Genomic DNA, 57,671 nt, shown 5'->3' with positions numbered 1-57,671 from the left:
GACCAAGCTGAAGAGCCAGGGCTTTTGCCGAAGAGGGAGGAAACCGGAGTGCCGGATACAGCAGCGTTTCGTTTTATCATTGCCGACGACCATCCGCTGTTTCGGGGGGCGTTGAAGCAGACACTCGAGACGCAATATCCCAACGCGCGCATCGACGAGGCCGGCGCCCTGGAGGATGTCACCGGAAAATTGGAAGAAGGCGGCGATGTGGATCTCATATTGCTCGATCTTACCATGCCGGGCATGCGCGGCTTTTCCGGCTTGATGTACCTGCGGGCACAATATTCCGGCGTGCCGGTTGTGATTGTCTCTGCCAATGAGGAAGCGCAGGCGATACGTCGCTGCATTGAGTTTGGAGCTTCCGGCTTCATTCCAAAATCCCACGGCATCGAGGTTATCCGGGAGGCGATCGCAGCCGTTATGGAAGGCAACATGTGGACGCCGCCGGAGGTTGATCTCGGGGCCGATGATGGCAGTGCGGATCTTGTTCAGCGCCTGGCGACACTGACACCTCAGCAGGTGCGTGTGCTCATGATGCTGTCGGAAGGCCTCCTGAACAAGCAGATCGCTTATGAGCTTTCCGTGTCCGAGGCGACCGTGAAGGCGCATGTGTCGGCGATCCTTCAAAAGCTCGGCGTGGAAAGCCGCACACAGGCCGTGATTGCCGCTTCGAAGATCGAGGCCGGCCAATGGCAGATGGGCGGCGAAGGTGAGGATCAGGCTGTGAGCGCGACCTGATCGACTGGCTTCAAGCCTTCTCTTTCGATAGTCAGCTTACTCGGCTGCGGTGAGCCCTGCGCGGCAGCGGGCGAGGTGCGCCCGCAAGGCTGCCGGCTTGACCGGCTTGTTGAACATGTCAATTGATTTGGCCGCCGCTTCCGCGCGAACGGCGCGGCTTCGGTCAGCCGTCACCAGGATCGCCGGAAGGTCGGCGCCGAACTTCCATCGTAGACGGACCACGGCTTCAATCCCGGTGCCTTCATCGAGGTGATAGTCGATCACCACGATGTCCGGGGTCTTGTTTGCTTCCGCCAGGTATTGGGCCGCTTCCAGATCGTCCCTGGCGGTGATCACGTCGCAATGCCAATTCTCCAAGAGGTGACGCATGCCGTTGAGGATGTCCGGCTCGTTGTCGATGGCCAGCACGCAAAGCCCGTCCAGTTGACCGGCGGCGACGGGAGCCTTGGGAGCCGCGACTTCCAGCGGAACCGGGGCAGCCTGAGGCAGCTCTACCCGGAAACAGGAACCGCTTCCGGGGGCTGAGACAAGCTGAACCGGATGATCCAGAACGTGAGAGATGCGATCCACGATGGACAATCCAAGACCCAGCCCCTTGGCGACGCGCATGCCATCGTCAAGACGTTGGAACTCTTCGAAGATCAGCTTCTGTTTGGTTTCGGGTATGCCCATGCCGGTATCATGAACCTCGACGACCACCTTGCCGCCGCGGCGCCTGCAGCCGACCAGAACCTTGCCGTGTGTCGTGTATTTGACGGCGTTCGAAACCAGGTTCTGCAGCAGGCGGCGCAGGAGCCTGCGGTCTGAGCGGATCGAGACGCTCGTTGAGACAAAGCGCAGATCAAGACCCTTGTCCCGCGCCACCGGCTCGAACTCCAGTTCCAGAGCCTTGAGCAGCACATCGAGACGGAAGATCGTTTGCTCCGGCTTGAGGGCGCCCGTGTCCAGGCGGGAGATGTCGAGAACCGCGCCGATAATGTCTTCGACAGATTCGAGGGCTGCCTCAACGTTCCGCACAAGTCCGCCGCTCTCGCCTTCCTGCAATTGATCGACGAGCACGGATGCATAAAGCCGTGCGGCGTTCAGCGGCTGCAGAATGTCATGACCGGCCGCTGCCAGAAAACGCGTCTTACCGATGTTGGCTTCTTCGGCAGCGTGCGTTGCCTGAACCAGACGCTGGTTCACGTGGGTCAGTTCTTCGGTTCGCTCCCGCACGCGTCGTTCGAGGGTTTCATTGGCGCGCGCAAGCGCATCCTCCGCCATGACCCGCTCGGTGATATCGGTGTAGGTCGTCACGATGCCGCCGTCGGGCATCGGGCTGATCCTGACCTCCAGGACAAGCCCGGACGATGTCATGCGCTCCTGGAAGGTCTCCTGGACAACCACCAGTTTTTCCAGTCGGTCAGCTACAATCGCCTCGACAGGACCGTCGCCGTGTTCGCCGCGAACGGCGTTGTGGCGGATGATGGTATCGAGCGTTGTTCCGACCTGTCCGTATTCCGAAGGCAGGCCGAGGAGATCGCGGAATTGGCGGTTCCAGCAGATGAGCCGCAGGTCCCGGTCAAAGACGCCGATGCCCTGACGGACCTGATCAAGCGCAGTCTGCAGGAGGTCACGGTTATATTGGATCGCCGCCGACGCATCATCGAGCAGTTTGACGGCGCCCTTTGTCGACGGATCATGCCGTTTCAGCATCAGCGACAGGACAAGGCGCGAAGAGGCCGCGCCAATGGCACTGGCCAGCAGTTGCTCGGAAAAGCGCAGAAGGTTTGCGTCAGCGGTCGCGTCCGGATCGAGCACAAGTCCGCGTTCGCGCGCATAGCGGTTGAAGGACCGGTCGGTCCGTTCCTCGCCAAGGTATCTGGCGATGGTGGCTTTGAGATCACCGCTGGTAACGCTTGTGCGCCACAATCGTAGGCCGGGAGCCGGCGCCAGGTCGACCGGCACAAAGATGTTGGCCTGCAGTTTTTCAGCAGGTTCCGGTTGGCGCATCAGCGACACAATGACGAACAGGAACACGTTGACCAGGAGGCTCCAGAGCGTGCCGTGAACAAAGGGGTCAAGCTCGATCCCGAGAAGTGACTGGGGCTTGAGCATCTCCAGTCCCAAGGGCCCGGTCTGAAGAATCGTGCTCGAAATCAGCCCGGATTCGGCAAATGTCGGCAACAGCAAGGTGTAGAGCCAGAACGCAAAGCCAACGGCCATTCCGGCGATCGCGCCGCGCGCCGTCGCCCTGCGCCAGACCAATGCTCCGACAAAGGCCGGTGCAAATTGGGCAATGGCGGCAAATGACAGAAGCCCGATGGACACAAGCGCGGCCGTGTCACCTGCGGTGCGATAATAGGCGTAGGCAAGCAGCAAAATGGCGAAGATTGCCGTCCGGCGAACGTTCAGCAACAAGCGGCTCATGTCCTTGCCGCTGACCGCGATGATCTCGTCTTCGCTGCGCCGGCGCAAGATCAGCGGTACCACGATGTCGTTTGAAATCATGATCGCCAGAGCGACCGTGGCCACAATGACCATCGCTGTTGCCGCCGAAAGACCGCCGATGAAGGCAAAAAGCGCGAGCCAATGCTGTCCTGCATCGATTGGCAGGGCGAGCACAAACGTGTCTGGGTTGATGTCCTCACCAAAGCGCAGCAGGCCGGCTGCGGCGATTGGTACGACGAACAGGTTGATCAGGATCAGGTAAAGCGGAAACAACCAGACGGCGCGTCGCAGCTCGGCTTCGGAGTTGTTCTCGGTCACCGTGACGTGGAACTGACGCGGAAGCAGGATCACGGCAAAGGTCGACAGAACCGTCATGACCAACCAGTTGCCCTGATTGAGCGGCTGCTCGAAGACTTCTGCGACTTCTGGCGCGCCGGAGATGGCCCGGACCAGGTCGAAGGGGCCGTCATACAGTGAATAGGTGACCCAAAAACCGACCGCGAGGAAGGCAACCAGCTTGACAATCGCTTCTGCTGCGATCGCCAGCATCAGGCCTTCCTGGTGTTCTGTTGCATCGATGTGGCGCGTGCCAAAGAGCCAGGTGAAGATCGCCATGCCGATCGCGATCAGCAGCGTGATGTCATCAAAGACTGGGAAATAGCTGCTGCCACCTGGCGGCATCAGCGGCCCGATCATCGTCGTGATCGACTGGGAGACCGCTTTCAGCTGCAAGGCGATGTAGGGGATGATGCCAATGACTGCGATGATCGTCGCGACGGCGGCAACCGACTGGCTCTTGCCATAACGCGCACCAATGAAATCGGCGATCGACGTAATACGCTCGGTTTTCGCTACCCGAATGATTCGGCGCAGGATCGGGTAGCCAAGGGCAAACACCAGCATCGGGCCGATGTAGATCGTCAGGAACTCCATGCCGGTCCGGCTGGCACCGCCGACCGAGCCGTAGAACGTCCAGGATGTGCAATAGACGGAGAGCGAAAGGGCATAGATGAACGGCCTGCCACGTCTGCCCGGTACGAACCGGCGCGGCATGCGATCGCCATAACTGGCAATGGCGAAGAGCAGCAGGATGTATCCCACAGCCGAAAATATCACGAGCCATCCATGCAACATGCGCGGGCTCTTCCCTCCCTGCTGTCCGCCCTGTCCTGACGGTCTCGTCAGGCTCTAATCGGATCCAAACGCTCAGCAACCGGATCCGACCATAAGTGCTGTGTTGTGTCTATTGGTCTTGCGGTTGAGTGCAAGCAACGAGAAATCTGCTTGTCGGAAGGTTCATAAAGGTTCTATTTACCATTCCGCAGAAGATCATTCCGATTTTCTGTTCGGGGAAAAGACTAACGGGGACTACCTTTAATGTTGAAAGAATTCAAAGAGTTTGCCGTCAAAGGCAACATGGTCGACATGGCTGTCGGCATCGTCATTGGTGCAGCATTCAGTGCAATCGTTTCATCCATGGTTGATGATATCATCATGCCGCCAGTCGGATTGATGCTGGGCAATATCGACTTTTCCGAGATGTTCCTGCTCTTGAAGCAGGGCACGCCTGAAGGCCCCTATGCAACGGTAGCTGCCGCAAAGGAAGCGGGCGCAGTAACCTGGAACATTGGCCTCTTCATCAATGCCATCATCAAGTTCGTGATCGTGGCTTTCGCACTTTTCATCGTGGTCAAGGGTGTGAACAACATGCGCCGCAAGGAAGAAGCAGCGCCGGCGGCACCTGCAGCTCCTGCAAAGGAAGTTGTTCTGCTCGAGGAAATTCGCGACCTGTTGAAGAAGTAAATTCTACTCTTCGGTGTGATGCGCAACCGGGCTTCTCTGAGAAGTCCGGTTGTTTTTTTGAAGGAATACACTGAGTTGATCAGCCGCAGCGGTGGCTTGAAATGGCGAGTGGCCGAGGATCGCGAGGTTCGCGCCCTATTTTGTTGCGATCTTGTGAAAATTCACGATCTTGCCACGCCTCAATGCGGCTCGTAGGAACGAAACTATTGATCGAATTGTTGAATGGGTCGCAGCGCAGGCTTGAGACTATGCCTTGCCGAGTTACGTGATTACCCTTAAACCTGAATTCGAAAGCGTCCTCGAAGTGGGCTTGGGACCGGGGCGATGGATCAGGGACTAGACGAACATAGCGAGCGGCAAGCGACCGTCTCTGACGCACGTCTGGCGAGTGTTTTTGACACCGCTGCCGATGGCATCGTCGTGATTAATGAACGCTGTCAGGTGCTTGCCTTCAACAAGGCATGTGAGAAGCTGTTTGGCTACACGGCCGCCGAACTAATTGGCGACAACGTCATGAAAATCATGCCGGCAGATTTCGCCGCTGCACATGACGGTTTCGTCCAGCACTATCTCGATACCGGTGAGAAGAAGATTATCGGAATTGGCCGCGAGGTTCGTGGACGACACAAGGACGGTACGGAGTTTCCTGTCGAGCTGTCCGTCGGCGATGCGTCGACCAGCGAAGGTCGTCAGTTCATCGGCATCCTGAGGGATCTGAGGTCCCGGAAGTCCGTCGAAGAAAGACTGGCTCAGGCCCAGGCACAACTCGTCCACATGACCCGTATCAGTGCCATGGACGAGATGGGCGCGGCGATTGCGCATGAACTCAACCAGCCGCTGACAGCCATCTTGCTCTACCTGCAGTCAGTATCCCGCAAGGCCGGCGCCAGCGCCGACTTCGACCCGATGATGCTCAGCGTCATTTTGAAGGCGGAAAAGGAAGCAGAGCGCGCCGGTGAAATCATTCAACGGATGCGCCAGCTTGTAGAAAAGAAAGAGCCGGAGCGTGAGCAAATCGAGGTTGCTTCCTTCGCGAAGGCCTGTATCGAGCTCGTTGAGCTCGGCACCAATGAGCGACGCTCTCTGTTCACGTCTTCCGTAGAGCCCGGGTTGCCGACGCTCCCTGCCGATCCGGTTCAGATCAGGCAGGTCTTGGTCAACTTGCTGAAAAACGCTCGTGAAGCGATCAGTGAAAGCAAGACCAAAAATGTTCACCTCGCGGCCGATCTGAAGGATGGCTTTGTTGAATTTCAGGTCAGTGATACGGGAACAGGGGTTCCCGAGGATCTCGTACCTGAGCTCTTCAAGGCCTTTACCGGCAAGAAGCAGAAGGGCCTTGGATTGGGGCTCGCCATTTCAAGGTCGATCGCCCAGAACCACGGCGGTGACCTCTTGCTCGGCCCAAGCGTTTCCGGGCGCGGAGCAACATTTATCTTGAAATTACCGGTCGGTACTGCGCGCCGCGCAAATGACGCCGGCGCACTGTGTGACTGAGCACGGCTGATGTCGAACGGCAGGCCGGTTCAAATTGGAAGGACGTGACAAGAATGACGAACGATGCGAAAGCCATCTACATCGTTGATGACGACCCGGCGGTGCGTGATGCGCTGTCTGTCGTGTTCAGCATGGAGGGTTTCGTGGTTGAGACCTTTTCAGATGGCGACACGTTCGTAAATTCCGCGAGCAAGACCCATCCGGCCTGCGTTGTTCTTGATGTCCATATGCCGGGCCGCTCCGGTATCGAAATCCTGAAGGCGTTGAATGGCGAGGATTATCCCGCGCCGATTTTCATCATCTCCGGTCAGGGCGATATCCCCATGGCGGTCGAGGCGATCCGGAATGGCGCCTTTGATTTCATTGAAAAGCCCTTTACCGCCGAGACCGTGGTGGGCCGGATCAATGACGGCATCGCGGCGATGGAAAAGCGTCAGCTGGAAAACGATCCGACCGTCTTTGAGGGGTCGGATCTTTTGACCCGGCGGGAGCGTGACGTCCTGCAGGAAATCACCGGCGGAGCCTCAAACAAGGAAGCTGGCCGCATCCTGGGGATCAGTCCAAGGACCGTTGAGGTTCACAGGGCCCGGATCATGGAAAAACTGGGTGCCCGAAACGCGGCTGACCTGGTTCGGATTGTCCTGGGCCGGGCATAGAGCTGGACAGGTGGCGTCATCTAGGCGCCGCCTCTGATTGCAGCGGCCGCAAACACATACTCTGAGTACGGCTTTCGCAGCGAAAATTCGTGTTTGTGCGTACTGAAAACCTGCATGTTTTGCTCTACATTGGGCGGTCTGTACCAGTCTGAATTCTGAAAGCAAAACTCCGTGCGTATTCACATAATCGAGGATGATCTGGCGGTCTCTGATGCCTTGGCCACTGTTTTGAGTGTCCTTGGTCATGCACCGCTTTGCTATCCCGATGCGGAGAGTTTTCTGGCAGAGCCAGCACCTGATTCCGAAGATCTGGTGATTGTTGATCTGGGCCTTCCTGGTATCGGCGGGGAGGAAGTGGTCCGGCGCCTGGAGCTGAGCGAGGAGCCGCCACGGGTGATCGTGATTTCCGGCCATTCAAAGTCCAAGCTGGAGCGAAAGCTGCCACAGTTTGCCTCCATGACTGTTCTGCGCAAGCCTCTGTCATTTCCGGCACTTGCAGAACATTTGAACTGATTTCCCCTTCCAGAAAATCTCCCGAGGCGATCAGTCTCACTCGGTAAAAAACTCGACCATCTTGGTGTACTTCATGCAGCTCGACCTGCGGTAACTGCTTAGGGATACTTACGTATTCCATATGGTAACTATGTAGTTGGCCTTACGCATTCGACCGAATTTCTTGATCGAGATCATCGGTCTAGCTTGTTCTTAGCAAGGGCGTTGGGCAGTCGGACGGGACTGAGCCAACACTGACCGGGATAGGCAGAAGATGATCTTCTGTTCCTCATGTCTATTGTGCCCCTTGCTGCGTAAAGGAGGGGTCTGAAATGGCATACCTGGAACACGAAGCGAACGGTCAATATGGCGCTGCGCGGGCGGCTGCGCGCCCCATGGCAGTGGCAACTCAACCGACATTTGAGGCCTTCGGCGCCAAACTCACGAAATTCGGCGCGCATGACGTCGTGTATTACGAGGGCGACGAGGCAAAGCGTCTCTATCAGCTGGCAAGCGGCACGATCATGCTCTTCAAGCTGCTCCCGGACGGACGGCGCCAGGTTGTCGAAATCCTGCGCCCCGGCGACATCTTCGGTTTGTCCGCCGGTGAGGAACAGGACTGCACCGCTGAAACGCTGACTGAAGCGACGGTTCGTGAAGTTGATCTGAAGCAGGTCGAAGCATCGGTTGATCTTCAGCGTCAGCTCACAAAGTGCCTGACCAACCAGATGAACATTCTGCACGAACACGCAGTGTTGCTAGGCCGCAAGTCTGCCGTCGAGCGCGTTGCATCGTTCTTGATGTACCTCGTGCCCAACCGTGGTGGCGGTGTTGGCTGTGTCGGACCTGATCCGAGCAAGTCTGACGATGGGTGTGATCTCCAGCTGCATATGACGCGCCAGGAAATCGCGGACTACCTCGGTCTGACGATCGAAACTGTGAGCCGTGTGGTCTCTGACCTCAAGCGCCGCGGCGTGATCCGGATCGATCGGTCCGACAAGATCCATCTGAACCGGATTTGCGGTCTTTGCCAGATGACCGGCATTCACTGAGTTCCCAAAAACTTCGGGGCCCACCGAACTGTGCATCCTCCCATCGGCCCCCTTGCCGGCGCAGCCCCTGCGCCGGCTTTTTTGTCAGCTGTTTTGCCCCGGACGTGGGCGGGGAAAGATTGACCGAGGAAACCTCGCCACCAAAACTTATGCTCAGACAGCCATGGAATGCTTGCCCGCGCCGGCGTCTCGCCCGCCAAGATAGGCATCGAAAGCTGCCGCGGCGAGGCGGACATAGCTCTGGCCTCTCTTCGGAATGACCACCGTCCAGCCATTCAGCTGAACCAGACCCTGGTCGACCAGCTCCTGAAGCGCATCTATCGACGGCAGAAGATCAGCTGGTTCGGTGCCGAACAGCCGGGAGGTCTCTTCAATGTCGCACAGATGATTGGTCATTAGTTGTTCGATGATGCTGCCACGCAGGCGGTCGTCCGTGCTCAGTGCCATGCCTTTGGCAACAGGAAGCTTGCCATCCGAAATGGCCCGGCTCCAATGCCTGACGTCAGGCATGTTCTGGACGTAGCCCTGGCTGAGCTTCCCGATTGACGAAACGCCAAAACCGATCAGCTGGTCGCCCGTGTCCGTGGTGTAGCCCTGAAAATTCCGGCGCAGCTGCCCCTGTTGCTCCGCGATCGCCATGGAATCGTCCGGTCTGGCAAAATGATCGAGGCCGATCGCCAGGTACCCGGCGCTCAAGAGGTCGGCGCGAGCCGCTTCAGCGAGGGCAAGGCGCTCTGCAGCGGAGGGAAGGCGGCTTTCATCAATCAGGCGCTGATGTTTTTTCATCCATGGCACATGGGCATAGCCGAAGAGCGCAATCCGGCCCGGATTCAGCTCAACGGTGCGCGCAACCGTGTCACGGATGGTCTCTAGCGATTGTTCCGGCAAGCCATACATCAGGTCGAAGTTCAACGCAGCCAGACCGGCATGCCGCAGCCGCTCCGTTGCGGTCTTGACGAGGTCATAGGACTGAACGCGGCCAATTGCGACTTGAACAGTGGGGTCGAAATCCTGAACGCCAAGGCTTGCCCGATTGACACCCATCGTCACCAGCGTTTCGGCGAGGGATGCGCTGACGTAGCGTGGATCAAGCTCGATGGCGTGTTCGATGTCTGGTGAAAAATCAAACAGGACCCGCATCATCCCGGCAAGGTCTAGAAGGCTCTGCTCAGGCAACAGGCTAGGCGTCCCGCCGCCCCAGTGAATGTGCCTGACCTGACCCGGTGTCTTGAGGTGATCGGCGACCAGTTCCAGCTCTTGACCAAGCGTTTTGGCGTAGGAAAGAAGCGGGGCCTCCTGGCGCGTTGCCTTGGTGTAGCAGCCGCAGTAGTGGCACATCTCACGGCAATAGGGGACGTGCAGATAGAGCGAGAGGCTGTCTCGAGGTGACAGCGCGCCAAGCCAGTCCGAATAGATCGCGTCGGTAACGCCCGCATTAAAATGCGGCGCAGTCGGATAACTGGTATAGCGCGGCACGTTGCGCATGGCATAGGATGAGAATGTGTCAGTCATTCCGGCAAACTGACGTGAGCGCGCCCTTCAGTCTTTGATCTTTCGCAAGGTGAAGGAAATCAGGTCAGGTTTGCCATCCCGAAAATCGGCTCAGGAAGTAGAAGATGGTGCAGGACGCCTTCCAGCTCGATCCAACTCGGCTTCATCTGTTCGGCTCTTTTGACAGCGCCAATCTGGTGGTGCGCTTCATTCTCGAAGAGCTCGAAATGGATTATCGCTTCGTCGAGATCAATCGCGCCAATCGAATGAACAGGTCCCCTGAATATCTCAAACTCAACCCGCAAGGCTTGCTGCCGGTCCTGATTGATCCCGATCAGAAAGAGCCTCTTTTCGAGACGGCTGGGATTCTTCTTTACCTGGCCGACAAGACCGGGCGGCTGGCGGCCCAGGTGGCGTCGCCTGACCGGGGTAGGCTCCTGTCGTGGCTGTTCTTTCTGTCCAACACGTTGCACGCCGATCTCAGGATATCTTTTCGCCCGGAGCGCTACATGTCGGATGAGGCTGGGATGCCGCATCTGGCCGCCGCCCTGGAGACCCGGATCGAACAAGGCTTCTCGCATCTGGAAACGGCATTCCAAGGGTCGGCGGGTCCCTACATGCTGGGTTCGACCCCCTCGCTTCTCGACTTCTATGCCGCGGCCTGTGTGCGGTGGTATCATCTCTATCCTGCGGCGCGGGTGTTCGATGCGGATCGCTGGCCGGCGCTTCACGGCATGTTGTCGCTGCTGCAGGACCGGCCGTCGGTTCAGCGGGCGATTGCCATGGAGGAAATCAGCGGCTCTGCATTTCTGGAGCCTCAGCGGCCCGATCTGGACGAGGCAGCCTTGCTGGGCACCTGAGGTCCAACATCTTTTCAAAAGGACATTGCGTTGAATTTGAATTGGCCATCATGGCAGACGTTGCGCTCGATTGCTCTGACGGTTGCTCTTGGAGCGGCCGGAGGACTGGTCTTCACAGCTATGGGCCTGCCCGCGGCGGGGATGTCTGGTGCGATGGTGGCTGTCGCTGCAGCTGCGCTTGGCAGGCTGCCGGTCTCCTTGCCCGATCCTTTGCGCGACGCCCTCTTTGTCGTCTTGGGGCTCTCCATGGGGGCGGGCGTAACCCCTGAGGTGGTCGAGCGGGTGAGCGATTGGCCATGGACGATGGCGGCGCTCCTGGTTGTGGTGGCCCTGGTCACGGGGGCAACATTCATATTCTTGCGCTATGCCGTTCGATGGGATTCTGAGGCCGCCTACTTTGGCGCGATCCCGGGAGCGCTGTCCTTCGTCATGGCACTTGCTGCAGAAAGACAAGTTGATCTGGCGCGGATCGCTGCGTCCCAATCAACCCGGCTCTTGATCCTGATTGTGGTGCTGCCACTTTTCATCACGTCCACCGCCAGCCATCCGCCACACGGTCTTGAACGCGATGTCTTGCCGACGCTTCTCCAGATGGCGATCCTGTTCGCGCTGTGCATCGGCGCAAGTTTTGTGGCAGTGCGTGTCGGCGTCCCCGGAGGATGGATGACGGGGGCGTTCTTCATGAGTTCAGCCTTGAATGCGTCGGGCGTGATCCCGGTGGCATTGCCCGAGTTTGTCTTGATTCCCTGCTACATCGGCCTTGGCTGTTTTATCGGAAGCCGGTTCAGTTCAACGTCGCTGACCGTGTTTCTCCGCATCATCAAGGCGAGCATGGGGGCTGTCGCTGTCGGTTTATGCGTCTCCACCATGATCGCGTTGGTCGTTTCGACCGTTCTCGGCTTGCCATTCGGCCAGTTGCTCCTGGCCTATGCGCCAGGTGGCCTCGAAGTCATGACGTTGCTGGCGTTCATGATGGATCTGGACCCGGCGTTCGTTGCCGCGCATCAGCTGGTTCGCTACATCGGCATGGTGCTGCTTCTGCCCTTTGCGACCCGGTTTTTCCTCGGCTCGAGATAAGGTCCGCGCGCCAGATTTGTGGCCCCTCCGCCGATTCTCGGCAAATCGCCGTTGCTTCCTCTTCAGGCTTGTTTTCTCCGCGCAAATTGCCGCAGCGACTCCGTGACGACCATCTTTTGCGGGCGGAGTCGGGCAATCTTGATCTGGATCAACGTCAGCCTGCCCACGCCATGCGCAAGGTCGGACCAATCGTTGGCACAGTGTAACGATATAGAAGACTGGGGCGCGCAAAATGGCACAGACACAGGCCAGATTGATCACGCTCGAGGAAGGTCTCTTCGCAGCTTTCCTTGTGGTGTTGGCATTCGCCTGCCTGATCGTGGCGGGCAAAACTTACGATCAAGTGATGGCATTTCACGCAATGCTCGGCGCATTCGTCGCGGCCGGCAGCGTGTTTGTCATCTTCAAGAATTACTTCGATGACGGCGGGATCCCGATCCCTCAGGAAATCAACGGAAAGCCGAACTACAACATGGCGCCGGTCAAGTTCGGTGTTGTGGCTGCCATGTTCTGGGGCATCTCGGGCTTTACTGTCGGTTTGATCATTGCTTCGCAGCTGGCATGGCCGGCGCTGAACTTTGATCTTCCCTGGACAAATTTCGGCCGCTTGCGTCCGCTTCACACGTCGGCCGTGATCTTTGCGTTCGGCGGGAATGTGCTGATTGCGACCTCCATGTATGTGGTTCAGCGTACCTGCCGCGTGCGCATGCCTGGCTCGGTTCTCCCCTGGTTTGTGATCATCGGCTACAACGTCTTTATCGTCATCGCCGGAACGGGCTACCTGCTCGGCGCGACCCAATCCAAGGAATATGCCGAACCTGAATGGTACGCCGACCTTTGGCTGACCATCGTCTGGGTTGCCTACCTCTTGCTGTTCCTGGGGACTTTGTGGAAGCGCAAAGAGCCACACATCTATGTGGCCAACTGGTTCTACCTGGCCTTCATCGTCACCATCGCGATGTTGCATCTGGTCAACAACGCCACGATCCCGGTGACGGTCTATGGCACCAAGTCCTACATCGTCTGGTCAGGCGTGCAGGATGCCATGGTTCAATGGTGGTATGGTCACAACGCTGTCGGCTTTTTCCTGACCGCAGGCTTCCTTGCCATCATGTATTACTTCGTGCCCAAGCGCGCTGAGCGGCCGGTCTATTCTTACCGCCTGTCCATCGTGCACTTCTGGGCGCTGATCTTCCTCTACATCTGGGCTGGACCGCACCACCTGCACTATACGGCTCTGCCGCAGTGGGCTTCGACCTTGGGCGCAACCTTCTCGATCATCCTCTGGATGCCGTCCTGGGGTGGCATGATCAATGGTCTGATGACCCTGTCAGGTGCCTGGGACAAGCTGCGGACCGATCCGGTTCTGCGCATGATGGTGGTGTCCGTTGCCTTCTACGGCATGTCCACCTTCGAAGGACCTTTGATGAGCCTTCGCTCGGTGAACTCGCTTTCGCATTACACCGACTGGACCATCGGTCACGTTCACTCAGGTGCTTTGGGCTGGGTCGGCTACATCTCCTTTGGAGCGCTGTACTGCCTGGTTCCGTGGCTGTGGAACAAGAAGAACCTTTACTCGCTCAAGCTGGTCAACTGGCACTTCTGGCTCTCGACCCTCGGCATCGTTCTCTACATCACCTCCATGTGGGTGTCCGGGATCATGCAGGGCCTTATGTGGCGTGCCTACGATGCGCTGGGCTTCCTCGAGTATTCCTTCATTGAAACCGTTGAGGCGATGTACCCCTTCTACGTGATCCGTGCATTGGGCGGCGCTCTGTTCGTCCTTGGCGCTGTGATCATGGCCTACAACCTCTGGATGACTGTCCGTCATGGCGAAGCTGAAGAAGCTGAAGCCAGCGCTGCCGGCCATCTGGCTGCGGCCGAATAAGGGGAGGAGACAAAATGTCAGTATGGTCAAAGCACCAAATCCTCGAAAAGAACTCCTTCGTTCTCCTCATTGGCATTCTGATCGTGGTCGCCATCGGCGGTCTCGTTGAGATTGCGCCGCTCTTCTATCTCAAGAGCACCATTGAAAAGACCGAGGGCGTCCGTCCCTACACCCCGCTCGAGCTGGTCGGCCGGAACATCTATATCCGCGAGGGCTGCTACCTGTGCCACTCGCAGATGATCCGCCCGATGCGTGACGAGCTGGAGCGTTACGGTCACTTCTCGCTGGCCGCGGAGTCCATGTATGACCACCCCTTCCAGTGGGGGTCCAAGCGTACAGGTCCCGACCTTGCGCGCGTCGGCGGCAAGTATTCGGACGATTGGCATGTGGAGCATCTTATTGATCCTCGCTCCGTGGTGCCAGTCTCGATCATGCCCGGCTATCCGTTTCTGGCTGAAACAAAGCTTAGCACGCGTGGCATGGGTGATCATCTGAAGACGAACGTGCTCGTTGGTGTTCCCTATACCGAGGAACAGATCGCCAGCGCATCGAGAGATGTTCTCGGCCAGGCCATGCCGGATACGGACGCCTCCGATGAGTTCATGGAGCGCTATCCCACCGCCATGGTACGGGATTTCGACGGTAATCCGAAGGAAGTCACCGAGATGGACGCGCTCGTCGCCTATCTCCAGATGCTCGGAACCATGGTCGATTTCTCAATCTACGACGACAAGGCAAACCTGAGGTGATGCAATGAACGAGACCTATTCCGCAGTGGCAGGCTTCGCTCAGACCTGGGGCCTTCTCTACTTTGTTGTCCTGTTTGGCATCGTGCTGGCCTACGTGTTCTGGCCGAAGAACCGCAAGGACTTCGATGATGCCGCCCAGATCCCGTTTCGGGAGGATTGATACATGTCCGATAATCACAAGCCCGAACTCGACCAGATTTCCGGGGTCGAAACCACCGGCCACGAGTGGGACGGCCTGAAGGAACTCAACAACCCGCTGCCGCGCTGGTGGCTCTATACCTTCTACGCCTGCATTGTCTGGGCCATAGGCTATTGGGTGGTCTATCCGTCCTGGCCCATGGTCTCCAGCTATGCGACCGGGGTCCTTGGCGACAGTCAGCGCGCCAATGCGCTGGCCGCGTATGATGCGGGCATCGCAGAACGCGCGGGCATTGGAGATCAACTGGTCGCAGCGTCGTTCGAAGACATCCGCACCACGCCGAACCTGCTCGAGTTTGCCTCGGCAAACGGTCGCGCAGCATTCGGTGACAACTGCGCGCCGTGTCACGGTTCGGGGGCGATCGGTTCGCCGGGCTATCCGAACCTTCAGGACGACAACTGGATCTGGGGCGGCACTGTGGACGATATCCATACCACGCTTCTTTACGGGATCCGTTCGGATCATGACGAGGCGCGCTTCGGCGATATGCCGGCCTTTGGCACTGACGAGCTGCTCACCCGCGAAGAGATTTCGCAGGTCGCCAGTTACGTCGCATCCAAGACCGGACTTGAACCGGAAGAAGGTGTCGACCTGGCCGCCGGCGAGACGCTCTATGTCGATAATTGCGCGGCATGTCACGGCGAAGACCTCAAGGGCATGATTGAAGTCGGCGCACCGAACCTGACATCGGCGACATACCTCTATGGCAAGTCCGTGGATGCCATCAAGGCGCAGATCTACAGCCCGCGCAATGGCGTCATGCCGGCGTGGGAGGCGCGTCTTGATCCGGCGACGATCAAGTCGCTGGCCGTATATGTCCATTCCTTCGGGGGTGGCCAGTAGTCCTGGGAGATTGGTCCGGCTGATCCCGGATCAAAGAGAGAAGACGACGCAGGCCGGGTGTCCGGCCTGCAGGACGCAAAGGATCCTATTGGGGCAGGATCCGAAACAGAAGGACGGACGGCATGTCTGCCGACACCGAAGCCACGCAGGCCGAGCACGCGGAAGAGTGGTTCGCCTCAGCCAAGAAGATCTATCCGATGGCCGTCAAGGGCACGTTCCGGAGGATCAAATGGGCGATCTTGTTCATCACGCTCGGGATCTACTATTTCCTGCCCTTCATTCGCTTTGACCGCGGGCCCAACGCCCCGGATCAGGCGGTGCTCGTCGACCTGGCGGGGCGCCGTGGCTACTTTTTCTTTATCGAGATCTGGCCGCAGGAAGTTTACTACATCACGGGCCTCCTGATCATCGCGGCCGTTGCTCTGTTCTTGATGAACGCGGTCGCAGGCCGCGTCTGGTGCGGCTATCTTTGTCCCCAGACAGTCTGGACCGACCTCTTCCTCTATGTTGAGCGAAAGATCGAGGGAGACCGGCGCGCGCGTATGGCCTTGGACAGGGCGCCGTGGACAGCCGGCAAGGTCGGACGCAGGGCTGCCAAGCACTTCTTCTGGCTCATGATCGCATGGTGGACCGGCGGCGCCTGGGTTCTGTATTTCTCCGACGCGCCGACGCTGGTCTATAATCTGGCCACGTTCCAGGCACCTTTCAGCGCCTATCTCTGGATCGCGATTCTGACTGCGACCACCTATCTGCTGGCCGGCTTCATGCGCGAGCAGGTGTGCATCTACATGTGCCCTTGGCCGCGCATTCAGGCTGCGCTGACCGACGAGAAGGCGCTGAATGTTACCTACAAGTGGGACCGCGGCGAACCGCGCGGATCGCTGAAGCAGAACAAGGCCCTTGAGCTCAAGGGATTGCCGGCAGGTGATTGCGTCGACTGTCACCAGTGTGTCCATGTCTGCCCGACCGGCGTCGATATCCGGAAGGGTACACAGCTCGACTGCATCCAGTGCGGGCTCTGCATTGACGCCTGTGACAATGTCATGGAGAAGGTCGGAAAGCCGACCGGGCTGATTGGCTATGACACGGACGAGAACATCGAGCGCCGGATCGAGGGCAAGGAATCGGTCTACGAAATCGTGCGCGTGCGGACTGTTATCTATGCCGCGGTGATTGCTCTTGTCGGAGGCATCATGTTGTTTGCGTTGCTGACCCGCGATTTTGCCGGCATCAACGTTCTTCATGATCGCAATCCGATTTTCGTCACGCAAACCGATGGCTCTATCCGCAATGGCTATACCGTTCGGCTTTTGAACAAACGAAACCATGAGCGGAATTTCATGCTGCATGTCGAAGGCATGCCCGCTGGAACAAGTGTTGAAGCCGTGGGTATCGACACGACCTTCGCCGGAAGGCCGATCATTGAGGTCGGCGCTGACACGACCCGGGAGGTGCGTGTGCTTGTCAATTCACCGGCCGGTGTCAAAATGCCAAAGAGCACCGAGATTGTTTTCCGTCTGACGGAATCGGTGATGGGCGAGGTCGTAACAGCTGATGATTACTTCAAAGCGCCATAGGAGCGGAAAATGACCACGACGCATCAAGGCGCTATGCCCAAAGACCCCAAGGCCTTCACCGGGCGCACCGTTCTGTTCTGGCTGCTCGGTTTCTTTGCCGTCATCTTTGCAGCGAATGCCGTGTTCATCTGGCTGGCTGTCGGATCCTTCCCTGGTGTTGTTGTCGAGAGCTCCTACACGGCAGGTCAGACCTACAATCAGGAAATCGCCGATGCCAAAGCCCAGACTGAACGCGGATGGCAGGTGAAAGCCGATCTGACACGTGCTGCAAACGGCGGGGCCTCCCTCAAGGTCGAGGCGCGAGACAAGCTCGGCGCCCCGCTGACCGGACTGGCCTTTGTCGCGCATCTCAATCATCCGACCCATGACGGCGTGGATCTGGATGTTGCGCTGGTTGAGGGCGAGAGCGGCGTCTACACCGGGACAGCCGATGCTCTGGCGGCCGGAAACTGGAACATGGTTCTGGACGCTGAAAGTGCCGACGAGCGCCTGTTCAGATCCGAGAACCGCATTTTCCTTTCCGAGTGAGCCAGGGTCCCATGAACGTTCACGCACGCGATTGGGATGCTTTCGTAACCCCCGCCGAAGAGGGCGCGGTGCATATGGATCTGGCGGTGGAGGGCATCACCTGCGCCGCCTGCATGGGGGAGATTGAACGCGGTCTCTCCCGCCTTCCTGGCATCCGGAAGGCCAGGGTCAATCTGACCAGCCAGCGGCTTGCGGTGGATTGGGACACAGGTCAGACCGGCGCCGATGAGATCGTCGCCGAGCTGTCAAGGCTTGGCTATACCGCCCATCCCTTTGATCCGGCGAGCCAGAAAGACCGCCAGGACCAGACCGGCAAGAACCTTTTGCGATGTATGGCCGTGGCCGGATTTGCCGGCATGAACATCATGCTGCTCTCGGTTTCCGTCTGGTCCGGAAATGCCACCGACATTACACCTGAAACCCGCGATTTCTTTCATTGGCTCTCGGCACTGATTGCCCTGCCGACGGTCGCCTATTCCGGAAGGCCGTTCTTCAAGAGTGCATTTACCGCTTTGCGGGCAGGGCGGCTGAACATGGATGTGCCAATCGTTATCGGCGTCACGCTGGCGGTGGGGCTGTCCCTGATCCAGACCATGCAGCATCAGCATCACGCCTATTTCGAATCCGCGGTGATGTTGCTGTTCTTCCTTTTGGTCGGCCGCTATCTGGATCACAACATGCGCGGCCGTACGCGCTCATTTGCCGAGAACATAGCCGCCCTGAAGGCTGAAGTTGCAGCGCGCATTGGAGCAGATGGCTCAGTGCGCGAGGTTCCTTTATCCAAGATTGAATCGGGTGACATGGTTCTGGTGATGGCCGGTGACCGGGTTCCAGTCGATGGTGTTGTCGTTGATGGAAGGTCGGAAATCGACCAGAGCCTCGTGACCGGTGAAACCGTTTTGCATCCCGTCGGAAAGGGCACCCAGGTCTATGCCGGCACCTTGAACGGTGATGGAACGCTAAAGGTCCGGGTCAGCGCTGCCACAGGTGCGACGCTTCTGGATGAGGTCAATCGACTGCTGGAGACGGCAACCCAGGCAAAGTCCCTCTATGTCAGACTGGCTGACCGTGCCGCGCAGCTTTATGCCCCCATCGTGCACGGTGCCGCAGCGGTGACCTTCGCTGGCTGGATGTTGGCCGGGGCAGATTGGCAGCCCGCTCTGGTGATTGCGATCTCCGTCTTAATTATCACCTGCCCCTGTGCTCTCGGTCTGGCAGTTCCGGCGGTACAGGTTGTGGCCTCGGGCCAGCTCTTCAAATCAGGGGTCTTGTTGAACTCCGGCGATGCGATCGAACGCTTGTCGGATGTGGATACGATTGTCTTCGACAAGACCGGAACACTGACCACCGCCGAGCCCTGCCTGCTTGATAAAGCGCAACTATCTGATGAGCTTCTGGCACTTGCCGGACGCTTGGCGCTTTCAAGCCGCCATCCTCTGTCCTCGGCATTGGTGAAGGCGAGCGGCGCGCTGCGGCCGTTTGGATCTGTCTCGGAGACACCTGGAGCGGGGATCGAGACCACAGTCGACGGGTTTGCTCTTCGCCTCGGAAGTCCAGCTTTCTGTGGCGTTCCGGATGCGGAAATAGGTGCGCTGTTGATGATGCATCCTGGAGCCTCGGTGATTGCCGTGAAGCATGGCGCTGAACCGGCCGTGCTCTTGCCGTTGCGCCAGTCCCTGCGGCAAGACGCCGTCGCTGTGATGAGAGAATTGTCCGGGCTGGGGTATCAGCTTGAAATTTTGTCCGGCGACCGGGAAGGGGCTGTTCGGGCTGTGGCCGATGAACTTGGGCTTGCCAACTGGCAGGCTGAGGTGAAGCCCGGCGACAAGATCGCCCATCTCGAAGTACTGAAGCAGCAAGGGCGGAAAGTGCTTATGGTCGGAGACGGTCTCAATGACGCTCCCGCGCTGGCCGGCGCACATGTGTCCTTGTCGCCCGTCACCGCAGTTCATCTGTCTCAGGCCGCCGCAGATGCGGTCTTTCTGGGTGACAAATTGCAGCCGGTGGCTGACGCGCTTCAAATCTCGCGACGAGCGCGCAGGGCAATTGAGCAAAACCTCTGGATCTCCGCGCTTTATAATGTCGTCGCGGTTCCAATCGCCGTCGCCGGTCTGGTCACACCACTGATGGCGGCGGTCGCCATGTCGGCGTCTTCGATTGCCGTAACGGCAAACGCCCTTCGCCTGCGATGGGGAGATGGCGGTTCGACCCGCACGGAGCTTTGAATGGACGTTCTCATTTACCTCATACCCATCGCGCTGTTCCTCGGTCTGCTCGGACTGGCGGGCTTTCTATGGTCGCTGAAAAGCGGTCAATTCGAAGACCTGGAAGGTGCCAAATGGCGTATTCTCGAGGACGATGACTTGGACGTGCCTGCAGAAAAGAAGACCAGCGAGAGCTAGGAGCAGTTGGCATTCTTCGTAGTGCGAGCGCCTTCAGGAGAAAAGCGTCGTGACAACCATGCTTGCGGCAACCAGCACCAGGCCAAGGCCTGAGACAAGCAGCGCGTTTTCCTTCCACGACGAGGGCGAAGGCATACCTCGTCCGGCAGGCCTTGTTTCTCTCTCCACTTTTGCGGAAGAAAGTAGCTCTATGTCGTCTTGTGACATGCGGCTCGATGGCATTTGGGACCTGCAACACGGTTTCACGCAGGGGCAACGACCCCTTGGGATGCCTTTCATTGGGCACCCAAAGCGCTAAAAGTCTCGTTAATCAGGAGTTGTAAAAGGCGTTAATGCTCAGCAACAATACCAAGGTGTGAAAATGCGGCTGAGACTTTGATCGGGCGACTTAACCGCCTGCTGCCGGATAAATCGCCTGGGCCACGTTGCCATTGGCATCAACGATATTGCAGTCCGCATCGACCGTGCCCTTCGGCAGTCCGAGCACGTCCCAGACATCGATGAGGGCGTTCTTCAGGTGGTCGATCAGCGCATCGTCGTGAAGCGGTGTGGGTGTGATCCGCAAACGCTCGGTTCCACGCGGAACCGTTGGGTAATTGATGGGCTGGATGTAGATGCCATGCTTGTCCAGCAGCATGTCACTGGCCTTCTTGCAAAGGTCAGGATTGGCGACCAGCACCGGCACGATATGGGTCTCAGACAGCATCACGGGGAGGCCAGCTGCGCTCAGTGCCTCTTTTGTGCGTTGGGCCTGGCGCTGATGCGCAGTGCGTTCGCTCTGAGATGTTTTGAGATGGCGGATCGACGTGCAGGCGGCTGCCGCAAGACTTGGCGGTATGGCTGTGGTGAAGATGAATCCCGGCGCATAGGAGCGCACCGCGTCGACAATTGACTGCCGTGCCGTGATATAGCCGCCCATCACGCCAAATGCCTTGGCCATGGTGCCTTCGATCACGTCGATACGGTCCATCACCCCGTCGCGTTCGCAGATGCCTGCACCGCGCTCGCCATACATGCCTACAGCGTGTACCTCGTCGATGTAGGTCATGGCGTTGTACTTGTCGGCAAGGTCGGCGATCTGCTCGATCGGGGCGATGTCGCCATCCATCGAATAGACGGATTCAAACACGATCAGCTTTGCGCGCTCATTGCCGGCCGCCTTGAGAAGGTCTTCCAGGTGTTCCAGATCGTTGTGACGCCACACCTGCTTGGCAGTGCCCGATCCGCGCACACCGGCAATCATGGATGCATGATTGAGCTGGTCGGAGAGGATGAGGCAATCAGGCAGCAATTTTGCGATGGTCGAAATCGAGGCTTCGTTGGAGACAAAACCGGACGTGAAGACGAGCGCCGCGTCCTTGCCGTGAAGGTCGGCAAGCTCTCGTTCGAGCTGCACCAGGGGGTGATTGGTGCCTGAAATATTCCGGGTGCCACCCGCGCCTGCTCCCATTTTCTCGGCAGCTTGCGTCAGCGCAGCAATAACGGCTGGGTTCTGACCCATGCCCAGGTAATCGTTGGAACACCAAACCGTAATGTCGCGCTCGAGGCCATTCTCGGCGCGCCAAACTGCTTTTGGAAATTCCCCGGCGATCCTCTCCAGATCGGCGAAAACCCGATAGCGCTTTTCATCCCGAAGGGCGTCAATCGCACGTTCAAAGGTTTCTTCGTAGTTCATTCCATGAACCTTATTCTTCTCTGACGTCTTTGGCGGACCCTAGCCAGTCAAACCCTTAAAGTCTAACGGCAGATTGACGCGCTCGAAGAACCCGTTCGGCAGTCCTCGCTGCCTGTTGCTTTCACCTTCTTGCTAACCTGCTGAGCAAACAAGGTAATTGATCGAGCGCAAGTTTTTCAAATTTCTTGCAGACTCAAGCCTGTCTTCAAAACGGGACATCGAGACTTTCCTGCCATGATCCGAAGTGTCTGTCATCGAGAGATTTAGCTCTTCTTGAACATTAATAACTCAATTTTCAGAATTTCCTGCCAATTGTGGGGTGACATGGAGGTTTGCTAGGTGAGTGTTGATCTTTCTTCACTGACGTTTTTGCTGGTCGAAGACAGTGCATATATGCGTACGATCCTACGCACGATGTTGCAGGGTTTTGGCGCGCGTCGCATTGTCGAGGCTGAAGACGGCGCGTCCGGTCTGGAAGCGATGGACCGTGCAAACCCCGATATTCTGATTATGGACTGGGTCATGCCGATCCTCGACGGCGCGGATATGGTGCGCATGATCCGCAGTCCAAACAATCCCTTCGCCTATATTCCGATCATCATGGTGACGGCGCACACGGAGCGCAGCCGGATCGTTGAAGCCCGGCGGTTGGGTGTACACGAACTTCTGTCGAAACCTATCTCGGCAAAAGCACTCTACCAGCGTGTATCCAGTGTGGTTCTTCATCCGCGAGACTTTATCAAGACCGCGACCTACTTCGGTCCCGCGCCGCGCGAAATTCGCAATCGTCAGAAAATTTGGCAGGGCGCACCTGGTGGTCCTGGCGATCCGAATGGGCCGCAAGGCGGTCAGCCGAAACCAGATGTCGCAGCCATCGGATAAGCTACGCCTTGTGCGATACCGCACGAGTTTTCAAGCTCAACTCTCTCTGAACGGACTCAGGCCGCGCGGCTGATGGCAGGGGCTGTGAGCGGCACTTCTTGTTCGGTGGCGAGCGCCGCGACGAGAAATTCGCTCATGAGATCCAGATCGACCGTGTAGTGCGCCAGCAGAAACTTGGAGAGCGTCTCCGGGGGCAGATGACGTAGCCCCTCGATGGCCAGATTGAAGGCTTCCAGCGTGTCGAGCGTCTTCTTCAATTCCACCATGCAAACTTACTCCCATGTGCCGTGATAGAATTTCTCCGATTATGGTTAAATTTGCTTAAATGAAGCGCGGGTGGGCCTCAAAGGGGAGCGTTCGTATTTGTGGCCTGATCCTCTTTCGTGTTTCCGTGCGCGAATGCACACAGGTCCTTAAACACCTGATATTATACCGGAAGAGAAAGTGGTCTTCCTGGGAAGACCGGGGAGACAGGGGAACGTCTTGCAAACCGTCTATATCTTGAATGGCCCAAACCTGAATCTGCTGGGAAAGCGTCAGCCGGAGATCTACGGCAAGGAAACACTTCAGGATATTGAGGTGGCCTGCGGGCAGATCGCCGAGGCAAATGGCCTGAAAGTCCGCTTTCTACAAAGCAATGCGGAACACCAGCTGATCGATTGGATCCATGAGGCCCGGGAAGACGCCTGCGGCATCATCATAAATCCCGCAGCCTATACGCACACCTCAGTGGCCCTTTTGGACGCGCTCGGCACTTTCGAACGCCCGGTGTTCGAGGTGCATATTTCCAACGTGCACAAGCGAGAGAGCTTTCGCCATCACTCCTATGTGTCTCTGAGGGCTGACGGCGTCATCGCCGGCTGTGGTGCGCAGGGGTACGAGTTGGCGCTTCTCAGGCTCATTCGCCTGCTCGGCCGATGATGTGGCTTGGGGCGGCTGCTAGTAGCCGTTGCCCTTGAAGAACTCGTGAACAATCGTCTTGAAGATGATCTTGATGTCGAGAAGCGGCGAGTGACGCGCGACATAGGCAAGGTCGTAGTCCAGTCGCATACGCGCAGCATGGGGATCCTTGGTCTCACCGCGACAGCCGTTGACCTGCGCAAGCCCGGTGATACCGGGCTTGATCCGGTGGCGTTGATGATAGCGCGGATCGAATTCTTCATAAGGCAGATTGGCGGCCAGCATGCCCGGGACATGAGGGCGTGGCCCGACCAATGACATTTCGCCCTTCAGGACATTGAACAGCTGCGGCAGTTCGTCGAAGTTGCTCTTGCGCAGAAAACGTCCGGCCGGCGTGATCCGTGGGTCGTCCCGCACGGTCTGCAGCCGCCCGCTTGTATCACCAAGATCGACGTACATGGATCTGAACTTGAGCGCCGTGAAGGTCGATCCATTGAGGCCGTGACGCGTCTGCCGGAAGAGAACCGGTCCGGCGCTGTTCACCTTGATCGCAACGGCAATCCCCGCCATCAGCGGCGCGAGCAACACGATGCCGAACACCGCCCCGGCAATGTCAAACAGCCGCTTCAGACGGGTGTAGCGTCGCCCATCCGGCAAGGCGTGTGAAATTGCCATATGCGGCGTCTGGCGCTTCGCACCATTGGGCGGAGTTCTATCGACAAGTGCGACTGGAGGCACCCTATTTCACTCCCTCTTGTTTGAGAGGAAATGTAGCGATTTCCTATGGTTAACCCAAGGTTAAAGCCGAAAGGTGGTTAACGCCAGAGCGCCGTGTGATGCCGCGACGCGGGCGCCTAATACGCTCGCCCAACGCTTGTGTATTTGAAGCCGCGTTCGATCATGTAATCGCTCTGGTAGATGTTCCTGAGGTCGATGACATTGGGCGCGGTGAGCGTCTGGCGGACCCGGTCGAGGTCAAGCGCGCGGAACTGGTCCCATTCGGTGACAATAACCACCGCATCGGCGTTTTCGATCGCGTGATAGGGCCCGTCACAGAACAGAACATCGCTCATCAGGTGCGAGGCTTCTGCCATGGAGGCGGGGTCATAGGCGCGGATCCTGGCGCCAGCCTCTTGCAGCTTGGCGACAATGTCGATGGAGGGCGCTTCGCGCATGTCATCGGTGTTGGGCTTGAAGGCAAGGCCGAGGAGGGCGATGGTCTTGCCACTGACGTCGCCGCCCATGTGGGCAATCACCTTGTCCGCCATCTTCTTCTTGCGTGCCGCATTCACCTCAATGACGCTGTCGACGATCTTCAGCTCCGAGCCCGCATCCTGGCCGATCCTGGACAGCGCCAGCGTGTCCTTCGGGAAACAGGATCCGCCATAGCCGGGGCCTGCATGCAGGAACTTGTTGCCGATGCGGTTGTCCAGCCCGATGCCACGGGAGACTTCCTGCACATTGGCACCGACCTTCTCGCAAAGGTCCGCGATCTCGTTGATGAAGGTGATCTTCACCGCCAGGAAGGCGTTGGCGGCATATTTGATCAGCTCGGACGTGCGGCGCTGGGTGACGATGATCGGTGTCTCGTTGAGGAACAGCGGCCGGTAGAGCTCGCGCATGACCTTGGCAGCGTCCTCGCTGTCCGTGCCCACGACCACACGGTCCGGACGCTTGAAGTCGCTGATGGCAGCGCCTTCACGTAGGAATTCCGGATTGGAGACAACGGCAAACTGCGCATCCGGATTGGTCTTGGCAATGATGGCCTCGACCTCGTCGCCGGTGCCAACCGGCACGGTCGACTTGGTGACGACAACCGTAAAGCCATCGATAAGACCAGCGATCTCTTCGGAGGCAGCATAGACGTAGGACAGATCCGCATGGCCGTCGCCGCGGCGGGTGGGCGTGCCAACGGCAATGAAGACTGCGTCCGCCTCGGCAATGGCCGTCTTCGGATCTGTGGTGAAGAAAAGGCGCTCTTCATCGACATTCTTGGCGACCAGCTGTTGCAGGCCCGGCTCATAGATCGGGATTTCGCCACCGTTCAGGGCATCGATCTTGGAGGCGTCCTTGTCGATGCAGGTCACCACATGACCAAAGTCCGCAAAACAGGCCCCGGACACAAGCCCGACATAACCGGTTCCAATCATTGCAACGCGCATAGTCTCATTCCGATCAACTGGGCATTTGCGGAAAGTCGCGTTCCGCGAGCCGGTTCTTCGTCAGTTATATGGTTCAGCCGCTAACAGTCGGATGTTGCTTTAACATGACGGCGGCACCTGTCCATAGCTACCCTTGCGATAATTGCCCAGAAGCTCAGTCGCTGCAATCTCCGCCCGGCTGAAAGTGCGCGCTTAGACGACGGCCCTTCATGAGGATGTTGCGCTGCCAAGAAGAGGAAAATAATCCTTTTTGCAAATAATTCCTAATAGCATTGACATTCGATCTGCGCTCGGCATATTTGTCTCATGACGGGCACATCAGGAGCGCAGCAATGAAATACGCATGGTCGAAATACGTGTTGGGAACGGCGGTCGCCGTGGGATGCATCGCCGGGTCCTCGGCGATCGCGGACGAAAAACTCAAGGTCGTCACGACCTTCACCGTTCTGGCGGACATGGCCAAAAACGTCGCTGGTGATGCTGCCATCGTGGAGTCGGTGACAAAGCCTGGAGCCGAGATCCACGGCTATCAACCAACGCCAAGAGACCTGATCCGCGCTCAGGATGCAGACCTGATCCTGTGGAACGGAATGAACCTTGAACTCTGGTTCGAACAGTTCCTCAGCAACCTCAAGGACCTTCCATCCGCGACCTTGTCTGACGGCATTTCGCCGATTTCCATCCATGAGGGCAGTTATGAGGGCAAGCCAAACCCGCATGCATGGATGTCGCTGGAAAACGCTCTGATTTACGTCGACAATATTCGCGAAGCGATGGCGGCACAGGATCCCGAGAATGCAGAGATCTACGCAGCGAACGCGGAGGCCTACAAAGTCAGGATTCGCGAGACCATCGAGCCACTGAAGCAGATGATTTCGGACGTGCCGGAAGACCAGCGTTGGCTCGCGACCTGCGAAGGAGCCTTTTCCTACCTGGCGCGCGACTTGGGGCTCAAGGAAATCTATTTGTGGCCAATGAATGCGGATCAAACTGGTACACCTCAGCAGGTGCGCAAGGTGATTGATGAAGTTCGTGATCATGAGATCCCGGTGGTCTTTTGCGAAAGCACCGTGAACACCGACCCTGCCAAGCAGGTGGCGCGAGAAACCGGCGCGAGCTACGGTGGCGTTCTCTATGTGGACAGCCTTTCGGACGCTGATGGTCCTGTGCCGACCTACCTGGACCTGCTGCTTGTGACCACCGAAACGGTTGCACTGGGTCTGACTGGAACGGCGAAAGAATGATCTTGCTCTAGGGCAAATAGGCGTGGAGGTGGGGCAGACGGCCCCGCCAATAACAAACGGACGCGTGTTGTGATCGGTAGCGAAGAGTTGAATGCAGGCGAGGCCGGGCTGTCGGCCAAACATGTCACGGTGACCTACCGAAATGGCGTGACGGCGTTGAGCGATGCCAGTTTTACGGTCCCGCGGGGATCGATTGCGGCCCTCGTCGGTGTCAATGGGGCCGGTAAATCGACCCTGTTTAAGGCCATCATGGCGTTTCTGCCGCTGGCCGGCGGTGAGATCCGCATTCTCGGCCGGCCCGTGAAAGCGGCGCTGAAAGAGGGCATCGTCGCTTATGTGCCTCAGGCAGAGGAAGTCGATTGGTCCTTTCCGGTGCTGGTCGAGGATGTGGTCATGATGGGGCGCTATGGCCGCATGGGCTTCTTGCGCATCCCTTCGGCCGCCGATCGAAAGGCTGTTGAACATGCATTGCAACGTGTTGGCATGTCCGACTATCGAAAGCGCCAGATTGGTGAGCTTTCAGGCGGTCAGCGCAAGCGTGTGTTTCTCGCCCGCGCCCTGGCCCAGGACGGGCAGGTGATCTTGCTCGATGAACCCTTTACCGGGGTGGATGTGCAGACGGAGGAGGCAATCATCAAGCTACTCCGCGAATTGCGCGACGAAGGGCGAGTCATGCTCGTATCGACCCACAATCTCGGTTCCGTTCCTGAGTTCTGCGATCAAACCGTTTTGGTGAAGGGCACGGTGCTCAACTATGGCCCGACGGAAACGACCTTCACCCGCGAAAACCTCGAGGTCGCCTTTGGCGGCGTGCTGCGGCACTTCGTTCTGGGTGGCGCCGACTTGCATGACGATGACGATGCCCGCGCGGTGACAATCATCACCGACGATGAGCGGCCCGTGGTCATGTATGACGACAAGACGCGAACGCTGACCCAGACGGATGCAGGTCCTACGGACACTGCCGGTGCAGAGATTGCGGAAGAGGCGTCGTGATGGAAACCCTGCTGCTACCTTTCAGCTACGGCTATATGACCAACGCCATGTGGGTGAGCGCGCTGGTGGGCGGTGTCTGCGCCTTTCTGTCGGCCTACTTGATGCTCAAGGGCTGGTCCCTGATCGGCGATGCGCTCAGCCATTCGATCGTGCCAGGTGTTGCCGGTGCCTATATGCTCGGGCTGCCTTTTGCGCTCGGCGCATTCCTCTCCGGCGGTCTGGCGGCAGGTTCCATGCTGTTTCTCAACCAGCGTACGGGCCTGAAGGAAGATGCCATCATCGGCATCATTTTCACCAGTTTCTTCGGCCTCGGGCTGTTCATGGTGTCGGTCTCCCCGGTCCCGGTTTCAGTGAACACCATCATTATGGGCAATATCCTGGCGATCACGCCGGAGGACACGCTACAGCTTGCGGTGATTGGCTTTGTCTCGCTCACTGTTCTTCTGCTCAAGTGGAAGGATCTCATGGTCGCCTTCTTCGACGAGAACCATGCGCGGTCCATCGGGCTCAAGCCGGAGCGCCTGCGTTTCATCTTCTTTGTGTTGCTCTCCGCCTCCTGCGTGGCGGCTCTGCAGACGGTTGGTGCGTTCCTGGTGATCGCCATGGTGGTCACGCCCGGGGCGACGGCCTACCTTTTGACGGACCGGTTTCCAAAGCTCCTGGCGATGAGTGTTGCCATCGGCGCGGTGACGAGCTTCACTGGCGCCTATCTCTCGTTCTTCCTGGATGGTGCGACAGGTGGGATCATCATCACCCTGCAGACATTGATCTTCTTGCTGGTCTTTGTCTTTGCGCCCAAGCATGGCTTGCTGGCCGCCAAGAGACGCGCTGCGCAGGCTTTGCGCGCGGCAGAAACGGGACGCGCCTGATGGAAGATCTTCTGCTGCCGTTTCAGTTCGGCTTCATGCAAAACGCCTTTTGGGTCGCCATTCTCCTGGCTCCGCCAACGGCGATGCTTTCGTGCTTTCTGGTGCTCAAAGGCTGGTCTTTGATGGGCGATGCCGTCAGCCATGCTGTGCTGCCGGGTGTCGTCATCGCCTACATTCTCAACATACCGCTCCTGATAGGCGCATTTTGCGCGGGCATGACATGTGCGCTGGCCACCGGCTACCTGAAAGACAACAGTCGGGTGAAACAGGACACGGTGATGGGGGTGGTTTTCTCGGGCATGTTTGGCTTCGGCATGGTGCTCTACACGAAAGTGGAGACCAACGTGCATCTGGACCACATTCTCTTCGGCAACATGCTGGGCGTCGGATCCGCTGACCTTTGGACGGCTGGATTGGTGGGGGCTTTCGTCACCTTTGCTCTGGCCTTCAAGTGGAAGGATTTGTTGCTTCACGCCTTTGACCCGGCCCAGGCCCAGGCGTTGGGTCTGCCAGTCAAGCTCTTGCACTATGGGCTACTGTCGATCCTCTCTCTGACGATTGTCGCGACACTCAAGGCTGTCGGCCTGATCCTCGCCATCGGCCTCCTGATTGCGCCCGGAGCGATTGCATTCCTTCTGACCCGTCAGTTCCTGCCCATGATGCTGACAGCGATTGCGGTCACGCTCCTCGCAATGACAGGGGGCGTCTACGTCAGTTTCTGGATCGACAGCGCACCGGCACCGACGACCATTCTCTTTCTTACGCTGCTCTTCATCTGTGCCTTCGTCTGGCGGCAGATCCAGAATGCTCAAAGAGATAGAATAGCGGCCTGACGGCCCAACGCTCCAGCATGCAAGCCAGCCCATCCAATCGCTTCTCAGGCCTCCCGCTTGGGAAGCGAAAAGCTGTTCCGAAATGACGCAGCGCCGCGAAATCGAGCTCCGCTGAGCCAACGAGTCATTGATATGCTTAGCTTGAAAATGGTGCTGCCGGAGAGATTTGAACTCTCGGCCTCTCCCTTACCAAGGGAGTGCTCTACCCCTGAGCTACGGCAGCATCTGGTGGCGGGCGTCTGGGATACGGTGCGGTCAGTGTGTCTGAGGCCGGTTCATGGAAGTGTCCAGAACCCCGAAATTCCCAAGGCGCAAGTGCCTGAGCGGTTGATCTTGCCAACCGGAATGCGGGGCTTTTGCCACAGTTGGCGGTGGCGTGCAAGCGCCAAGTCACGGTTTTTAAAAATGCTTCGGCAACGCAATAGCCTGTCCTTAGCGGTGATGTGCCTCCCGCGATGCAAAGGCGGCAATTTGCTTGAGGTTTCCGGGCGTCTTTGACGGGCGTAGGCTTTCTCGAAGGGCGACTTTCCCGCCTGTGGAAAGAGCGATGTGGAGGTGGGCCGAGCGTTGAGTCGGTCAGCACCTAGGGCAAACCACTATGAGTTATCATCGCCTTGCCAGGAGCGGTCTCCTCCGTCGGTCTCGTGACAGGTGCATCTTGTCATCGGCCGGCATTCAATGGAAAACAGGACCCGGGACCGACGTGATGAGGTGTAGGGAAAATGACTGCTGACAAGTCAGGGAACGCGGATACAGCCAATCCCGGGGCAGAGACCTCCGAGGGAGCCGGCAAGGCCGCGCCGAAGAAGCCCAGGGAGTCCAAGGAAGATCGTTTGGCTCAGGCCTTGAGAGCGAACCTGCGCCGGCGAAAGTCCGCCGCCAAGGCGCGCAAGAGCGATGGCAGCGTCGAGGAATAGAAACAGATCCATCGGTTTCCGGCGCGTGGCTCTCTAGGTTTTCAGGGGACGGCCGCCTCAAGTTAACCCCCTTGTTGCCTTGCATGGGCCACATCGAGCGTGTAGATGCCGGGTTTCTAGGATTTTTCGCGCCACGCGGTCAGCTTTCCGGCGCATATCGATCATCAGGGTGGGACCATGGACAGCATTAAGGTCGTCGGCGGCGCAGAGCTCAACGGCATCATTCCGATTTCCGGCGCCAAGAACGCCGCTCTGCCTTTGATGATTGCATCGCTGCTAACCGACGAGACCCTGACACTGTCCAATGTCCCGCGCCTGCGTGATGTTGCCCAGCTGACCCAGATCCTGTCCAATCATGGCGTCGATTATTCGGTCAATGGCAAGCGCAACGGCCAGGATGAGCTGGAAGGTCAGACGCTTCACCTGACCGCCCGCGAGATTGTCGACACCACGGCGCCCTATGAGCTCGTCTCAAAGATGCGCGCCAGTTTTTGGGTTGTCGGGCCGCTTGTGGCCCGCATGCATGAAGCGCGGGTGTCGCTCCCCGGCGGCTGCGCGATCGGCACGCGTCCGGTTGATTTCTTTATTGATGGACTGGCAGCGCTTGGTGCCGACATCGAGATCGAGGGCGGCTATGTGGTCGTCAAGGCCCCCGGTGGCCTCAAGGGCAATCGGGTCGAGTTTCCCAAGGTCTCTGTCGGTGCGACCCATACCATCATGATGGCGGCAACTCTGGCCGAAGGTGAAACCGAGATCGTCAATGCTGCATGTGAGCCCGAAGTGGCCGATCTTGCCGCTTGCCTGAACGCCATGGGTGCGCAGATCGAGGGGGCGGGCACCTCAACCATCAGAATACAGGGCGTCAAGCGTCTGCATGGTGCCCACCATGCCGTCGTGGCCGACCGGATCGAGACCGGCACCTATGCAATGGCAGTCGCCATGACAGGTGGCGATGTGCTCTTGAAGGGCGCACGCGCCGATCTTCTGGAGAATGCCCTGGATATCCTGCGCCAGACCGGCGCGGAGATCACCGAGACCGGTGAGGGTCTGAAAGTCTATCGCAACGGCAATGGCATTCAGCCGGTCGACGTGACAACCGAGCCGTTCCCGGGCTTCCCGACCGATCTCCAGGCCCAGTTTATGGCGCTGATGACCAAGGCCGGCGGGCAGAGCCGGATTACAGAGACGATTTTTGAAAACCGCTTCATGCACGTGCAGGAGCTGGCACGGCTGGGTGCCCAGATCAGCATCGACGGACGCACCGCCGTCATTGATGGCGTGGGCACGTTGCGTGGTGCACCGGTCATGGCGACCGACTTGCGCGCATCTGTCTCTCTGGTGATCGCTGGACTGGCTGCGGAAGGTGAAACCACGGTCAACCGCGTCTATCACCTCGACCGTGGCTTTGAGCGGTTGGAAGACAAGCTGACCCGCTGCGGTGCACAGATCGAACGCGTCTCTGGCTGATGTCAGTCGGCGCTCTGGCGCTCAATGACGCGTCCGCGCGAGGTGAAGGAGGGGCTGGGTGTGCCCGCCCCACCGGTCATGACGGCTTCGACGATCGGGCTGAGGGCAGGGCGCTCTGACTGCCAGGTCGCGATGAAGTTGGCACCGCGCCCACCGGTCTGGTCATTGATCTGAACCAGAAAATCATGGGACCCAAAGGGCGCGAGCGTGATGGCCTCGGTGGTCAATACACGCACTTCTGCGCCCGTTTCGTCGTGATAGCTGACTTTCTCTATGACGATGTCCGTCTGCGGGTCGACGTTATGGATTGTCAGCGTTGCGGCAAGCAGGACGGACCGGTCGGAGAAGGTCTGAATGCGCGAATAGGCGGGCACATAATATGTCTCGCCAAGCGAACGTATGAGAGAGATATCCAGGTTTTCAGCCCTGACAGATGGTCCCGAGATCCCCGCAGTCATCGCTGCCGCGAGCAAGGGCATGCCAAACCAGCGGATCAGCGGAGTCACAGGTTTGCTCATGATGCGTGGCAGTTTCATTGGGGCTCTCTGATCAAGTTGGCTGTTGCCTGCCGTCGATAGGGCGAACGGGGTCATCGGTTTGCAGGTTAGGCAAGGTTGAGGCCCGTGTGGAGCACTAATTTGGTGAAAGTCGAGTTTTCCTTTTGCCGGATTGTCAAATCCGGCTTTAGCCGCTAGGTCATCAAACAACTGATGTTCGGTTTGGCCGGGCGCTGGAAACCGGCGCGGGCAGGCAGGCCAAACATGGAACACGCCAAACATGGGCCAAGCATGAGCCAAACATGGGCCAAACAGGGAATGTGTCTTTCACCATGGATCAGCTGAAACTTGCCGCTCTGGATGTCGAAGACCTTGAGGTCGTGTCCGCGCACATTCAGGACGCGGTTCTGACCGTCGGCGACATTCGCTTTCTTCCCAAGGAGCAGAGAGCGATCTTTGCCATGAATCGCTTCGTCTGGGACAAGGCGGCGGACAAGCGTACCAAAGAACATGAGCGTCGCCGGGCAGCGCTTGCAGTGTCGCAGGTCAGCTCCATGAAGGCGGTCGGCATTCGTCAGGATGCCAAGGCAGCAGTGCTCGAACTGCTTGCTGTCACCTTCGAGGAAACCGAGGCGCCGGCCGGTCGTATCCGCCTGGATTTTGCCGGCGGCGGCGTTCTGTTGCTTGAGGTCGGCTGCATTGAGGTGCAGCTCTCGGACCTGGGCGCAGCCTGGGGAACGCCCAATCTGCCGACCCACGAACTGGATTAAGAACAACGGTGGCGGCGTTGGCCGTCGCGACAATGCAAGGAGCTCTAGGCTTGGCGGTACGTCTGTCAGACAAGGATGCGGACTTTGAAGCGCGCTTCCAGACGCTGCTTTCGGGCAAGCGCGAGGTTTCCGAGGACGTCGACCAGGTCGTACGCGCAATCCTCGAGGATGTTCGCGAACGCGGCGATGCAGCGGTTCTGGAATACACGGTAAAATTTGATCGGCTCGATGCGGCGAGCATGGCTGAACTGAAAGTGTCGGAAGCGGAAATCGACGCGGCCATGACGCAGGTGCCGCAGTCGACCATCGACGCGCTCATGCTTGCGCGTGACCGGATCCAGTCTCACCACGCGCGGCAAATGCCTAAGGATGACCGCTACACGGATCCCATTGGAGTGGAGCTTGGCTCCCGCTGGACGGCGGTTGAGGCGGTCGGGCTTTATGTGCCCGGTGGCCTTGCCTCCTATCCAAGCTCTGTTTTGATGAATGCTGTGCCGGCCAAGGTCGCCGGCGTCGAACGCATTGCGATGGTGGTGCCCAGCCCGGACGGCGCGCTCAACCCACAGGTGCTGGCAGCGGCCAGGATCGCAGGTGTGTCCGAGATCTATCGGATCGGTGGCGCCCAGGCGGTTGCTGCGCTGGCCTACGGGACAGAGACAATCGCGGCCGTCAGCAAGATCGTCGGCCCGGGCAACGCATTCGTTGCGGCGGCCAAACGGCGCGTGTTCGGCACGGTCGGCATTGATATGATTGCCGGACCGTCCGAGGTTCTGGTCGTTGCAGACGCAGACAATGATCCCGATTGGCTGGCGGCGGACCTTCTGGCCCAGGCCGAACATGACGCGGTGGCGCAGTCGATCCTGATCACCGACAGCGCAGATCTTGCGACGGCGGTGGAAGAGGCGGTCGAGCGTCAGCTCAAGACCCTGCCCAAGGCGGAAATCGCCGGGGCCAGCTGGCGCGACTTTGGAGCCGTCATTGTCGTCGAAGACCTGGACGGTGCTATGCCGCTGGTCAACCGGATCGCGGCGGAGCATCTGGAGCTCGCCGTGGCAGACCCCGATGCAATGCTGGAAAAGGTTCGCAATGCAGGCGCTGTCTTCCTGGGACGCTACACGCCGGAAGCAGTGGGCGACTATGTCGGTGGTTCGAACCATGTTCTGCCGACAGCCCGTTCGGCTCGCTTTTCCTCCGGCCTGTCGGTTCTGGATTTCGTCAAGCGCACCTCCATTTTGAAGTGCAACGCAGAGAACTTGCGGCAAATCGGTCCGGCTGCAATCGCGCTGGGCAAGGCCGAAGGGCTGGATGGACATGCAAGGTCTGTCGCGATACGCCTGAACCTCTAGGGATATGGGGCACACGCATGGACGAAACCGAAGGTGAAGTCGAAAGTGGCGGGAAGCTGGTGGATGTCGTTCTCGACGAAGCCTCCATTTCCCGTTCGACGCCGGACGTGGAACATGACCGTGCGGTGGCGATCTATGACCTGATCGAGGAAAACAGCTTCTCGCCGGTCGGTCATCCTGCCGGAAACTTCGTCCTGCAGCTTTCGGTCGTCGAAAAGAAGCTCGTCTTCGCCATTGCAGATGAAGATGGCGAGCCTCTCGTCACCCATGTTCTGTCGCTGACGCCCCTGCGCAAGATCGTCAAGGACTACGATCTGATCTGCGAGAGCTATTTCGAGGCGATCCGCCATTCGACACCAAGCCAGATCGAAGCGATCGATATGGGGCGGCGCGGGGTTCACAACGAAGGGTCCGAGATCCTGATGGAGCGGCTGAAAGGCAAGGTTGACGTTGACATGACAACGGCGCGGCGCCTCTTCACGCTGGTCTACGCCCTCCACTGGAAGGGTTGAGCGCAATGGCCGAGCCGGGCATGCGTCCGACTGCGGTGTTGTTTGCTTGCGGCATGAATGCCGTGCGTTCCCCCATGGCTGCGACCATCGCACGTCATCTATTCCCCAATCAGATCTATGTCCGCTCCGCAGGCGTGCGTCAGGGGGAGCCAGATCCCTTTGTCGACGCGGTCATGGCGGAAATCGGCATGGACACGAGCAAGCACCGGCCCAAGACGTTTGAGGAACTGCAGGAATCGGGTTTCGATCTTGTGGTGACGCTGGCACCGGAGGCGCACCACAAGGCGCTTGAACTGACGAGAACAGAGTCGGTGGACGTCGAATACTGGCCAACGATGGATCCGACGCTTGCCACGGGAAGCCGGGAGCAGATACTCAATTCCTACCGCGCGGTGCGCGATCAGCTGATGGCAAGAATCAAGAAGCGCCTTGGCTGGAACCCGCCGCCAAGCGGCTGAATCGGCCTTACCAGACCGCGATCTCGGACAGCTGCGATTTAGTTTGAAAAGGCCCAGAAAGAACGGTTCACATTCCTGTCGTGATCCGTTAGGTTCGCCGCTCATCTGAACGCCTTAATCAGGATACCATATGGCCAAGGAAGAAGCTCTGGAGTTTCCGGGCGTCGTCACGGAACTGCTGCCAAACGCGACTTTTCGCGTGAAACTAGAAAATGACCACGAGATTATTGCCCACACTGCAGGGCGTATGCGCAAGAACCGCATTCGTGTTCTCGCAGGCGACAAGGTGCTGGTCGAAATGACCCCTTACGATCTGACCAAGGGTCGTATCACCTACCGCTTCAAGTAAGACGGCCGCGAGCAAGACGGCAGAAAATGGCAGTGGCAGGCATGACGAAAGTTCCCGCACTGATCCTGGCTTCCGCGTCGCCGCGCCGTCTTGGCCTGCTGCAGCAGATCGGTCTCGAGCCTGATCACCTGATGCCGGCCGATATTGATGAGACGCCGAATAAGCTCGAAACGCCGCGTGCGCTCGCCTTGCGTCTTGCCAGGGGCAAGGCGGAGGCCGTGCGTTCCATCGTTGCGCAATCGGAAGATCTCGCCGATTCTGTTGTTCTTGCCGCCGATACCGTGGTCGCCGTCGGGCGCCGGTGTCTGCCCAAGGCTGAGATGACCGACCAGGCCCTGGCCTGTCTGTCGCTGCTGTCCGGTCGCGGTCACCGCGTCTTTACCGGGGTCGCCGTCATTGCGCCCGATGGAAAGCTGCGTTCCAAGGTTGTCGAAACCCGCGTCCGCTTCAAGCGCCTGTCGCGCAAGGATATTGACGAATACATGGCGTCGGGCGAATGGCGCGGCAAGGCCGGCGGCTATGCCATTCAGGGGCTGGCCGGAAGTTTTGTTGTCAAACTCGTCGGCTCCTATCCCAGCGTCGTCGGCTTGCCGTTGAGCGAGACCGTCACGCTTTTGTCTGCCGCCGGCTATCCGGCGCACAAGGACTGGTCGACATCGGCGAGCTGACGCAGGACGCGCTGCCCGCCGTGTGGCCCATCAAGATGAGCGCTGCCATGAGCGAAACCAAAGAGACGTCCAGTCGCCGCATGCGGCCTTGCCCGATCTGCTCCAAACTGTCGACGGAGCCGGACTATCCCTTCTGTTCACCGCGATGCGCCAAGGTCGATCTTCACCGCTGGTTCTCCGAGGGCTACACCATTCCCGTTGTCGAGACCGACGATCTGGATGATCCCGAGCGAGACAATTTCGACGGCTGATTTCGCTGTCTCCTTCTGTCTTGTAAATTTAGCCAGCGTTGCAATTTGTCACGTTTTTCGCCGTTTAATCGCTGTTTTGATCAAGCAATGAGCAGCTTGATAAAAAATATCTCTTGTCGTGAAAAAATATTCACTGCCATAATGAGCCCGCAAAACCTGTCATGTGCAGGAACTGTGACGACGCCGGGAGGCAGGGGCTGAGATCGGCCCCTCATTCGCTCGTCAGGTTTCTGAAGTGACGAAAAACCGTCGCACGGTCGTGTTATTGCGGCGGAGCTATACAGGGATCAAATATCCCGACATCAAAGGCGAGGCACTGATGAGCAAGTTCCTTTTTAGCGCGACTGCGCTGGCCATGACGACAGCGCTGAGCGGCGCTGCAATGGCCGACTACACCCTGACCATCCTGCACACCAACGACGTGCACTCGCGGATCGAGTCGATCAACAAATACGATTCCACCTGTGACGCGGAATCCGAGACCGAAGGCAAGTGTTTCGGCGGCGTCGCCCGGATCAAGACCAAGATTGACGAGCGTCGCGACGAGCTGACCGGCGAGGGCGCGAACTTTGTTGTCGTCGATGCCGGTGACCAGTTTCAGGGCTCGCTCTTCTATACGACCTACAAGGGCGCAGCTGCCGCCGATTTCATGAACGGCATTGGCTACGACGTCATGGCCGTGGGCAACCACGAGTTCGATGATGGGCCGAAGGCGCTCGCAGGCTTTCTCGACAAGGTGACCTTCCCGGTCATTTCCGGAAACCTCGATCTCGACCAGGAACCACTCCTCAAGGGTCGCATTCCCGGCACTCTGGTGCTGGAGCGCGGCGGCGAAAAGATCGGTTTCGTTTCCAGCCTTGCTGAAGACACTGCCGAAACCTCCTCGCCAGGTGCTGGCGTGACCTTCCTGAATTCCGAAGAGGCGCTCAAGGCGCAGGTTGCCGAGCTGGAAGCCGCTGGTGTCAACAAGATCATCGCGCTCACTCACGAAGGTTTGTCCAAGGACAAGATGATCGCCGCAGCCGTGCCCGGTATCGACATCATCGTCGGCGGCCATTCGCACACTCTTCTGTCCAACACGCAGGACCGTGCTGAAGGCCCTTATCCGGTGCTCGTCAAGAACCCGGACGGCAAGGATGTGCCGATCGTGCAGGCCTATGCCTACAGCAAATATGTCGGCGATCTCGTCGTCACATGGGATGATGCCGGCAATGTCATCGAGGCTGTCGGGGAACCGATCCTGCTCGACGCGTCGGTCGAGCCGGATGAAGAGTTTCTGGCACGTGTCGTCGAAATGGCCGCACCGCTCGATGAAATCCGCAATGAAGTGGTTGCGCAGTCAAGTGGCCTGATCAATGCGGACCGGACGGTCTGCCGTGCCCAGGAATGCGAAATGGGCACCCTGGTCGCGGATGCCATGCTGGCCCGGGTTGCGCCGCAGGGCATCCAGATTGCCATTCAAAATGGTGGCGGGCTGCGCGCGTCGATCGACGCCGGTGAGGTCACCATGGGCGAGGTCCTGACGGTTCTGCCGTTCCAGAACACCTTGTCGACCTTCAAGCTCAAGGGCTCCGATGTGATCGCGGCGCTTGAAAACGGTGTGTCCAAGATCGAGGAGGGCGCAGGCCGCTTCCCGCAGGTCGCAGGCCTCAAGTACAGCTTCTCCAAGGCCAAGCCGGCCGGTGAGCGCATCAGCGACGTCGAAGTCATGGACGGCGATGCCTATGCGCCGATCGACCCGGACAAGGTCTATGGCGTCGTCTCCAACAACTACATGCGCGGCGGCGGCGACGGCTACAAGGTCTTCGCGGCAGCGGGTATGGACGCCTATGACTACGGCCCGGATCTGGCTGACGTGGTTGCCGAGTACCTGGCGGCCAAGAGCGGTTACACGCCATACGTCGACGGCCGGATCACCGAAAAGTAAGACTGACACCTGTCAGGCGAGGGACCCTGGTTCCTCGCGCAAGGTCAAAGCGCGTCGCATCAGCGGCGCGCTTTTTCGTTTCTCTGCGTGAACTCGAGTCAAGCGAGCAGTCTGAGTGGGAGGGCGATCTTCTGCGGGCTGTCGACAAAGCCATTTGAAGGCGCTTCAGGTCAACTTTTCCCCAGCCGGTAGAGAGCTGAAAAACCGAGTAAAACCGGGGTTTTGCAGAGGGTGGGGACACCTTTGCGAAAAGCCTTGCAAGGGCGGTGAAAAACTTTGCCGGGACGCTGGACAAGCCCGTTTCCAGCTTCTATAAGACCCGAGCTTTCGACGCGGCGACAACCTGTCCGCCAGCCGTCAGATGCCCGGATAGCTCAGTTGGTAGAGCAGCGGATTGAAAATCCGCGTGTCGGTGGTTCGAATCCGCCTCCGGGCACCACTCATCTCTTTGAATTGACTTTGCTTTTTCGACTGCATGAGAATTTCTCCTTTGCGGTTTGACATTCTTTGCGAACGGGTTTGACACTTTCTCGCTTCGAAGAGCTATTTCAGCCTCAAACTTTGCCGAGACAGTTTCCATTTTGGCGCTAATATCGGCCCTTCGTGAGTAATGCCGAGCCATGGTCTCAGTTGTTTGTGCGAGGGCGTCGGCGATGGTCCGGTCGTCCATGCCGCCTTCACGCAGGATCGTCGCGACCGTGTGCCTTAGGCCGTAGAGGGTTAGGCCGGTTCCGACCGAGCCTTTAGCCTTGAGTTGGTCGTAGTAACGCTTCCAGGAGGCGCGGAAGCCAGCCTCGGTCCACGGTTGTCCTCGCGAGCTCGCCAGCAAGGTTGGGGCCTCATGCGGTTCCGCCTCATCCAGGATCACTTGAAGCGGCTTGATCACGGGCCAATGGATTTGCGTGCCGGTCTTCGCGCGGGACGATCTGATCACCCCATCCTGATAGGCCGACTTGGGAAGCGCGAAAGCATCTCCTGGTCCAAGCCCTGTAAACATCATTAAGGCGATGGCAGGGCGCAATTGCGCTGGAGCTTCTTTCAGTACGATTTCACGCTCCTGATCGGTCCACGGGCGGTTGGCTTTTGGTGCATTTCGTTTGCGTTTGACACCTTTTACACCAAGGGCTGGATTGTCTTTGACAAGGCCTCGTTCCTTTCCCCAGGCGAACACAACGGAAATCACCTGCTTCACATAGGTGCCAAATCGAGCACTCTTGTCCTCATGAGCCTTGTCGCGCAAGCGCACGATAAGCTCTGAGGTAAAGCGGGTGAGGGGCGTGTCGCTCAATGGCTGGAGATAACCCAAAACCATCTGGTAGTCGCTTCGCGTGCGGGGCGCGAGATCCTTGAACGCGTGGCTGCCACGATATTTTTCAACAAGTAGCCCCAAAGTGCCAGGTTTGGCAGTTTGGCGTTTACCGGCATCCTCGAGCCGCGTACATTCATTGTAGAAGGCTGCTGACTTTGGCGGAAAGCTCGCGAGATCAACCATGGCGCCCGACTTCCGGTGCTGGCAGCGCAGCTTGAAAGGAGGCTTTTTATCCTCCCAAACCCGAAAGCCCTTTGGCCACCATTTGTTGATCTTCGGCATCAATCACCCCAATCGCGCGACAAGAGCGTCATCATCCAGTTGATCGGATGCCTTCTGGCTTTCTATCCAGCGGTCAAGATCATGTACGTCCCACCTTTTCACGCCGTCGGCAAATGCCACAGGGGCGACTGGCGAAAGGCTCTCGAACTTCTTGACCGCTAATCCGCAGTAGTGTGCGGCGTCCACTTTGCTCAGCATGCGATACGGCTGCACAGTGAGATTGAGTTTGGCACTTGGCATGTCAGGAGCCTCCAGTCCCTTTGCGGGTTATTTGGCTTTAGCTGTGTCCCGATCCAACGCGGTTGCCTTCGTCAGAACGTTTTGAAGCACGGCAGAGCAATCGACGATCTGATACGCTGGACCGCGCTCTGGATCTCGGAGTGCGGCGCTCATTTTCATGTTGAGCGCTTCGAGCCCGAAAATGGTCTGGATGTCCAGGTCCGCCGTGTCGTGGTGCATGTTGCAGAAGCAAAAGACGCCGGTGTCGGCGTTCAATACTTCCTCCCATCGGTCCTTGAGGCCAATGAGGACATGACCTGCTATCATTTCCGCCATGGCGTGGGAGCAGTGGGACTGGACGAGACGGTGGTACGTGACGACTAACATGAGGTCGTTGAACGTGAACCGCGTCCATCCCGGCCCATCAGCTTCCAGTACTACATGCTTGCGTCGCCGCCAGACCCTAAGGGTCTCGATATTCATACCGGCAACTGCAGCAACCTGGGATGCTGTGAATTTCCGTTTAAGCAGGCTGGCAAGAGTCGTCACTGATCGCTCCATCAAACTGGGTCGATTGTACCGATTCTGGTAAAAGGGTCAAGTGACCCACTTTTTAATTGCTGATGCGTTGTCTTTCGGACCAAGCGGTCGTCGAGCTCGGGCATTAACAACGCGCAGGCCAGATGCGTTTTCAGCCTCAGAACACGTCCATACTCAAATGCTCTGAAACCACCCTGCATCAATCGTGACTGCTTCGATCATCTGCGTTTTGACGCCGAGGTCATATTGCTTCAGGAGGTCACAAAGGCGGTCGCCATCGATCAGGTCAATGGCGATGGCGCCATCGCGAGTGGCTTCTTCTGAGGCCTGGCTGGTAAAGGTACCGGTTGTGATGAACAGGCCTTTGTCCGCACGCCCTTGCAGGGCACCCCTAAAGTCGCGGATCTCCTTTGATCCAACGCTGCCCTTCCAGCGCTTGCACTGGAAGTAGACCTGAAATGAAACCAGATTGACGCGAAGGACGCCGACGCCGTCGATGCCGCCATCCCCGGTCTTGCCGCGAACCTCGACTTTGATGAACCCCGCCTCGCGCAAGAGGCGCTGCGACAGCCGCTCAAAGGCTGAAGGGTCCATGGCGCGCAACGTGTCGCGGAGCTTGAGCTTCCAGTTTTCAGCCCCAGTAGTGTCCTCATCGGCGTCCAGCGGAGCAGGCTCAGATACAGTTTCGCGCTTGTCTTTCCGCGCAGCTTCCTTTTGCAGCTTTTCCTTACGCTTGGCCTTGGCCCGCTCGCGCTCTTCATCAAGAACCCTTTTATGAATGGCTTCTGTTTGCTGCTTGCTGACGATAGCCTCGCCATCGTCAGTTAACGCCCAGACACCGCGGGAGGAGTTTTCCAACGCTCCGCCGCGCTTCAGATAGGTGCGCGCCCAGGCAAGGAAATAGGCAACGCGGGTGCGCGGGTCGTCGCCCGGCTGAGTATAGGACTGCTCTTCTTCGGACAGCCCTTCGATCTCGATGACCTTTTCTTCCAGTTCCTGGATGGAGGCTGAGCCGCCGATTTGCTTTAATGCCTCGATCGTTGCCAGCATCATGCCTGGCAGGTCAGGCATGCCGGTCGGCTCAACGGTGAAGCGGCGTGACATTCATTGACTCCCATTATGCTGCATAGCGGCCATCCTCAGTAACTTGGGCCTGGCCGAGTGCTGCCAGGCTGGCCAGCAACGGTTCGACGGAGGTGGTGCGGGCGCGCTGGAAGCGACGGGCGATCTGTTCGGGTGTTGCTTCGCCCATGTCTTCAAGCGCCTCGCGAACCGCAGAGATCTGCTCCGGCAGGGCCTTGGGCCAGGGGGATTTCTCCACCTTGATGGCGGCGCCGACATCCATCTCCGCCTGCTTGGCCTTGGCTTCGGCCTGCTTGCCTTCCGGGTTCTGATAGTCCGGACGCAGCCAGCGGATATGACCGCTCGCCTCTTCCGCCGCGCGCTCCTTGTTGAGATCGACCAGCTTGAACAGGATTTCCTCGTCGGTGAGATTTTCCGGCCAGCCGTAGGCTTCTGCCACGGCAGCGTCGATCCGGTCGTGAATGTCTTTCAGAATGCCGATCAGGCCCTGATCGTAGTTGTCCTTGCCCTCGATGGTCTCGCCTGCGCGCAGTTTTTCCAAGACGTTGTACATCTGGGTCAGCGTCAGCTTGGGATGCGCCGCCTGTTGCTTTTTGCGGTGCGCGTCGAGCTCTTCGCCAAGTGTCCGAAGTATTGTTAGCTGAGTTTCAGTGAGATCAGGGAACGGAAAGGGATCGAAGCAACGGGATTTATTGTAGCGGGGGTCGTTGCCGACACCTAACCTACCACCTGCTGCAAGAGACCATACAACATGATGTTTGCTGGACAACACCGCAAGCTTAGCAGCATCATCAAGAGCGATCGCCACGAGCATGTTATCCGGCAAGATATCCGCATCGAGAAACTGAAAAACGCGGTGCTTCATTGTCTCGACGGTTGCGATGTAGCGCGGCAATCCTTTTAACGCGCGGCGCAGATCCCGTCGTGGCTCACCATGAATCCACCAGTTACGCTTATAACTATCGCGGTTGTTGAGATCGCGCTCCGGTTTCACATTGTCTAAGACATGCTGATAGACCGCCGGAAAGCGCTCTCTTACTTGAGCTTCTGTCAGTCCAAACAGATCGATCACCATCACGTCGCGCGGTGCTGAAGTGAGATCTCGTCCGTTTCGGTAACTGCGGATGTGAGCAGAAGCCTCTGGCATTGTTCCCAATCCCAACGCTTTAGCTTCAGCCGGTCTCAAGATGAAACCGGAGCCAATTAGCTGCATCCCTCTATGGGCAAGATTCGCGTTCGCTGTGAGCGATCTAGCCCCCGCCACATCAGCGCCTATCTGCAAATTCGCGAATACCTTTCCGATCTGATGATCGAAGGTCACCAGGCGCCCGTCTGCCTCTGAGCGTTCTTTGCTTTCCGTCGCCACAGACAGCAACTGGCCAGCACGATTGCCAGCAGCTCCAACCGTCATGGAAATCCGCACCGCTGCCCCGAACTGGGTATCCACCCAGGGGTGATCCGGGATGGCGAAAAGCAGGGATAGCGGCTTTTTCGGGTCGTTTAGATGTGGCTCCAATACCCGACGATTGAACGTCTGGCGCAGGGAATTGGTGGTGATCAGACCGAAGCGGCGGGTGCCCTTGGCCTTCTTCCGGTCAAAGCCACGTGCAGCCAGAGCCGCCTTGTCCCACCAGAACATGACCAGATCCGCACTTTGCGGCATCTTCGGATAGGCTTTCCAGAGTGCCTCGACATAGCCATCGCCGAGGCTATCCCGCAGGCGACTGGCACCAATAAACGGCGGATTGCCAACGATGAAAGTGGCTTCGGGCCAATTGGCGGGTTTCGGCTTGATATAGTCGTAGACCTGAATGCGGGCATCCGGGTCTGGCACTTCCTCGCCCGTTACCGGATGGCGCAGGGTGGTCACCCCATCCCAGCGGGTGACCGGCTTGCCTGCCTCATCCAGCCTTGGAATGCGGTCTTCCCACTCCAGCACCGCATCGCGGTTTTGGATGTTTTTGAAGTCCTTCAGAACCGGCTCGGAGGGCGACGCCTTGCCGTGGGTGCGGAAATGCCATTGCAGGTAGCCGATCCAGAGCACCAGTTCGGCCACCGCCGCCGCCCAGGGGTTCAGCTCAATCCCTAAGAACTGGTGCGGATCGACCGTGTGACCGGACAGGCCAAGAGACGCCTGGTCCTCGCCAAGTTCCTCCAGGAGCGCGGTGACTTCGCCTTCCAGCCGCTTCATCATTTCCATGGCGACATAGAGGAAGTTGCCTGAGCCGCAGGCCGGGTCGAACACGGTTGTCTCGCAAAGCGTGCGGTGAAAGTCGTGGACGGCAGCGCGGGCCTCTGTCTCCTTGCCGTCGGACATCAGCCGCTGCACGGCGGTCTGCACGTCCTTCCAGTCGGCGCGCAGCGGGTCAATGATAGTCGGCGTCACCAGTCGCTGGACATAGGCGCGCGGCGTGTAGTGGGCACCGAGCTTGTGCCGCTGGCGCTTGTCGAGCGCACGTTCCAGCAGCGTGCCGAAAATCGCCGGTTCCACCTGCTTCCAGTCAGCCTCGGCTGCCTCGATCAAAAGGCCAAGCTGCAAGCCATTCAGCGGCAGGGCGTCGGGTTCCTTGAACAGTCCGCCGTTGAAGCGCTTCAGGTCCGCCTTCAGCGCGTGGGAGTAGACACCCTTGTCCATCGCCTCCCAGAGTTCTTTCAAGGACAAAGCCGCATGCTCCGGGTGGCCTCTGAAGTCCATCAGAAGCCCGGTGAAACTGTCCTTCGGGATCAACTCCACGTCTTCGGCGAACATGGAAAACAAGCAGCGCATCAGGAAACGGGCGACCTTTTCGCTGTCGTGACCCTGTCCCTCAAAACTCTTGCCCAGCTCGGCCAGATGCGCAGCGATATCCCTTGTGACTTCGGCGGCCTTCAGGGAGGGATCTAGCGAGAATGGATCTGTCCAGATCGTGCGCAGAAGATCGCATGTGTCGGCGTCGCACAGGTCTTCCAGCTTGATGCGATAGCGGTTGCCGTCCGGGAACTGGGTATAGCCCTGACCGGCGCGGGAGAAGTCGGCATAAAGCTCAATCACGTGGCCGACATCGACAATCATCAGGAAGGGCGGCCAGCCGTCTTCCTTGGAAACGGCGCGGGCATAGCCGTCGGCCTGGTTACGCGCCTTGAGCATCGTGTCGTCCCACTTGGCCGTGCCACGCGGGCCATGACCGAGACGGACCTTGGGCGCATCCTTCTCGCTTAGAAGTGCGAGCTGGTCTATGTCGGCTTTGGAACCCTTGTCGCCGCCCTGCTTTGCTTCCAGGACAAAGCAGCCCTTGCGATAGAGGTCGATACGTCCCCGGCTCTTGCGGCCCGTATGGGTGAAGGTGACCGGCCGTTCAAAGCGGTAGTCGTTGTTCTCGCCGTCAGCGGTTGCCGGTTTGGGTCTGTCGACGCCCAGTAGATCCGTCAGTTCATCGGCAAACATTTGAAAATTCGCCATCTCGCTGCCGCCCGATGGCTTCCAGCGGTCAATGAAGGCATCAATCGGATCGGACATGCGGGTGGTTACTCAACGAATCTTTTTACAACGTCAGATATACAAACAGAAACAACGCGCGATAGCTATCAAGAGCGGTCACCTCAAAACGCGAACTGGCCTATCAACTATCCTGCGGTCGGTCGAAAACAAAAGAGGTGCCGGGGACGAAACAGACCCTTGCACCGGCCATTGCAAGCGTAGGCCAAACATTATCCTAAACATAAACCCGACACGTTTTGAAATCGCCACGCGTTTCAAAGCCCTGAGGTCGCGAATAGCCCCGTAGGACAGGGAGGCCGTGAAAGGACCCGCAGCGTGGAAGGGGCTCCTGGGCCGTCAGACTTCTAACATCTCTGACGAAAATTTCTCTCTCCCGCAATGCTTGTATGTCCGGTTGCTTGTTCCTTTTCCGGATGTTGCTAGGGTCTTGCCAAGGCTTGGGGGATTCGCTTTTGGCGGTCCTTCGTGGGCGGGATAAGGCGGATAAGTACCTGACGTTAGGGAAGAAAAAGGCGCCATGGAAAAACGGGCGCCGGCGACGATTTGGGGCAGGCAGGTTTGAGTGAAGCACTAAGAGGCGAGGGGCAGACGCGGGCTGCGGCGGGCAATCAGCCGGGCGCTGCAGCGAGCGCTCATGCAAAGCCTTCAGACAGCGCATCTTCCCGAACCGTGCCGCAGGAAATTTCCGCTCCAGCCAATGCGTCTGCGGGTGCGGCCGAGCGTTTGGCTGAGGCCATGCCTGGAATGGAGACCGCTAAGCGGCGCCAAAAGCCAGGCGGCGTGCGTATCCGGCTTGCACAGAATACTGAGGCCGATTACCAGGCCGGGCTGGCGCTGGCGCGCGCGGCTCACGAACGCACAGTCTTCAAGGAGATTGCCTTTTCGGAGGCAAAGGCGCGGGCGATCTTCGACAAGGCCATGGCCCAACCGGAGCGCTACGGGCTGATCTATGCGATCGCGTCCGACAGCGCCATGGATAAAGCCGGTCCGACGCTGGGGTCAGCTGAAGGCCCACGAGAGCGGCTGCTCGGCTTTGCCTCCGTTCATGCGGGCGAATACTTCCTGGGCGAGGGCAGTCTCATTGCCACGGTCCAGACGTTGAACATCGATCCAGGGCTTTCGGGCACGCTTGTCTCTGGCAAGGTGGTCTTGCGGCTGGTGCAGGCCCTGCGCCACTGGGCCAGGACCCGCGGCTGCGCCCATCTGCTCTGCCACGTCACCAACGGCGAAAACGCCGCCGAGGCCGACCGCTTCTTCCGGCGATGTGGGATGAAGACGGTGGGTGGGAATTACTTGGATGTGGGCGCGCGATAGCAAAGGGTTTAGGCCCTAGTTTCTTAAATATTGTTGATGCCCAAGTGGGATCTCGAGGGATGTGTTTGAAAGGGAGGAGCTAATATTGAAAAAGAAAAATAATTTAACTTTAGAAAATAATACAAATTTTGGATTTTACATATGATTGAAGATTCGAATAAAAAATGCTGGACTTGTGCATGGAAGTATCACAGGCCTGAATTTTTTGTGTGGGTTTTTTCTGCGATTATATACTTCCTTCTTATTAAGGATCTTGAATCTACAAAGTATACTCAGGTAATTTTTCTTGTCGTTGTTTTTCTCCCCCCTGTTTTTGTATTCCGCTTTTTCCTGTCGATCCGCAGATGTAAAGCGAAAAATATTAGCGCTTGTAGTGGTGAATCCGGTGATCAAAAATGACAGAAAACCAAAGAGACAACAGTTTTATTATCGAGGCCCTAAGAACGACTGGTGATCTAGCTTTGGGCCAGCTGGGGACCGTAGTCTCTGCCGTCGGCGATATCATTGATTTTGACACGGGGAGCAAGTGGGGTGGGCGAATCCTGGGTAAATTTGGGGGGCCTTTGGTTGATACCGGCGTTCGCTCCATTGATGAAGACGGACTAACGATCAGAGATGTCGTTGCGGTCGGAGCGTCCATTGGTGGTGGTATGTTGTCTGGAGCTGCGGCTGCGGCGATAACAGCCAACCCTATCGCAATTGGGGCCGGTACACTTGTAGGCGGCGCACTTGCTGCAATCGGTGTCGATAATTTTCCTAGTTTGGAGCCCCGTAGCGCTACTGCGAGCCTGACTACCTCGCACGCCGACGGTTCTTTCGAAATTTCAACATTTACACATCTCGGCAAAAAGAACGGCCTCGATTATGTCGGGACAAAAATTGAAAAATATGATGCGTCAGGAAAGCTGATATCTAGGGCAGTCCAGAACATTGAAGTCGAAGACGCTGCTGCGCTTTTGAGTCAAGTCCGTGCGCAAGAAGCACTGAATAATCTCGATAGATGCTTTGCAGCCGATACATTGATCGCTCTGGCTGATGGAACGACTTCCGACATCTCCGCCATCCGCCCCGGCGACCTTGTCCTCTCCTTCGATTCTCTCGCCGACAATGGCCGTGGCGCCTTGGTGCCGAAAAAGGTCGTTCGGACCTTCACCAACATCACCGAAGAATGGCTGCGGCTGACCTGGGTCGAGGAGGACGAGAAAAAAGAACTCGTCACCACCCCGGGCCATGAATTCCTGACCGCCCATGGCGGCTTTCGCCAGATCGAACAACTGATGGCGGGCGGCACGGGTACGCTTGTGCTGGCCGATGGCTCCGAGGCTATGGTCTCCGCCGAGCGTATCGTCTATAGCGCGGCAACAGCAGAGATGTTCGAGCAGGCGGAAGGCTATGTTCTGCCCCAGAACGGCAATCTGGCCCTGAAGCCGGAATTCAAAAAAGGCTGGAAGACCTATAATTTCGAGGTCGAGGACTTCCACACCTATGTCGCCGGCGGCGTACGCGTGCACAATGACAGTTGGGCAGATCCTTATGGGATCGAAGGCTTTCACTATGCGAATTGGCGAGAGGGCGACGGTGTCGCCTCCGTTGAATCCAACTGGAACGAACGGGTGTCCGTGGATGGCAATCTCGTTGCCCAATATCGCCTAAGTCTCAGCGACGGATTTCGCGATACGCCGACGGCCCACGCGGCTTCCATTGCCTATGCGATGGAGAAGCAGGGCTATAGCGGCAGTCAGATCGGCTATGCGTCCTGGAAGGAGTTCACGGATCACAATGGCGATGAGCCGGTGACCGACGCCGGCGAAGTGGCGAGGATTGAAGCGAACATTCGCCATGCCCGGCAACAGGCGGGCCACGAAAGCTCCACCGACAGCGGCAAGCCGCTGATCCTGGATCTGGACGGCGACGGCATCGAGATCACGCCGATGGACCGCTCCTTCACCGAGTTCGACTTTGACGACGACGGCTTTCTGGAACGCACGGCCTGGGTCGGCGCCGATGACGGCCTGCTGTTCTGGGATGAGAATGGCGACGGCTCGCTGGCGAGCGCCCATCAGATCGCCTTTTCCGAACTGACAAGCGATGAGTTCGACACGGATCTGGAGGCTTTGGCGGCCCATTTCGATCAGGCCAATGGCGGCAATGGGGATGGCGTCTTTGATGCGCGGGATGCCGCCTGGAGCCAGTTCAAGGTCTGGCGCGATGCTGACAGCGACGGCGTGGTCGATGTCGGGGAGCTGCGCTCCCTTGCCGACTATGACATCACCTCGATCACGCTGACCCGGACCAATGAAACCACCGTGGTTCTGGATGATAACACGGCGATCCACGGCTTTACGGAAGCAACCTTGAGCGATGGTTCGGTGATGTCGGTCGGTGACGTCTCGCTCGGCTACACCAAGCTGGGCGTCAAACGCACGGTGGATGCGGATGGCAACGCCATCGTCACCTATGAGGGCGCCGATGGCACCGAGGAGGGGTCCACCGGGCGCAAGGTTCTTTTCGCTGCAGCAGGGGCTGCAAGCTTTGCCCTTGGCACCGACACGGAAGCCGCGGATGGCGAACTGACGACTTCTCTATGGTCCTCGGCCATCGGCAATGACGATGCCAACACGCTAGACGCTTCCGCCAAGCTGGAAGACGTGCTTCTGGAAGGGGCGGGCGGCAACGACACGCTCACGGGCGGGGCCGGTCATGACATTCTGATCGGCGGCACGGGGAGCGACAACCTCACCGGCGGCGATGGCAACGACACGCTGGTCGTTGATGCGGAGGATCTGGTGGGTGGGCAGATCTCCGGCGGGGCGGGCTATGACACCTTGAGCCTCGACACGGAGATTGCCACCCAAGTGATCCTCGGGACCCATCAGGCGGAAGCGGCGATCGGCGGCTCCGGCAACGACACGCTGCACGGCAACAACGACAATCTTCAGGTCTGGAGCGAGATCGCCCGGTTCAATGCGGACGGGAGTTTCTCCGCCGGCTGGGTCGACATTGGCTATTACCTGAATGGCGCTGACGGCGACGACAGGCTGATCGGCGCGAAGAACGCAGACCAGCTGATCGGCGGATCCGGCAATGATGTTCTGGAGGCCAAGGCGGGCGACGACACGCTCTCCGGCGGCACGGGCAACGACACGCTGAAGGGCGGGACGGGCAACGACGTCTATCTCTACAACCGCGGCGATGGCGACGACATCATCGACGACAGCGGCTCGACGGCAGATAGCGAGGGCAATGGCGGCGACACGTTGGCGCTGGGAGCGGGCATTGCGCTCTCCGATCTCAACATCCGCCTCGACAGCGCGGACCTCCTGATCACCTTTTTCGAGGAAAGCCAGGCGGACAAGGACATCGCCGCCGAGCTCGGCCTGCCCGACCTCACCGGCTCCCTCCGCATCAAAAACTGGACCTCCGGAACCGGCAAGATCGAATATCTGTCAGTGGCCGACGGAACGGTGATTGAGTTGAGGGACATGGCGCTGTTCGACATGAGCGGCGACCAGGGCGGTCAGACCACCGGGACAAGTGGCCGCGACTTCATCAACACCCAGGCGGGCAACGACACCATCTACGCTGGCGCTGGAGATGACATCGCCTATGCCGGTGAAGGGGCAGATGTCGTTTTCGGCGAGGATGGCAATGACGTTCTGTTCGGCGAGGGCGGCAATGATCATCTCTCCGGCGGGCATGGCGACGACCGCCTCGACGGCGGCGACGGCGACGATGGTCTGACGGCGTATTTCGGAGATGATACGCTGACCGGTGGTGCCGGAAACGACACACTGCATGGCGGTGCCGATCACGACTATCTCGATGGCGGCGATGGCAATGACATCCTGCGCGGCTATGACGACGATCCGAACAACGATGCGGGCGACGGCAACGATCTCCTGAATGGTGGCAAAGGCGACGACAGGCTGGAAGGGGCGGCTGGCGACGACACCTACGTCTATAATCGCGGCGATGGCTCCGATACCATCTATGAGACCGGCAACGGCGGGAATGGCGATACGCTCGCCTTCGGCACCGGGATCGATTTGGAGGACCTGAGGTTCTCCCGCTCCGGCAACAACCTCTTGATCGAGTTTTACCCCGAAAGCGCGGAAGAAGCAGCGAATGCAGAAAGCCGTGGTCTTGCAGCGCTGACCGGGTCGATCATCGTCACGGACTGGTTCGCAAGCACCGCCCGGCGTATCGAAAGCCTGTCCTTCGCCGGCGGGGACAAGGTCTGGATCGGACATCTGGATAATTTTCAGAACGGGACTGACCTCAGTTTCGAAGGAAGGTTCGACCAGATCCCAACCACAGCGATCAATGGATCGCCTAGCCGTGTTCTTGTCGGGGATTACAACGGCGACGGCTTTGACGACATGATGTTCACTTGGAACTCATCGGGCGCGAACAAGCTCTTTCTTGGCCGGTCTGATGGCGATTTCGATCAAGTGTCAACGCCGATTGTCACGACTGCCATCAATGGCAACCCGAACAAGGCATCTGTTGGTGACTTCAATGGGGATGGCTACGACGATCTCATGTTCACCTGGGGCTCATCTGGGGCCAACAAGATGTTCCTGGGGCGCAGCGCCGGTGGGTTTGACCAATTGTCGGGAAAGATCGCGTCATCTGCGATCAATGGCAATCCGAGCCGCGTCTCTGTGGGTGATTTCAACGGCGATGGGTACGATGACCTGATGTTCACCTGGAATTCTTCAGGGGCGAACAAGATGTTTGTCGGGAGTTCGAACGGTAGTTTTGTGCAATATTCCGGTCAGATTTCTGCCGGCGCGATTAACGGCAATCCGAGCCGCACTCTCGTCGGTGATTTCAACGGCGACGGGCGTGACGACCTGATGTTCACTTGGAATGCGTCTGGCTCCAATCGGATGTATCTTGGCCGGTCCGACGGCGGTTTCGATGCCCGGATCGACATGATTGCTCGGACTGCGATCAACGGCAATCCGAGCCGTACCCTTGTCGGTGATTTCAATGGCGACGGCTTCGATGATCTCATGTTCACGTGGAATTCGTCTGGCTGGAACCGGATGTATCTCGGACGCGCGGATGGTGGCTTTGAAGCCAGGATCGACATGATCTCGACCGGCGAGATCAATGGCAGCCCAAGCCGGGTTCTGGTTGGTGACTACAATGGCGACGGCCGCGACGACCTGATGTTCACCTGGAGTGCTTCCGGGACAAACCGTTTGTATCTCGGACAGACGGACGGAACCTTCGAAAAGCGGCTGGACCTTACCCTGCCAGGTCAAATCAATGGAAATTCCGACTGGGGCTTCCCACTGGATGTCAACGGTGACGCAATTGACGACTTGATATTCTCCTGGGGCAGTTCCGGCACCAATCGACTTTATCTCGGGCACACGGGTGGTCGAAATTTTCTGACCGGAACAGCCTCTAATGATTATATCAATGGGCTTGAAGGCGCGGACACCATCAATGGCGGCAATGGTCACGACACGCTGCTGGGGGGCGATGGCAATGATACGCTCTATGGCGACGAGGGCCACGACGTCCTGATGGGTGGGGAGGGCGACGACACGCTCCATGGCGGCGACGGCAATGACGTTCTGGATGCGGGCAAGGGTGCCGGTGGGCTTCAACTCCTGCAAGGAGAGGTAGGCGACGACACTTACCTGATCGGCGTGGACGCCGGCTTGGTCATGTTGAATGACGACGCCGAGTGGGAAGCCAGCGGAACCGACACGCTTGTGTTCAAGGATTTGAACCTGTCCGACTTGGATGTTTCCCAACATATTGATGGCGGTGAGCCATTCCTGCGGTTCCAATGGAACAAGGGCGGCGTTTCGGGTGAGCTCCGCATTGCCAACGCTGCTGAGCACATTGAGCGTTTTGAGTTTGCGGATGGGACGAGCCTGAGCCGCGTTGAGTTCGACATTCACGGCCGTGCGGTTCTCCACGGAACGGATGAGGACGATCTAATTGTTGGCGGTGTGACGACGGCAGGCGGTGACGTCGGCCGGTTTGCAGACGAGAATCTCTTGGCGTTCAAGGCAATGTCCTTGAGTTTTCTTGGGCAGCGGAAGGCGATCGTCCGCAAGGGTTGCTGAGTATCGCGAATGTCGGGGCGCATTTCGATCAGTATGAGTTTGCTGACGGGACGACGCTGAGTCGGATTGAATTTGATGTTCATGGCCGGGCTGTTTTGTACGGCACAGATGGCGATGATCTGATTGTGGGTGGTGTGACGACGGCAGGCGGTGACGTCGGCCGGTTTGCAGACGAGAATCTCTTGTTCGGCGGCGCTGGCAACGACACGATGATCTTTGGCAGGAGCGACTTCGGTGATGCTCAGCATGCATTTGGTCAGGCGGGGGACGACACGTATGTGATTGGCTCCGATAATGGCCACGTGCTTTTGACCGCGGACGCAGAGGTGTCTGGAGGTGGGTTTGATACGATCCGCTTCAGCGATCTATCCTTGTCGGATCTTGCAGTCAGCCAGCGGTATTGGGATGGCGTTCAAGGCAATGTCCTTGAGTTTTCTTGGGCAGCGGAAGGCGATCGTCCGCAAGGGTTGCTGAGTATCGCGAATGTCGGGGCGCATTTCGATCAGTATGAGTTTGCTGACGGGACGAGCCTTAGTTCCATGTCGGTTAACGGTGATGGCAGCGTTGTTCTTGTTGGCTCCTCTGAAGCTGACTTGATCTCCGGGACGAACTCCCATGACATCATTTCCGGTGGCTCAGGCAACGATGTTTTCCTCTTTAATGCAGCTGCAACTGGCCATGATACAATTTCTGATTTCGTTGCGGGGGCAGGGTCGGAAGATGTTGTCCAGCTGGCGGCATCGGAGTTCGGGGACTTCGCGTCGGTGCTCGCAGCAGCTTCAGACAATGGTGCTGATACGGTCATCGCGCTTGATGCGGCAAACAGCCTGACCCTGGAAGGGGTGCTGCTTGCGGACTTGCATCAGGACGATTTCCAGTTCGTCTAGCATGACTTGCGTCCGCAGGTCCGTTTCAGGGACCTGCGGACGCCCATGGGATCAGCCCGGACCCTCAAGTTCTTCAATGATCTCGCTTTCACCGTGCTCCGAGACCTGGAAGACACCGGTGCAATGGCTTTTAATAGCGTGAACGACACCCGGGCTCGGGTGCGCGTGTCTCGATAGATCTGCGGATGACGTTGCTTATGCTTGACCTCGGGACCTAGGGAAGCAGCGACAATCGGCTATCTCTGCTTTTTACCACTAGCTACTCCTCCCCAAACATCATCCTGAACATAAACCTAACGTGTTTTGAAAACGCTGCGTGTTTCAATGCCCTGACGTCGCGAATAGCCCCGTAGGACACGGCAGGCGCGAAAGGACCCGCCGTGTCTCCCTGACTTGAGGCCCGCTATCACAAGTAGGTGGCCTGTCCCCGAGACCGGCGCTTGACGGAGTTCCGGATGGCCTTAGTGAAATAGGCTAGCCTGGTTGGCTGGGCCTTGGCGCGCGATATGACTTTCTCCAACATCGGAGCAATATCTAGTTCTACGTCAGCGCCCATCTCATACCATTCCAAGATGGTGCCTACGCCTCCAGAGATGCTGGAATGCTCAAGGTGGATACCCACGAACAACAGCTGTTGTTTGACGTTTTCAATGAAGTTCCTGCTTTGTTGGTCCAGGGCAATGGCGTGCAGTGAAGACCGGTTTAGACAGTGCACCGGAGTGTCATCGGCATGTCGAGCCCCGCAGGTGTCTATGAAGTCAGTTTTTATTTGGGTGTTTTTAAACTGTGTGTTCTTTGTGATGTCTGATCCGTGGGACATGCCCTGATCGTTACTTGATCCATCAGATGACCTCCCCATGGCACAGTTGTTTCGTGTTGTTTGTTCGGAGTTGGTCGTCTCGGCTGGTCCTTCGTGATTGATCACATAACCAAGCGAACATTTTCCTCCATCTGGTCGGCGGTTCTGAATCCGCTGAACCCAACCAAATTTCTCGAGCTGGTCAATCGCCCGACAAACCGTCGAACGTGAAGCTCGAAGCTCAGCAGCCATTTTGACCTGCGACCGAATGGTATGACCGGCTCTGTTCGCACTCCGGCAAAGAAGGGCGAATACACGGAACTGCATTGGTGTAAGCCGGTTGTCGTAAATCGCTCCGGATGGGACCATGGCAACCCATGGGCCTTTGGATTTCGCGTTTGACACTTTGCCGCTAACTATTTGATGTTCCGTAGCGGGTTTGACACTTGTTGGGCTATCAAGTGTCTGATTTACCTTTTTTATTTCTGGATTGAAAATCCGCGTGTCGGTGGTTCGAATCCGCCTCCGGGCACCACTTTTCCTGAAGATAAAATCCTAAAGATCAAGCCCTTACCAGCCTAATAGTGGTTCTGGACCGGTCTTCCGTCAAGCCCCTCTGTCACACTGTTCTCTTCCTCGTTGTGACACCAGTGTGACTGCCTTTGGTTCTATCGAGGGACCTAAAGGGTGCCGGGGGGAACGGGCGGTGGCTATCCTTAACGTTGGGGCTTCAGATTTTTGCTCCATTTTGGAGTCCCCACTTTCGGACTTTGCGTCCTTGTCCGTCTTTGTCAGGCTTCGTCAGCGAAACAGGCACTGCACCGGTCCCCACTCTTACAGCTCAACCTTGGAGCACCACTTGGCAGTTGGTGTCGACAGAAGCGTATTCAGTCTCTCCTGGAGATAGTCCGCATAGCGGGAAGACGGCTTGTTCCGATGGGTGTCGGTGATCAGAAGACGAACCACAGACGTCCAGAAGTGGTGTCGGTCTTGATGCACAAAGACCTCAGTCATCTCGACAAACTGGACCGTCAGGAAAGCCCACCAGAGCCGCTCCGCCAGTCGCTCATTGGCCTCACCAGGGTGACACTGACGTATCCTCTCGACCTGCCAGACAGAGGCCTCATAGGCTGCCCTGCGAAGACGCCCTCGGTTATCCTGAAAGTGGATCGGACGTGGTTCGAAAGCGATGCTGGCCACCTTCCGGATCAAACCCTGGGTCTCGTCGTCGGCGGAAACCAGTTGGCCTAGAGTCTTCTTCAGATACCGCTGGTGGACAAGCAGAAGCTTCTTGTCAGGACCGACAACAGGTGCTCCATAATGGCGGTAAAGCGAACGATGGTGAGCACAGTAGCGTCCCCTGCCTAGGCGCGCACAGTGAGGAGCATTGCAGCGCTGTTCCTTGATTGTTGCCAAACGGTTAGATGTCATTCCAAGATAGCGAATTAATGGGGGCGGAGCTTCTATAGAGATAGATATAGGAAGCGCACCCATTCAGCAGAAGACCCTCAATTGGTTCGATGAAACACAAAGACAGCACTGGCAAAATCAACACTGAGAAACAGATCTACAACCCTGCATCGATTTCCCCAGTGACCTTTGCGGAGAAAATGAAGGAGCATTGGGAGGGTCTCGGAAACTGCTCGTCGGACAAGTTGATGCAGAAATGGAGGGGAATGGGGGAGGCCTTTTCCAGAGCTGTGCTCATTGGCGCAGGAAGGGACGTCGAGGGGCAGACGCGCGGACAATGGCAAGTCCTTCAGCCACCGACAGGTACTGGAAAGACACAAGGGGCATGTGTTTATGCTGCGATGGTCGCAAAGCAGAATAGGAAAATAGCGGATGAAATATCGCAAGCCACACAAAATCACTCAAAGAACATCCTCAATGACAAACAGTTTCGTTCAGGCGGTAATCCCATGGGTTGAGCCTTCGCGGCAGGAACGTGCTGAAGCTCTTGCCAAGCTAGATATGACCGAAGAAGCTATGAAATGCGTTTATTGCGACGGAAAGGCGACGGATTGGGATCATTTAAGGCCATTGGTAAAAAACAAGAGGCCAACTGGCTACATTTCAGACTACAAGAACCTGGTTCCTTCGTGCGGCCTCTGTAATCAATCTAAAGGTGCCTCTGAATGGAAAAGCTGGATAGATGGACCCGCACCAAACTCACCGAAAAGTCGTGGTGTCAATACTAAGCCACGAAGCGAAAAACTAGAACGCTTCGAAGCTTGGGGAAATGTCCAGCCAAAGAATCTGGCTGAAATGGTTCCTTCGGAGCTGTGGGCCGAGCACTGGGAAAACCTTGAGAGCCTGATAGACAGCATTAAAAAATCGCAGTCGCACGCCGCGAAAATACAACAGGCTATTCAAAGGTATTTTTCTGATCACCATTCTGCTTAAAATTCGCAGAAATTAAAAAGCCCGTCAGGCGATTGCTTTAGGTTAAGTGACATGTCTGTCTAAAACGTCGTGGATCTGCTCCGGAGCAAATGCCACATCCCATGCCCACTGACCAAAACCACCTGCCGAATTGACCGTGACCTGCCACTGAACTTTCATCCAGCTGCGACTTGAGCCCGATTGGTGCTTACGCCATTCGACGCAGGTAGAGCAATCGCCCGTCGCGCGGAGCTGTCAGATCGCGTAGCGGGTCGGGCGATTGC

The 57,671-nt window shown here is 58.0% G+C and carries 49 protein-coding genes, 2 tRNA genes and 1 pseudogene; 37 read left to right on the top strand and 15 right to left on the bottom strand.

All coding sequences use genetic code 11. The annotated features are described in order from the left end of the window. The first annotated feature begins 48 nt into the window (after positions 1 to 48). A complete protein-coding gene (locus IG617_RS16035; protein WP_192110272.1) occupies positions 49 to 738 on the top strand; it encodes a response regulator in 690 nt (229 codons plus the stop codon). Between the two features lie 36 nt (positions 739 to 774). Here the strand turns inward: IG617_RS16035 and IG617_RS16030 are convergent, their stop codons facing one another. After that, a complete protein-coding gene (locus tag IG617_RS16030) occupies positions 775 to 4,302 on the bottom strand; it encodes a PAS domain-containing hybrid sensor histidine kinase/response regulator (RefSeq protein WP_192110271.1) in 3,528 nt (1,175 codons plus the stop codon). Positions 4,303 to 4,545: 243 nt separating this feature from the next. On the opposite strand from IG617_RS16030, the gene mscL reads away from it, so the two are divergent. The 5 genes from mscL (at position 4,546) to IG617_RS16005 (ending at position 8,665) form a co-directional block, all read left to right on the top strand. Then, positions 4,546 to 4,971, top strand: coding sequence for a large conductance mechanosensitive channel protein MscL (mscL, locus tag IG617_RS16025; protein ID WP_192110270.1), 426 nt, complete (start codon positions 4,546 to 4,548; stop codon positions 4,969 to 4,971). Positions 4,972 to 5,295: 324 nt separating this feature from the next. Further along, positions 5,296 to 6,465: a two-component system sensor histidine kinase NtrB gene (locus IG617_RS16020; RefSeq protein ID WP_192110269.1), complete on the top strand. Its 1,170-nt coding sequence runs from the start codon at positions 5,296 to 5,298 to the stop codon at positions 6,463 to 6,465. A gap of 53 nt (positions 6,466 to 6,518) precedes the next feature. Continuing rightward, a complete protein-coding gene (locus IG617_RS16015; RefSeq protein ID WP_192110268.1) occupies positions 6,519 to 7,121 on the top strand; it encodes a response regulator transcription factor in 603 nt (200 codons plus the stop codon). Between the two features lie 171 nt (positions 7,122 to 7,292). After that, positions 7,293 to 7,634, top strand: a complete 342-nt coding sequence (locus IG617_RS16010) for a response regulator (RefSeq protein ID WP_192110267.1) — start codon at positions 7,293 to 7,295, stop codon at positions 7,632 to 7,634. A 311-nt stretch (positions 7,635 to 7,945) separates the two neighbouring features. Continuing rightward, entirely contained in the window at positions 7,946 to 8,665 is a 720-nt protein-coding gene (locus IG617_RS16005) for a Crp/Fnr family transcriptional regulator (protein ID WP_209008551.1), read from the top strand. A 153-nt stretch (positions 8,666 to 8,818) separates the two neighbouring features. Here the strand turns inward: IG617_RS16005 and hemN are convergent, their stop codons facing one another. Then, the gene (gene hemN / locus IG617_RS16000) at positions 8,819 to 10,177 is read right to left on the bottom strand and encodes an oxygen-independent coproporphyrinogen III oxidase (RefSeq protein ID WP_192110266.1); all 1,359 of its coding nucleotides are present in this window, start codon (positions 10,175 to 10,177) and stop codon (positions 8,819 to 8,821) included. A 104-nt stretch (positions 10,178 to 10,281) separates the two neighbouring features. Between hemN and IG617_RS15995 the strand changes: the two genes are divergently transcribed. The 10 genes from IG617_RS15995 (at position 10,282) to ccoS (ending at position 20,279) form a co-directional block, all read left to right on the top strand. Next, positions 10,282 to 11,016, top strand: coding sequence for a glutathione S-transferase family protein (locus IG617_RS15995; RefSeq protein WP_192110265.1), 735 nt, complete (start codon positions 10,282 to 10,284; stop codon positions 11,014 to 11,016). Between the two features lie 30 nt (positions 11,017 to 11,046). After that, positions 11,047 to 12,093 (top strand): AbrB family transcriptional regulator, encoded by a 1,047-nt coding sequence (locus tag IG617_RS15990; protein WP_209008550.1) that lies wholly within the window; start codon positions 11,047 to 11,049, stop codon positions 12,091 to 12,093. Between the two features lie 232 nt (positions 12,094 to 12,325). Beyond that, the gene (ccoN, locus tag IG617_RS15985) at positions 12,326 to 13,981 is read left to right on the top strand and encodes a cytochrome-c oxidase, cbb3-type subunit I (protein ID WP_192110264.1); all 1,656 of its coding nucleotides are present in this window, start codon (positions 12,326 to 12,328) and stop codon (positions 13,979 to 13,981) included. Between the two features lie 14 nt (positions 13,982 to 13,995). Then, entirely contained in the window at positions 13,996 to 14,730 is a 735-nt protein-coding gene (gene ccoO / locus IG617_RS15980; protein WP_192110263.1) for a cytochrome-c oxidase, cbb3-type subunit II, read from the top strand. Positions 14,731 to 14,734: 4 nt separating this feature from the next. Next, a complete protein-coding gene (locus IG617_RS15975; protein ID WP_192110262.1) occupies positions 14,735 to 14,890 on the top strand; it encodes a cbb3-type cytochrome c oxidase subunit 3 in 156 nt (51 codons plus the stop codon). Between the two features lie 3 nt (positions 14,891 to 14,893). Then, a complete protein-coding gene (gene ccoP, locus IG617_RS15970; RefSeq protein ID WP_192110261.1) occupies positions 14,894 to 15,772 on the top strand; it encodes a cytochrome-c oxidase, cbb3-type subunit III in 879 nt (292 codons plus the stop codon). 122 nt (positions 15,773 to 15,894) lie between these two features. Further along, positions 15,895 to 17,349 (top strand): cytochrome c oxidase accessory protein CcoG, encoded by a 1,455-nt coding sequence (gene ccoG, locus IG617_RS15965; protein ID WP_192110260.1) that lies wholly within the window; start codon positions 15,895 to 15,897, stop codon positions 17,347 to 17,349. A 9-nt stretch (positions 17,350 to 17,358) separates the two neighbouring features. After that, the gene (locus tag IG617_RS15960) at positions 17,359 to 17,877 is read left to right on the top strand and encodes a FixH family protein (protein WP_192110259.1); all 519 of its coding nucleotides are present in this window, start codon (positions 17,359 to 17,361) and stop codon (positions 17,875 to 17,877) included. A gap of 11 nt (positions 17,878 to 17,888) precedes the next feature. After that, positions 17,889 to 20,102, top strand: a complete 2,214-nt coding sequence (locus IG617_RS15955; protein ID WP_192110258.1) for a heavy metal translocating P-type ATPase — start codon at positions 17,889 to 17,891, stop codon at positions 20,100 to 20,102. Continuing rightward, positions 20,103 to 20,279 (top strand): cbb3-type cytochrome oxidase assembly protein CcoS, encoded by a 177-nt coding sequence (ccoS, locus tag IG617_RS15950; protein WP_192110257.1) that lies wholly within the window; start codon positions 20,103 to 20,105, stop codon positions 20,277 to 20,279. A 388-nt stretch (positions 20,280 to 20,667) separates the two neighbouring features. Here the strand turns inward: ccoS and hemA are convergent, their stop codons facing one another. After that, on the bottom strand, positions 20,668 to 21,954 hold the full coding sequence (gene hemA / locus IG617_RS15945; RefSeq protein ID WP_192110256.1) for a 5-aminolevulinate synthase: 1,287 nt from the start codon (positions 21,952 to 21,954) through the stop codon (positions 20,668 to 20,670). A 339-nt stretch (positions 21,955 to 22,293) separates the two neighbouring features. Here hemA and IG617_RS15940 point away from each other — a divergent pair, with 339 nt between their 5' ends. Continuing rightward, positions 22,294 to 22,836 (top strand): response regulator, encoded by a 543-nt coding sequence (locus IG617_RS15940; protein ID WP_209004008.1) that lies wholly within the window; start codon positions 22,294 to 22,296, stop codon positions 22,834 to 22,836. 56 nt (positions 22,837 to 22,892) lie between these two features. On the opposite strand, the gene IG617_RS15935 is transcribed toward IG617_RS15940, so the two are convergent. Further along, positions 22,893 to 23,102, bottom strand: coding sequence for a hypothetical protein (locus IG617_RS15935; protein WP_192110255.1), 210 nt, complete (start codon positions 23,100 to 23,102; stop codon positions 22,893 to 22,895). Positions 23,103 to 23,319: 217 nt separating this feature from the next. Between IG617_RS15935 and aroQ the strand changes: the two genes are divergently transcribed. After that, entirely contained in the window at positions 23,320 to 23,757 is a 438-nt protein-coding gene (aroQ, locus tag IG617_RS15930) for a type II 3-dehydroquinate dehydratase (RefSeq protein ID WP_192110254.1), read from the top strand. A gap of 18 nt (positions 23,758 to 23,775) precedes the next feature. On the opposite strand, the gene IG617_RS15925 is transcribed toward aroQ, so the two are convergent. Both IG617_RS15925 and IG617_RS15920 read right to left on the bottom strand, forming a co-directional pair. Then, positions 23,776 to 24,474, bottom strand: coding sequence for a sugar transferase (locus IG617_RS15925; RefSeq protein WP_209008549.1), 699 nt, complete (start codon positions 24,472 to 24,474; stop codon positions 23,776 to 23,778). 116 nt (positions 24,475 to 24,590) lie between these two features. After that, positions 24,591 to 25,898 (bottom strand): UDP-glucose dehydrogenase family protein, encoded by a 1,308-nt coding sequence (locus tag IG617_RS15920; RefSeq protein WP_192110253.1) that lies wholly within the window; start codon positions 25,896 to 25,898, stop codon positions 24,591 to 24,593. 332 nt (positions 25,899 to 26,230) lie between these two features. On the opposite strand from IG617_RS15920, the gene IG617_RS15915 reads away from it, so the two are divergent. From IG617_RS15915 to IG617_RS15900, 4 genes are all read left to right on the top strand, one after another. After that, a complete protein-coding gene (locus IG617_RS15915; protein WP_192110252.1) occupies positions 26,231 to 27,142 on the top strand; it encodes a metal ABC transporter substrate-binding protein in 912 nt (303 codons plus the stop codon). Positions 27,143 to 27,211: 69 nt separating this feature from the next. Continuing rightward, entirely contained in the window at positions 27,212 to 28,138 is a 927-nt protein-coding gene (locus IG617_RS15910; protein WP_289032845.1) for a manganese/iron ABC transporter ATP-binding protein, read from the top strand. Beyond that, positions 28,138 to 29,007 carry a metal ABC transporter permease gene (locus tag IG617_RS15905; protein ID WP_192110251.1) on the top strand — a complete coding sequence of 290 codons (870 nt, stop codon included), beginning with the start codon at positions 28,138 to 28,140 and terminating at the stop codon, positions 29,005 to 29,007. Before IG617_RS15910 ends, IG617_RS15905 begins: the two co-directional genes overlap by 1 nt. Beyond that, positions 29,007 to 29,840, top strand: a complete 834-nt coding sequence (locus IG617_RS15900) for a metal ABC transporter permease (protein ID WP_192110250.1) — start codon at positions 29,007 to 29,009, stop codon at positions 29,838 to 29,840. The genes IG617_RS15905 and IG617_RS15900 overlap by 1 nt, the downstream gene beginning before the upstream one ends. 148 nt (positions 29,841 to 29,988) lie before the next feature. Here IG617_RS15900 and IG617_RS15895 read toward each other — a convergent pair. Further along, a tRNA-Thr gene (locus tag IG617_RS15895) sits at positions 29,989 to 30,063 on the bottom strand. A gap of 499 nt (positions 30,064 to 30,562) precedes the next feature. Here IG617_RS15895 and IG617_RS15890 point away from each other — a divergent pair. Further along, on the top strand, positions 30,563 to 30,757 hold the full coding sequence (locus IG617_RS15890; RefSeq protein ID WP_192110249.1) for a hypothetical protein: 195 nt from the start codon (positions 30,563 to 30,565) through the stop codon (positions 30,755 to 30,757). Between the two features lie 177 nt (positions 30,758 to 30,934). Then, a complete protein-coding gene (gene murA, locus IG617_RS15885) occupies positions 30,935 to 32,224 on the top strand; it encodes a UDP-N-acetylglucosamine 1-carboxyvinyltransferase (protein ID WP_153771081.1) in 1,290 nt (429 codons plus the stop codon). A gap of 2 nt (positions 32,225 to 32,226) precedes the next feature. Here the strand turns inward: murA and IG617_RS15880 are convergent, their stop codons facing one another. Beyond that, a complete protein-coding gene (locus IG617_RS15880; RefSeq protein WP_192110248.1) occupies positions 32,227 to 32,760 on the bottom strand; it encodes a DUF3124 domain-containing protein in 534 nt (177 codons plus the stop codon). A 263-nt stretch (positions 32,761 to 33,023) separates the two neighbouring features. On the opposite strand from IG617_RS15880, the gene IG617_RS15875 reads away from it, so the two are divergent. From IG617_RS15875 to IG617_RS15835, 9 genes are all read left to right on the top strand, one after another. Next, on the top strand, positions 33,024 to 33,491 hold the full coding sequence (locus tag IG617_RS15875; protein WP_420826154.1) for a DUF2948 family protein: 468 nt from the start codon (positions 33,024 to 33,026) through the stop codon (positions 33,489 to 33,491). Between the two features lie 50 nt (positions 33,492 to 33,541). Further along, complete coding sequence (gene hisD, locus IG617_RS15870; RefSeq protein ID WP_192110247.1) at positions 33,542 to 34,837, top strand: histidinol dehydrogenase; 1,296 nt, start codon at positions 33,542 to 33,544, stop codon at positions 34,835 to 34,837. A 17-nt stretch (positions 34,838 to 34,854) separates the two neighbouring features. Then, positions 34,855 to 35,349, top strand: a complete 495-nt coding sequence (locus IG617_RS15865; RefSeq protein WP_192110246.1) for a UPF0262 family protein — start codon at positions 34,855 to 34,857, stop codon at positions 35,347 to 35,349. Positions 35,350 to 35,354: 5 nt separating this feature from the next. Continuing rightward, entirely contained in the window at positions 35,355 to 35,807 is a 453-nt protein-coding gene (locus tag IG617_RS15860; RefSeq protein ID WP_192110245.1) for an arsenate-mycothiol transferase ArsC, read from the top strand. A gap of 130 nt (positions 35,808 to 35,937) precedes the next feature. Further along, positions 35,938 to 36,156 carry a translation initiation factor IF-1 gene (gene infA, locus IG617_RS15855; RefSeq protein WP_006939340.1) on the top strand — a complete coding sequence of 73 codons (219 nt, stop codon included), beginning with the start codon at positions 35,938 to 35,940 and terminating at the stop codon, positions 36,154 to 36,156. A gap of 41 nt (positions 36,157 to 36,197) precedes the next feature. After that, entirely contained in the window at positions 36,198 to 36,824 is a 627-nt protein-coding gene (locus IG617_RS15850) for a Maf-like protein (RefSeq protein ID WP_192110244.1), read from the top strand. Positions 36,825 to 36,871: 47 nt separating this feature from the next. Then, positions 36,872 to 37,075: a DNA gyrase inhibitor YacG gene (locus IG617_RS15845; RefSeq protein WP_192110243.1), complete on the top strand. Its 204-nt coding sequence runs from the start codon at positions 36,872 to 36,874 to the stop codon at positions 37,073 to 37,075. Positions 37,076 to 37,394: 319 nt separating this feature from the next. After that, positions 37,395 to 39,002: a bifunctional metallophosphatase/5'-nucleotidase gene (locus tag IG617_RS15840; RefSeq protein ID WP_192110242.1), complete on the top strand. Its 1,608-nt coding sequence runs from the start codon at positions 37,395 to 37,397 to the stop codon at positions 39,000 to 39,002. 363 nt (positions 39,003 to 39,365) lie between these two features. Further along, positions 39,366 to 39,441: transfer RNA gene (locus IG617_RS15835), tRNA-Phe, on the top strand. A 168-nt stretch (positions 39,442 to 39,609) separates the two neighbouring features. Here the strand turns inward: IG617_RS15835 and IG617_RS21965 are convergent. The 5 genes and pseudogenes from IG617_RS21965 to IG617_RS15810 form a co-directional block, all read right to left on the bottom strand. Beyond that, a pseudogene (locus tag IG617_RS21965) lies at positions 39,610 to 40,314 on the bottom strand (tyrosine-type recombinase/integrase); the annotation flags it as partial. 282 nt (positions 40,315 to 40,596) lie between these two features. After that, positions 40,597 to 40,833 carry a hypothetical protein gene (locus tag IG617_RS15825; protein WP_192110241.1) on the bottom strand — a complete coding sequence of 79 codons (237 nt, stop codon included), beginning with the start codon at positions 40,831 to 40,833 and terminating at the stop codon, positions 40,597 to 40,599. Positions 40,834 to 40,860: 27 nt separating this feature from the next. Continuing rightward, positions 40,861 to 41,361, bottom strand: a complete 501-nt coding sequence (locus IG617_RS15820) for a MerR family transcriptional regulator (protein WP_209008547.1) — start codon at positions 41,359 to 41,361, stop codon at positions 40,861 to 40,863. A 165-nt stretch (positions 41,362 to 41,526) separates the two neighbouring features. Then, positions 41,527 to 42,456, bottom strand: a complete 930-nt coding sequence (locus IG617_RS15815; RefSeq protein WP_192110239.1) for a restriction endonuclease — start codon at positions 42,454 to 42,456, stop codon at positions 41,527 to 41,529. A gap of 13 nt (positions 42,457 to 42,469) precedes the next feature. After that, positions 42,470 to 45,931: a class I SAM-dependent DNA methyltransferase gene (locus tag IG617_RS15810; RefSeq protein WP_192110238.1), complete on the bottom strand. Its 3,462-nt coding sequence runs from the start codon at positions 45,929 to 45,931 to the stop codon at positions 42,470 to 42,472. Positions 45,932 to 46,471: 540 nt separating this feature from the next. On the opposite strand from IG617_RS15810, the gene IG617_RS15805 reads away from it, so the two are divergent. The 3 genes from IG617_RS15805 to IG617_RS15780 all read left to right on the top strand — a co-directional run bounded on the left by IG617_RS15805 (position 46,472) and on the right by IG617_RS15780 (position 54,206). Beyond that, a complete protein-coding gene (locus tag IG617_RS15805) occupies positions 46,472 to 47,227 on the top strand; it encodes a GNAT family N-acetyltransferase (RefSeq protein WP_192110237.1) in 756 nt (251 codons plus the stop codon). A 1,019-nt stretch (positions 47,228 to 48,246) separates the two neighbouring features. After that, entirely contained in the window at positions 48,247 to 53,319 is a 5,073-nt protein-coding gene (locus tag IG617_RS21830; RefSeq protein ID WP_276529833.1) for an FG-GAP-like repeat-containing protein, read from the top strand. Then, complete coding sequence (locus IG617_RS15780; RefSeq protein WP_192110236.1) at positions 53,313 to 54,206, top strand: calcium-binding protein; 894 nt, start codon at positions 53,313 to 53,315, stop codon at positions 54,204 to 54,206. The genes IG617_RS21830 and IG617_RS15780 overlap by 7 nt, the downstream gene beginning before the upstream one ends. A gap of 406 nt (positions 54,207 to 54,612) precedes the next feature. On the opposite strand, the gene IG617_RS15775 is transcribed toward IG617_RS15780, so the two are convergent. Together IG617_RS15775 and IG617_RS15770 are read right to left on the bottom strand one after the other, a co-directional pair. Continuing rightward, positions 54,613 to 55,332 (bottom strand): MarR family transcriptional regulator, encoded by a 720-nt coding sequence (locus IG617_RS15775; protein WP_192110235.1) that lies wholly within the window; start codon positions 55,330 to 55,332, stop codon positions 54,613 to 54,615. A gap of 507 nt (positions 55,333 to 55,839) precedes the next feature. Then, positions 55,840 to 56,421: a hypothetical protein gene (locus tag IG617_RS15770; RefSeq protein ID WP_209008546.1), complete on the bottom strand. Its 582-nt coding sequence runs from the start codon at positions 56,419 to 56,421 to the stop codon at positions 55,840 to 55,842. Between the two features lie 426 nt (positions 56,422 to 56,847). On the opposite strand from IG617_RS15770, the gene IG617_RS15765 reads away from it, so the two are divergent. Then, complete coding sequence (locus IG617_RS15765; RefSeq protein ID WP_192110233.1) at positions 56,848 to 57,408, top strand: HNH endonuclease; 561 nt, start codon at positions 56,848 to 56,850, stop codon at positions 57,406 to 57,408. Positions 57,409 to 57,671: the final 263 nt, after the last annotated feature.

Origin of the sequence: Roseibium polysiphoniae (assembly GCF_014842925.1) — a bacterium.
Classification (GTDB): Bacteria; Pseudomonadota; Alphaproteobacteria; order Rhizobiales; family Stappiaceae; genus Roseibium; species Roseibium polysiphoniae.
Note: the sequence above shows the minus strand (reverse complement) of the source record. Positions and strands in the feature narration are given on the sequence as shown.

What these genes read in the sequence shown, in the direction of transcription:
- IG617_RS16030 (WP_192110271.1), bottom strand. Translation starts at nt 4,302, where the DNA reads ATGTTGCATGGATGGCTCGTGATATTTTCGGCTGTGGGATACATCCTG.
- mscL (WP_192110270.1), top strand. Translation starts at nt 4,546, where the DNA reads ATGTTGAAAGAATTCAAAGAGTTTGCCGTCAAAGGCAACATGGTCGAC.
- IG617_RS16020 (WP_192110269.1), top strand. Translation starts at nt 5,296, where the DNA reads ATGGATCAGGGACTAGACGAACATAGCGAGCGGCAAGCGACCGTCTCT.
- IG617_RS16015 (WP_192110268.1), top strand. Translation starts at nt 6,519, where the DNA reads ATGACGAACGATGCGAAAGCCATCTACATCGTTGATGACGACCCGGCG.
- IG617_RS16005 (WP_209008551.1), top strand. Translation starts at nt 7,946, where the DNA reads ATGGCATACCTGGAACACGAAGCGAACGGTCAATATGGCGCTGCGCGG.
- hemN (WP_192110266.1), bottom strand. Translation starts at nt 10,177, where the DNA reads ATGACTGACACATTCTCATCCTATGCCATGCGCAACGTGCCGCGCTAT.
- IG617_RS15995 (WP_192110265.1), top strand. Translation starts at nt 10,282, where the DNA reads ATGGTGCAGGACGCCTTCCAGCTCGATCCAACTCGGCTTCATCTGTTC.
- ccoN (WP_192110264.1), top strand. Translation starts at nt 12,326, where the DNA reads ATGGCACAGACACAGGCCAGATTGATCACGCTCGAGGAAGGTCTCTTC.
- ccoO (WP_192110263.1), top strand. Translation starts at nt 13,996, where the DNA reads ATGTCAGTATGGTCAAAGCACCAAATCCTCGAAAAGAACTCCTTCGTT.
- IG617_RS15975 (WP_192110262.1), top strand. Translation starts at nt 14,735, where the DNA reads ATGAACGAGACCTATTCCGCAGTGGCAGGCTTCGCTCAGACCTGGGGC.
- ccoP (WP_192110261.1), top strand. Translation starts at nt 14,894, where the DNA reads ATGTCCGATAATCACAAGCCCGAACTCGACCAGATTTCCGGGGTCGAA.
- ccoG (WP_192110260.1), top strand. Translation starts at nt 15,895, where the DNA reads ATGTCTGCCGACACCGAAGCCACGCAGGCCGAGCACGCGGAAGAGTGG.
- IG617_RS15960 (WP_192110259.1), top strand. Translation starts at nt 17,359, where the DNA reads ATGACCACGACGCATCAAGGCGCTATGCCCAAAGACCCCAAGGCCTTC.
- IG617_RS15955 (WP_192110258.1), top strand. Translation starts at nt 17,889, where the DNA reads ATGAACGTTCACGCACGCGATTGGGATGCTTTCGTAACCCCCGCCGAA.
- ccoS (WP_192110257.1), top strand. Translation starts at nt 20,103, where the DNA reads ATGGACGTTCTCATTTACCTCATACCCATCGCGCTGTTCCTCGGTCTG.
- hemA (WP_192110256.1), bottom strand. Translation starts at nt 21,954, where the DNA reads ATGAACTACGAAGAAACCTTTGAACGTGCGATTGACGCCCTTCGGGAT.
- IG617_RS15935 (WP_192110255.1), bottom strand. Translation starts at nt 23,102, where the DNA reads ATGGTGGAATTGAAGAAGACGCTCGACACGCTGGAAGCCTTCAATCTG.
- IG617_RS15920 (WP_192110253.1), bottom strand. Translation starts at nt 25,898, where the DNA reads ATGCGCGTTGCAATGATTGGAACCGGTTATGTCGGGCTTGTGTCCGGG.
- IG617_RS15915 (WP_192110252.1), top strand. Translation starts at nt 26,231, where the DNA reads ATGAAATACGCATGGTCGAAATACGTGTTGGGAACGGCGGTCGCCGTG.
- IG617_RS15905 (WP_192110251.1), top strand. Translation starts at nt 28,138, where the DNA reads ATGGAAACCCTGCTGCTACCTTTCAGCTACGGCTATATGACCAACGCC.
- IG617_RS15900 (WP_192110250.1), top strand. Translation starts at nt 29,007, where the DNA reads ATGGAAGATCTTCTGCTGCCGTTTCAGTTCGGCTTCATGCAAAACGCC.
- IG617_RS15890 (WP_192110249.1), top strand. Translation starts at nt 30,563, where the DNA reads ATGACTGCTGACAAGTCAGGGAACGCGGATACAGCCAATCCCGGGGCA.
- murA (WP_153771081.1), top strand. Translation starts at nt 30,935, where the DNA reads ATGGACAGCATTAAGGTCGTCGGCGGCGCAGAGCTCAACGGCATCATT.
- IG617_RS15880 (WP_192110248.1), bottom strand. Translation starts at nt 32,760, where the DNA reads ATGAAACTGCCACGCATCATGAGCAAACCTGTGACTCCGCTGATCCGC.
- IG617_RS15875 (WP_420826154.1), top strand. Translation starts at nt 33,024, where the DNA reads ATGGGCCAAACAGGGAATGTGTCTTTCACCATGGATCAGCTGAAACTT.
- IG617_RS15865 (WP_192110246.1), top strand. Translation starts at nt 34,855, where the DNA reads ATGGACGAAACCGAAGGTGAAGTCGAAAGTGGCGGGAAGCTGGTGGAT.
- IG617_RS15860 (WP_192110245.1), top strand. Translation starts at nt 35,355, where the DNA reads ATGGCCGAGCCGGGCATGCGTCCGACTGCGGTGTTGTTTGCTTGCGGC.
- infA (WP_006939340.1), top strand. Translation starts at nt 35,938, where the DNA reads ATGGCCAAGGAAGAAGCTCTGGAGTTTCCGGGCGTCGTCACGGAACTG.
- IG617_RS15850 (WP_192110244.1), top strand. Translation starts at nt 36,198, where the DNA reads ATGACGAAAGTTCCCGCACTGATCCTGGCTTCCGCGTCGCCGCGCCGT.
- IG617_RS15845 (WP_192110243.1), top strand. Translation starts at nt 36,872, where the DNA reads ATGAGCGAAACCAAAGAGACGTCCAGTCGCCGCATGCGGCCTTGCCCG.
- IG617_RS15840 (WP_192110242.1), top strand. Translation starts at nt 37,395, where the DNA reads ATGAGCAAGTTCCTTTTTAGCGCGACTGCGCTGGCCATGACGACAGCG.
- IG617_RS15825 (WP_192110241.1), bottom strand. Translation starts at nt 40,833, where the DNA reads ATGCCAAGTGCCAAACTCAATCTCACTGTGCAGCCGTATCGCATGCTG.
- IG617_RS15815 (WP_192110239.1), bottom strand. Translation starts at nt 42,456, where the DNA reads ATGTCACGCCGCTTCACCGTTGAGCCGACCGGCATGCCTGACCTGCCA.
- IG617_RS15810 (WP_192110238.1), bottom strand. Translation starts at nt 45,931, where the DNA reads ATGTCCGATCCGATTGATGCCTTCATTGACCGCTGGAAGCCATCGGGC.
- IG617_RS15775 (WP_192110235.1), bottom strand. Translation starts at nt 55,332, where the DNA reads ATGCAGTTCCGTGTATTCGCCCTTCTTTGCCGGAGTGCGAACAGAGCC.
- IG617_RS15765 (WP_192110233.1), top strand. Translation starts at nt 56,848, where the DNA reads ATGAAATATCGCAAGCCACACAAAATCACTCAAAGAACATCCTCAATG.